We start from the raw sequence: 56,492 nt of genomic DNA, 5'->3' as shown, positions 1-56,492 counted from the left end.
CTACGAGCCGGACCTCTTTGTCGCGGATATCTCCGACACGCATCTGGCTTTGCTCAACAAGTTCAATGTCATCGACAATCATCTGCTGATTGTTACCCGTGACTTCGAATCGCAGAACGCACTCCTCAACCTGGCCGACTTCGAGTCGCTGATTGCCTGCATGGCCGAGTTCGACGGCCTCGGTTTTTACAATGCAGGCGCTGCTGCGGGGGCGAGCCAGGCGCATAAGCATCTGCAAATGGTGCCGTTGCCGCTCGGCGATTCTGAACCGCCGGTCCCCATCGAGTCCGTTCTGGCAACCGCGCTCCTTGATGATCTGGCGCGAACCGTACCGCGCCTGCCATTCCGGCACGCTTTCGCGAGCCTCGAACCCGGTGCCGCGATTTCCGTGGATGCGGCGCCGTCGCTCCTGTCCCGCTACCGCGCGCTGCTCGAAGCCGCAGGCATCGCGCCAGTCGAAGTCGGCGGTGAACTTCATCAATCCGCGCCCTACAACCTGCTCGTTACACGCCGTTGGATGTTGCTAGTACCGAGATCGGAAGAGCGTGTCGAGGGCGTATCGATCAACGCACTCGGGTTCGCCGGATCGCTCTTCGTGCGCGACGCGGCGCAGATGAGAGCGATCGAGCGGCTCGGGCCGATGGCCGCGCTTGCGCGAGTCGCGCTGCCTGTTGGTCCAATGCGTTAGCGCGTTTTCAGGCTTGAGGCACAAAAAATAGCCCCAGGCTGTCGCGGACACCGACTCAACCGCAATACGCCGATCGTCCTTAGTCCGCGTCAACGACGCTACATGCTTGTCAACGCTTTTGAATCACTCAAGCTTTTTTGGCTTCGTAGCTCTTGACGCTAGCGGCGACGATCTTTACTGGCCACCGTTCTGTTTCGAACGGCTAAGCCCGCTATTGACGTCGCTGTTCGCACCGCTTTTTGTACCCATATTTAACCCGTTGGTCTTCCCGCTATTGGAACGGGTGGTCGCAGAACCAGTCGAGCCGGAACCCGCACTGGTCCGCGCCCCCGCGTCGGTGCGCGCGTCCCCGGGCGAACCATAGTCCTGCTGATCCAAGGCTTGCGCGGAACCAGCGCCCGCGCCGGATGTTGAGCTCCGCGCAGCGCCATCGCCAGCTCGCGCGCTTGCCGCAGACGACAACGCGATAACAAGAGCCACAGCAACGAACGACCTGTTTCCATGTTTCATGACGTACCTCCAAGACGGTATTTCAGGCAGGCGGGCTGCCTTCCTATGCGTGAGGCGGCGCAAGCGGCGTGCCGCCTGCCGGCGATTCCTCACCAGCGCAGCGGAAATGACGGACACAGAGCCACGGCGTTGCTTCGCCCTGATCAGCGCACTCCGTAAGCACTTCAAAGTGCGTTGTGCGGAAGACTCTTATGAATCGCCGTCGCGGCAATGGCCGCTTCGCCTGAGGCGACGCTGATCTGATTGAGGGTATTGACGATGTCGCCGGCCGCATAGAGCCGTTCAATGCTAGTACGCTGATGTTTGTCGGTTCTCACCATTCCGTCCTCATCGCGCGCTACGTCGAGCCCCAATACGTCAGTCCGTGGATCGCAACCCATGACGGGATATACCGAGTCGAAACGGTGAACAGCCCCGCTCTGGCCGATGATCTGCACCGCCTGGCCAGCGCCCCGAATTGCGTCGAGTCTCGATAGCGCGATCAAACTGACGCCGCAAGCGGCAGCCGAAGCGACTTCCGCATCCGATAGCGCGTCGAGGTCGGACGCGACCACGGACACGTCGCGTGAAAATGTCCGCATAAAGATGGCATGTGACAGCGCACACTTCGCAGGCCCTAACATCGCTATAACCTTGCCTTCAGTCTCGTAACCGTCGCATATCGGACAGAGACGAAACAGGCCGGAGCGTGTCAGTTCATCGACGTTCGGCACCGACGGCAGTCCGTCACGTATGCCTGCGGCGAGCAACACACGTCTGGCGTGCACCGAGCGCGCGGTTTGTGCGTCGCCGCCTCCGATTGGACGATAGTCGATCCGGAAACCATCGCTGAGAGCTTCGATGGCCTCCACGCGGGCAGGTTCGGGCGTCACGTCGTACGGCGCGAGTTGCTCGCGCAGGTTGGCCAGCCAGGCCTCACCGTTGATGCCCGATGGAAAGCCCGGCACGTTGCGCGCAACAGGGATAAGCCGCGCGCGACTTTCGCCGGCGTCAAAGACTCTCGTCGTCCGGCGATAGCGCGCAAGATAGAGTGCCGCAGTCAAGCCGGCCGGCCCTCCGCCTACGATCACACAGTCGACCGAACCGTCCATGGGAAAGCTTCCATTTCGAGCACAAGGAAAGGCCGCTCGGTGCGCAATCTGTGCGGGCGAGCAAAAAGCTCGCGGCACGGCCTGCCTCCCTATCAGCCGGCTTCGCCCACCTCTTTCGGGTCGGGCAGTTTTTCGCCGCTATTCGGCTTCGGCGGCTCCGGTTCATTCTTCAGCGACTCTTTCTGCTGCTCGCTCAACCGGCGGTCCGCGGCGGTCGGATCGGACTCGGTTTGACGAGGTGGCGTTGGGCGTGCGGATTCGGTAGTCATATAAACTCCATTTCGATAGGTAGACTGATGCCAACAGACGCGTGGTGCTGCGTACACAAGCATGCGGCGTGCCGCGGCCGCTTTGAAGGGCTCGAGTGCGGACGCTTCCTCGGTCAGCTTCTTCAGCCGGTTCGCGGGTTGACGCTCAACAGAATGCTTTCGATAAAAGCTCTATAACTTCAAAAGGAGACAAGCATGACCATCCTCTCTTCAGACGAACTGGACGAGTACGCGGCAACGTTCGAGCGCGATGGCATGGTTGTGTTGAAACGCCATTTTCCTCAGGCGACGCTAAGAGCCTGGCGCGAGGCATTCGAGCCGCTGCTACGCGAGCGCGTCGCCTCGGGGACAACTGCTGTGCGCGGCGACAATCGGCACTACATCACCCTGCCGTTCGCGGGTGTGTTCGCCGACGAAAGTATTTTTTGCGACCCGGCCATTCTCGGTATCGTCGAGCGGGTCGCCGGCGACGACCCGGTGATGTGCCAGCTTGCCACCGACACGCCGCTGAATGGCTCGACGTATCAGGACATCCACCGCGACACGCCGCCGTTGTTCGATGACCAGCCGGAAATGCCCTCTTTTCAGTTGGCGGTCAATTTTCCGCTGTGCGACGTCTCCCTCGAGAACGGTCCCTTTGAAACCACGCTAGGCACTCATCGCATGCGTCCAGACGAAGCCATGAAGGCGTGGCGCGAGAACCGGGTCGGTCTGCAGGCCGTCCAGATGGAACTCGGCGATGTCATGGTGCGGGACGTTCGCGCACTGCATCGAGGTACGCCGAATAGAACGGATCAGCCGCGCCCAATGGTGGTGATCGGCTACAGCAGGAGATGGTATTTTCGACCGGAGGTTCATATCGACGTGCCGGCCGACGTGGACGAACGCCTGAGCCTGCGGGCGAAGCGGTTATTACGCTATATGCCGCGCGTGGATCGACTGGACATTGCCCGCGCGCCGGAGGCGTATCAGAAGTTCGCGTATTGAGGCAGTCCACTGCAGCGGTCAAATTGCCGCGACAAGTGCAGACCTGTTTGTGCGTCCACACCTATTATGGACAGGCAAAAAGTGCGCACTTAACGTTCCCCTGAGGCTGCGGCTGTCCGCGTTTCAAGATTGGCGCCACGCGGGGGATTGCCAACCTTGAATGCAATGTTATAACATTGCTACCGCTGCGTAACGTCGCCCTGTCGTCGATGGCGCATCGTGGCCTGACATCAGGCACGTCCACCCCTGAACCACAACAAGACAATGAACCGATCGCCGCTATCGCAGGCCGGTATGCTGCTGCTCGCCTGTACACTTTGCTCCCGCGCAGTCGCTGCCGGTAGCGACGCCGCACTTGCCGGCACGGTGGCCGACGCCCAGGGCCACACGCCCGACCATGCCCAGATATCGCTTCAGGACGCCAGCGGCAAAAGCGTCGCACGGACGACGGCTGACGCCAGCGGGCACTTCCAGCTCGACCACATCGCGCCCGGAACCTACGCCGTCAAGGGGGAGGCCCCAGGCTACGGCACCGTCACCCGCGTCGCGACGGTGACGCCGGGACAGGTGCCCGAGCCGCTCGCCGTCGTGCTCCAGAAAGACACCACGCTCGACGTCACCGTCAATGTGCAGCGCCTTGACCGCGCCCGCAACGGTCTGCTGCCCGAGGTCGGTGCAAGCGTCTACCGCATCACGCAGGCCGACATCGACTCGTCGCCACAAGGCGCGAACACGCCGCTCAATCAGATTCTGCTGCAGGCGCCCGGCGTCGCCAACGATTCATACGGTCAGCTTCACGTGCGCGGCGACCACGCGAACCTGCAGTACCGACTCAACGGCATCATCATTCCCGAACCGATCAGCGGTTTCGGGCAGTCGCTCGACACGCGGATCATCGATCAGGTGAATCTCGTGACGGGCGCGCTGCCGGCCCAGTACGGCTATCGCACGGCGGGCATCGTCGACATCCGCACCAAGTCCGGCGACGCCGGCAACGGCGGCACGATCGACGTATACGGCGGCAGTCACCAGACGATCCAGACGAGCGCCGACGTGTTCGGCTCGAGCGGCCCGTTCAGCTATTACTTCGCCGGTTCGCTCGGCCAGAACAATCTCGGCATCGAGGCGCCCACTTCGGACGGCAGCCCCCTGCACGATCACACGCGCCAAGGCAACGGTTTCGGTTACATGTCGTACCTGCTCAACCCGCTCACGCGCGTGACCGTGATGTTCGGCACTGCAAGCAACCAGTTCCAGATTCCGAATACGCCGGGGCTCGCCCCCGTCTACACGCTGAACAGCCAGTCCACGTTCGACTCGGCGAACCTCAACGAGACCCAGTCGGAGCTGAACAATTTCGCGGTAGTCGCGCTGCAGGGCACCAACGGTGGCGCGCTCGACTATCAGGTGGCGCTCTTCACGCGCTACACACGCACCAAGTTCAATCCGGACCCGGTGGGCGACCTCATTTTCAACGGCGTCGCTTCCGAGGACTTCCACAGCAACCAGGCGAATGGCGTCCAGACCGATTTCACCTGGCGGCTCAATGATCACCACACGCTGCGTGCCGGTCTCCTGTTCCAGCAGGAACATGCCGTGTTCGACAACACCGTGGCCGTGTTTCCCGTCGACGCGAACGGAAATCAGACCTCCGACCAGCCGCTCACGATTCAGGATGCGAACAGCAAGTCAGGCTACCTGTACAGCCTCTATGCGCAGGACGAGTGGAAAATCACGCCGAAGCTGACACTCAACTATGGTCTGCGTTACGACCGCATGGACGAGTATGTGCAGGCCGGACAGCTAAGCCCGCGCGTCGGACTCGTGTACCAGCCGACCAACGCGACGACGCTGCACGCCGGATACGCGCGCTACTTCACGCCGCCCGCGTTCGAACTCGTGTCCGATTCGACGATCAGCAAGTTCAACGGTACGACCAATCAGAGCCCGACCTCGCAGAACGACCCGGTGAAGCCCGAACGCGCCGATTACTTTGACATCGGCGTCACCCAGCGCCTCACGTCTGCACTGACCGTAGGACTCGACGCGTATTACAAGCGCGCCAGCGATCTGCTCGACGAGGGGCAATTCGGCACCGCGCTCATCTTCACGCCGTTCAACTACCAGCACGGGCGCGTCTACGGCGTGGAGTTCACGTCGAGCTACCACCAGGACAATGTGACTGCGTATCTGAATGTCGCGTACAGCCGGGCACAGGGAAAGAACATCGAATCGGCGCAATTCAACTTCGGCGCCGACGAACTGGCCTACATCGCAAACCACCTGGTCTACCTCGATCACGATCAGCGCATTACCGCGTCGTTCGGTGGCAGCTACGCCCTGGGCCAGACGACTTTCACGACAAATGCGATCGTCGGTAGCGGCCTTCGCAGCGGCTTTGCGAACACCGGGCGTCTGCCATGGTATGCGCAGGTCAACCTCGGCGTGATCCAGCATTTCAGCGAGCCGCTGATCGGCAGGTTCGATGCGCGGCTCGTGCTGGTCAATGCCTTCGGCCGTGTCTACGAACTGCGTGACGGATCCGGCATCGGCGTAGGCGCGCCACAGTATGGCCCGCAGCGAGCGATCTACGCCGGCCTTACCAAGCACTTCTGATTATTCCGGCACGAAGGAGCCAGTCATGAACGAATGGAAAGGTGTCGCCGAGGCGTTGAGGCTCGGCGGCTGGGTCGTCTACCCGCTCAGCCTGCTGGCGATCGTCGCGCTCGCGATCGCGTTCGACCGGGCTTACGTCTGCTGGCGCTACGCGCGTATGCCGCGCAATGGCGCCGCGCACTCACTGCCGGGCGAGCATGTCTTACGGCGTGTGGACGTCCTGTTCGACGACGACAGCACGCCTGTCTGGCGTATCGAAGGGCAGATCGAAAAAGCCGCTTCGCAGATCGAGCGCGACATGAGCCGCGGTCTGTGGCTGCTCGAAACGATCGTCACCGCCGCGCCGCTGCTCGGATTGCTCGGCACGATCGTCGGCATGATGCATTCGTTCCGGCTGATCGGCGGGGATGGCGTCGTCAGTCCCTCGGGCGTGTCGGGTGGCGTCGCGCAGGCATTGGTCGCTACTGCCATCGGTCTCGTGATCGCACTGGTTGCGCTTTTTGCGTTCAACTATTTTTCGCGACGCGTGGACCGGCTCATGGAGGAGATCGAGACGTTCGCGAACGAGCGCCTTGGCGACCTGCGCCTCGCGCGCGAACGTGCGGGAGCGGTCTCATGAAGCTGCGGCGCGCACGCATATCGCGACGTGGCCGCATCGAAATCATCCCGATGATCGACGTGATGTTCTTTCTGCTGGCTACGTTCATGCTCACGACACTGGCTATGCAGCGGCTCGATGCGGTCCATGTCGACCTGCCGCGGGGACAGGCGCAGCCGGTGCAGGTTGAGCAGTCCCTCACCCTCTCTGTGAATCGCGCCAACCAGATATTTGTGAACCAGCGGCCCGTTCGGCTCGATGAAGTTCGCGCGGCGGTCACGAACCTGCTCCGAAAGGACGGCAATCTTGTCGTGGCGGCCGACGACGGCGCTTCGCATGGCGTGGTTGTGCAAGCCATACTCGAAGCGCGCAAGGCCGGCGCCGAACACTTTCTCGTTGCCGTGTATCGTGAGTAGAGAATCGCTGCTGTACGGCAACCGCAATGGGCGTCGCGTGATCGTTGCCGCAACGCTGGCAGCGATGGTCTGGTGGTTCTTCCTTTCCCACGTGCGCTGGCTCATTGGCTCCGGGCAACCCGCAGCGCCCCCGCAGGCGATCGAACTGCAGGTCGTGGAGCTGCCGTCCGCGCCACGCACAAGCGAAACGCCCCAGGGCAACGTCCGGCGTGATGCCGTCACCGCGTCCCATGCCGCGCCCCTTGCGCAACGACGGCTGCAGTTGGCGCGTAGCAGCGCCGTGCACCAGGCCCCTCGCGTGCTGCCGCTGCCACATCCCGCCCCCGACGCGCAGCAAGGCGCCACGGCCGCTCGGCAAGATGCGCCCATCACGCCAGGGTCGAAAGCGGCGCCAGCCCCAAGCGACGACATCGCGCAGCACGGCGCGCCATCTTCAGCCGCAGGCTCACCCGCGACCGTCAGCCAGCAGGCCCGGCTGCTCTCGCAACCGCTTCCGGAAGTCCCCGACGATCTTCGGGATCAGGCCTTTCAAGCGGTTGCCGTTGCACGCTTCGCTGTCCATGCAGACGGTACGTTCGATGTCGAACTGGTCAAGCCCACGCAGAACCCGCGGCTGAATCAGATCCTGCTTGCCACGCTTGGGCAGTGGCGTTTCTTCCCGGCAATCGAGAATGGACGGCCCGTCGAAAGTCATCAGGACGTTCGCGTGCACTTTAACGTGAATTGATACGCGAAACGCCGAGCCCGCGGAAGCGGTCAACTCAGCTCCGCTAGTACTACGTCCGTGATCTCGGTGTTTATGAGAATCCGGATGAGCGAATGGCCGACTATGGCAACAGATTTTTCTCCGAAATGCGCATCTACAAAGTCACGCCAATGTTCGATCGCTGTCTGCGAATGGCGCGCTGGACGCGGCATACGGAAGAATGTTCAAGAGCCTGGCACGCGCCTAACAACCGCCCCGTCGAGTTGGCGTTCTCGTAGCCGGTGCCGCCGGATCGTGCGTCGAGAATTCCTCCAGCATCCAGTCGCGCAGCTTGCGCAGCGCCGCGCTTTTGTCGAGGCGCTCCGGCGTGTAGCAGAGGAAGTGGCCCTGGTTGTCGACATCAACTGGTGCATTGACGGGCTGCACGAGCGTACCCGCATCGAGTGCTGCGCCAATCAGGAACGCTGGTACGAGCGCAAGGCCGAGTCCAGATTGCGCAGCCTGGATCAGCACTGCGTACTGCTCGAAGCGCGGTCCAGAGAACGCGTTCATGTGCGTGATCTCATGTCTTTCAGACCATACAAGCCAGACGCTTTCTGCCTGCTCGTGCACAAGCCTTGGCGCGGCCGCGAGGTCAGGCGGTGTGCGCAACGTATGCTTCGCTGCGAATTCGGGCGAACAGACAGGCACAAAAGTGCGCCCCGCCAGATAATCGCAGTTCACCCCATCCCAGCGGCCGTCGCCATAACGGATCGCTGCATCGAGTCCGAGTGGGAACGGATCGCCGTGCGCGAGATGGCGCCGGAAGCTCAGTGTGATGTTAGGCGCTGCCGTGAGGAACGACGTTAACCTCGGCACTAGCCACTTGGTAGTGAAGGTCGGCACGCTGGCGATGGTCAGCAGGTCGCTGTCCTCGCGCACACTCAGCAATTCAAGCGAGGCGTTGCCGATCTCGCGCAGCGGGCCTGTGACGCGCGCGTGATAGACCTGTCCGGCACGCGTCAGGGACAGGTTGCGCCCCTCTCTCACGAACAGCTTCATTCCGAACAGCACCTCCAGATTCGCGATCTGCCGGCTCACCGCGCTCGGCGTCAGGCACAGCTCGCGCGCCGCATACGAAAAATTCAGATGCTTGGCCGAGCTGGTGAACGCATGCAGTTCAGCGATGTTCGGATACAGATGTTTCATGGCGTGATGTTCCAGATTCGCAAAGCACGATGCGGACTTTGTACTTTTTTTTCATGACGATGCCATGTCGGCAACGCACAATGACACCCGTTATCGCAATTCCAAGTCATTGATTAGACGGGGTTTTGCGCTGTCTCCTCTGCTCACCACCGGATTCGCTGATGTCATCCTATGCTGCCGCGGCCAGCGCCGCTGGCGTTCCTGTTCGTCGTGGCGACCGTTCGCCATCGCCGGGCCGCATGCTTGTACGTGCCGTGGTGGTGCTGTTCGCGCTCTACCTGCTGCTTCCGATCGCGCTGCTGGTGATCGGCTCGATGGGTCAAAGCTGGACCAACACGCTGCTGCCAACCGGCCTGACCGGTCATTGGTACGCCGAACTGGCGGCCGACCGTAGCTTTCGCCGCGCGTTCGCGACAAGTCTCACGGTGGCACTCGCATGCTGCGCGCTGAATGCAGTGCTTGGTGTGCCGCTCGCCTATGCGCTGAACCACCGGGCAAGAGCCGGGCGCGGGCTCGTCGCCCGGCTCGTAATGCTGATGCCGATCGCCGTGCCGGCGCTCACACTCGGATTCGGCTATATCGCCGTATTCGGCGGCGACACGCTGCCTTGGCTCGGCACGCTGTGGCTGATGATCGCCGCGCATGCGGTGCTGACGCTGCCCTACCTGCTGCAGACGCTACTCGCCGACTTGCGCCATCTCGATCTAGCCACGCTCGAGGCCTGCGCGGCCACGCTCGGCGCCGCGCCCTCGCGCCAGTTCCTGACCGTGGTACTGCCGAACCTACGTCACAGCCTGTTCGCCGGCCTGGTGATGGTGGCGGCACTGTCTATCGGCGAATTCCAGATTTCGAATCTGATCGCGGGCTTTCGCTATCGCAACTATCCGGTGCTGCTGCTACAGGCGTTCTATGGCGCATCGGGCTTTGCATGCGCGGCAACCGTCGTGCTGCTCGTGCTCGCCGTGGCGGCCACACTCGCCTCAATCACCACCGTGCAACGACTGAAGTAATGCCATGAGCCTCGAATTCGATACCGTCAGCTACACCTACCCGGGCGCTTCGCACGGCATCTCCGACATCTCGCTGAAGGCTGCGCCGGGCGAGCTGCTCGCCGTAATCGGCCAGAGCGGTTCGGGCAAGTCGACGCTGTTGCGGCTAACGGCGGGCCTGCTGACGGGCTATGCCGGTCGTATCGTGATTGGCGAACAGGACGTGGCTGAGCAGCCGGTCTGGAAGCGCGGCGTCGGCATGGTGTTCCAGCAATACGCGCTATTTCCGCACCTAAGCGTGACCGACAACGTCGCCTACGGTCTGAGGATGCGTGGCATCGGCTTGGCCGAGAGGCGCCGCCAGGCGTTGGCAATGCTCGAGCGCGTCGGCCTGACGAGTCACGCCGGGCGACTTCCGACGCAACTGTCGGGTGGCCAGCAGCAGCGTGTCGCGCTGGCGCGGGCGCTCGTGATCGAGCCGCGCGTGCTGCTGCTCGACGAGCCGCTGGCGGCGCTCGACGCTGGTATTCGTCATCAACTGCGCGACGAGATCCGCACATTGCAACGCGCCTGTGGCGCGACCACTCTGCTTGTCACACACGATCAGGACGAAGCGCTCAGCATGGCCGATCGCGTCGCGATCGTTGACGGCGGCCGCCTGCTGCAGGTCGGTACGCCGCGCGAACTCTACGAACAGCCGGTCTCGGCACGTGTCGCGCGCTTCATCGGCCATTCGACGATCCTGCCCGGGCGCGTGGTCGCGACTGATCGCATCGATGTCGGCTTCACGACGCTGTGCGCCCCGTCCGGCTCGCTGCGCGAGGGCGACGCCGTCGAGCTGTTGCTGCGCCCCGAACACGTGCAAGCTGATCCCGAGCAGGGGTGTGCAAACCGCATCCACGGTGCGTGTGGCGAGGTCCGTTATTTCGGCTCGACACATCGCTACGACTTCATCCCGCACGGCGCCACCACGCCCCTTCTTGGTGAGGGGCGCGAGGTGGCCGTGCACAGCATCGCGATTGATCCGTGCCATCTGCGCGTTTTGCCGGCCACGGTGCGCGAATGAACGCTCATCGACACCGCACCATCGGCTGGATCGTAGCTGGACCTGTTCGCATGACTGATCAACACACACTCGCCCGCCTCGGCGGACACCCACACGCATTACGGAGAACTACGATGTTTGCAGGTCCCACCCTGATTCAACGCATACGCGCGACTGCGCTCGCGTTCGGCACGCTCGTCGCCTGCGCGGCCCATGCCGCGCTACCGGCGCCGCTTTATCCCGGCGAGGACGCGCTCTATGAGAAGGCTGCCGACGAAGGTATGCTGGCCTCGTTTGACACGGGTCCCGAGTGGGCCAACTGGAAAGCTCTGTTCGCCGAATTCCGCAAGCGCTATCCGAAGGTCGAGATCACCTACAACGACATCGGTTCGGCCGCCACCGTGGTCACGCTCGACAAGTCGCGCCGCCGCCCGCAGGCCGACACGGCCTATTACTTCGCCGCCTCGGCTCTCGACGCGACGGCCAGGGACGTGGTCGCGCCGTTCAAGCCGCTCAACTTCGACAAACTGCCGCCGGTGTTCCGCGATCCCGGCGCCCGCTGGTTCACGGTGCATTCGCTGAACGTTGCCTTCCTCGTCAACCGTAAGCTGGTGAAGGACGTGCCGAAGCGCTGGTCCGATCTGCTGAAGCCCGAATACAAGAACGCAGTAGTCTATCTTGACCCGCGCTCAACCGGCCAGGGGCAGGTGGACGTGTTCGCCGCCGCCTACGCGATGGGCGGCAGCGTCGACGATCCGAAGCCGGGCGCGGATTTCTTCGGCAAGCTGAAGACGGCCGGCAATGTCCTGCGCGTGGAGGGCACCACGCCCTATGCGAAGTTCGTGAAGGGGGAGATCCCGGTCCTGATCGGCTATGAGAACGACGGCCTGAAGGCCAAGTACACGGACGGTATGGGCGACGCGGCCGAGGTGGTGATTCCGCAAGATGGCAGCGCGTCGGCGCCGTATGCGATGAGCCTGGTCAAGAATGCGCCCAATCCGTCGGCAGCCCAACTCTGGCTCAACTTTGTGATGAGCGATGCAGGGCAAGCGCTGTTCGCGCAGGGTTATGTGCGGCCTGCCGTGCCCGGCTTGACGCTGGCGCCGGAGATCGCAGCCAAGATGCCGAACGCGCCGCAGGTGCACCCGCTCGACGTGGCCAAGGCCGCCGCGAAGAAGGCGCAGGTCGACCAGCTGTGGTCGCAGGCTACGCTCGGGCAGTGAATCCAGTGATCACCGGTAACGATCAGGGACGCCCGCGATGACACGGAGCTCGACTCTCGCCACCCGCGACGCGGGGCTGCTGCGCCGCTTTGGCGCGTTGCCGGCCGGCTTGCTGTTCGCAATCGCATTCGCGCTGCCGCTCGCGGCTCTGGTCGGCGCCGCTTTCGACGGCGGCGGCCGCGCGTTTGCCTCCGTGTTCGGTGATCCGCTGGTGGCCGATGCGATCGGCCGCTCGCTGGGCCTGGCGGCCGCCACCGGCACGCTGTCGACGGCGATCGGCATGGTTCTGGCAATCGCGCTGGCCGGGCAGTCGCCGGCGAGGCGGCGACTCTCGCTCGCCGCGCTTGGCGTGCCGCTCGCCTTCTCGGGCCTGGTGATCGCCTACGGCTTCATCCTGAGCTTCGGCCGCGCCGGCTTCGTGACGATGCTGCTCGCCAAGCTCGGCGCGAATCCGGCGCAGATAGGAGGCCTGATCTATACCAGCGCGGGCCTGGCGATCGCCTACGCGTACTACCTGATCCCGCGCGTCGCGCTGATGCTCTATCCGGCCTTCGCCAACTTCGACCGGCGGCCGCTCGATGCGGCGCTCACGCTCGGTGCGCGGCCGTGGCGCGCCTGGCTCGACGTGGCCTGGCGCGAGCTGTGGCCGTCGGTGGCTGCGGCCTGGTGCCTCGTCGCAGCGATCGCGCTCGGCACCTACGGTACCGCCGTCGCTCTGGCCGGCACGCAGATCAACATTCTGCCGCTTTTGCTGTATCTGAAGCTGTCCGATGGGCAAACCGATTTCTCGCAGGCAGCCGTACTGTCGATCGTACTGACAGCGCTTTGCACCTGCGTTCTTGCAATGGGGGAATGGATTGTCAGACCAAGGCAACACTGAACATGAGCGGCTCGTCGCGGTTGCCCTCGCCGATCTCGCGGAACGTCAGCGCTGCGCGAATCGGCACCTGATGCCGGTTGGCGTGATCGGCCCAAGAGCGGCCACTGAGGAACAACTGCGGATAGCTGAATCGATCGCGCACGCGCTCGCAAAAGCGCGCATCGCGATCGTCGGCGGCGGTAAGGGTGGCGTAATGGAAGCGGCCGCTCGCGGAGCTTTCCGCGCTGACGGCATAGCGATTGGCCTACTGCCCGAGGACGACGCTGAAGGCGCAAACCCGTACCTGAGCGTCGCACTGCCGACCGGGCTCGGCATAACACGCAATGCGTTGATCGCGCGTTCATCGCTGTGCCTCGTTGCGGTGGGCGGCGGGCTAGGCACACTGTCCGAGATCGCGCTCGGGTTGCAATGGGGCAAGCCGGTATTCGCGGTGTGCGACGCGCCGCAGGTGGCGGGCGTCGAGACGTTCGATTCGGCAGACGACCTGCTCCTCCGCGCGGCGCGCTGGCTGACCACGCTCGCCTGAACGGGGAAGGCGAAGCCGCGACATTTTTCGTTTTCTCAACACAAAATAGGATTACTAATGATAAAAAAGACCATCGTCGCCTCGTGCATGCTGGGCGGTGTCTGCGTGGGCGCCCATGCACAAAGCAGCGTGACGCTGTACGGTGTTGCCGACAACGGCCTCGCATGGCAGAACAGCGCGACTTCGTTGGGCTCAACTTCGGGCGGCCATTCTCTCGTCAAGATGACTGCGGGCGTGTGGGCTGGCAGCCGGTTCGGTCTTAAAGGCAGCGAGGATCTCGGGAGCGGTACCAAGGCTATCTTTACGCTGGAAGCGGGGTTCAACAGCACGAATGGCACTTCGCAGTTCACGGGGGGGATGTTCACTCGGCAATCGTGGGTTGGCGTGACCAACGACCGTTACGGCACACTGACTGCTGGACGCCAGTACACGGCCTACTACAACATGCTGGCGCCTTGGAGCCCGACCACCTGGCTGACCGGGTATTTCGGTGCGCACCCGGGCGATATCGATTCGCTTGACAACATATACCGCGCCAATAACTCGCTCGTCTACCAGTCGCCGACACTGGGCGGCTTCACGTTCAGCGCGTCATACGCGTTCGGCGGCGTGCCGGGCAGCGTTGACGCGGGCTCGACCTGGAGCGCAGGATTGCGATACCAAAACGGCCCATTCGGGATCGGTGCCGCGGCTCAGCGGGTGAACAACTCGACGCCGGGCGGTGGCGCTTGGGGCGCGTCGTCGACCACCTCAAACGGTGGCGCGCAAACGGCCGTCTCGGCGATCAACTACGGCTACCAGACCGCGCAGGCGCAGCAGCGCGTCGCGGTGACGGGTGGCTATCGCTTCTCGGCCGCCTGGGACGTGTCGGCGTCGTACTCGAACGTCCAGTACATCCCCGGCATCGGTTCGACGTTTCGCGATACTGCGATTTTCAACACGGCGGGCGCGGTACTGCATTTCAAGCCCGCCAGCGCGTGGGATTTCGCTGCCGGCTACAGCTACACGCGCGCTACCAAAGCGAACGGGATCACGAGCGCCGCGCAGTATCAACAGTTCACGTTGTCGCAGTACTACGCTCTGTCGAAGCGTACCGGCGTATATGCGGTCCAGTCCTATCAGCGCGCGAATGGTGACACCTTGTGGAGTAACGGCAAGGTGATAGTCGCGAAACCATCGCTGGGCGATGGATTCAGTAGCACTCCGGCGTCGTCGCGCAGCCAGATTGCGGTCGGTGCGGGTCTTGTGCACCGCTTCTGATGCTGTGTGTTGTGTGTATCGTCAGATGCACGTGACGTAGCGGTTTCATGTTTTGTGGACGCAAACCCGGACGCGCAGTTGAGCGTCTGGGTCTGAAGACGCGACAGAATTCGCGGTCACGTGTCGGGTAGCGGCAAGAGACCTCGTTCCTTAACAAAGCAGCCAAAGGCAGATGAGCTGCCGCTGAGTTAAAGTCCGTGAACGAGTTTTCCATCGATCAACGCCACGGGCAGTTTGTGCTTCGGCATCTTTGCCAGGTTGCCGATGCACGTCTCGTACGGCAGGTCCGACATGCGCAACCACGTTTCGAGCTTGACGACGAACGGACTGATATCGGGCGAGTCTGCGCTGCCTCCATAGCCGAATTTGTATACGATCATCTGTGGCTCCTCTCTACTTCGAACTACGCTAGACGGCCCCAGCCCGATTTTCAAGTCGCAATAGCCGTATCGAACTAAAGCTAAGTCCCCGAGGAGAACCTGAATGGCGGCTTCATGCCCTGAGTTAGTCCGTCAAGTGGTGTTGGCCGCAAAGAGCCAGTCTTGCATGGTCGGAGGCGCGGGAAAGCCGCGCTTCCGACCATGACGTAGCGCGGCAAGCCGAGTTTGCGTCAAGGGGTTTCTTCGGCCATCCATGTCGTCACGGCGAACGTCAAGTAATCGGCGACGCCATCGGCAAACCCTGTTTACGGTTTCCTCCCCACTGACGATTTCTGCGGTACGGGCGACGCGACAATTCCATCGTCACCCACGCAATAGATGACAGGAGAGGTCGAAGAAGTGCTGTTCCTTTAGTCCGATCAATCGCGCTACTCGACAGCCAGCCCTAGTGGCACTAAGCGTGGGCAGGGCACGCCCCTTTGGATGTTTTTAGGGTTCGCCACGCGCGCAGCGCGATGGTCTGGTTGTGATTAACGCTTGGCGTCACGCGAAGTACCGAACATCTCATTCCGGTTGGTTTAGTCTCACCAACTTCACGCCTCATGGAGGCAGCACCATGGACATCTCACAGGCTTTTTCCGCGTTGAACGGTAGGTTCGTCGATACAGTCAATTCTCACGATACGATCGGTTGGGTGGCTCTGTTTGCCGAAGACGCCATTCTCGTCCCGGCGGGCCAGGAAGCCGTGACCGGCCGAAAGGGGATCGAAGAATGGGCCGAAGTGGCAACGACCGTCTGGAACCATTTGGAAATCCAGCAAGGGCTTTGCAGATCTGATGGAAATGTGGCTTGGGAATCCGGAACCTGGACTGGGAATATCAATGTGCCGGATGAGCGGACCATGGACATCGGCGGAAACTTCCTACTCATTGCCCAGCAGGAAGGCTCCACGCTGCGCATCAAAGCGCACTCGTGGAGCGTGAGTCCCACGACGCCTCGGCCAACTGCAGCTTGAGCGGCGAGGCCTCGCTCGGCGAGTGCGCTACTGCTTCCTTGGCTCCCCGGCCCGGTGCGGAAGCTGGGCTTGGGCGCCGGCCGACACGCAACATCGAAAACATACCAATGAAGTTTTCCATAATCGTGACTCGCAGGGTCCGCACGACGTTCACCGGAGAAGCCTCCCCGTTGTGGCAAGAGCTTCGAGCTTGCGTTTGAGTTCATCGTTCCCCGAGCGCAAGGCGGCGTTGTGGCGTTGTGCAAACCTATCCAGAAGGCCGACGATCCGACCGACATGATCGGCGTAAGAAGGTCCGTTGTCCAGGGCAGAGCCGACATTCGAGCGTCCGCGCAAAAGCTTGGGCCAACGGCCGCTCCCGGCCGAGGTTGTGTAAAAACTCAGATGATCATCTAGACTGAATCAACCTGCTGGATCGAGAGGCGCAGATGGGGCGATTTGTCGAAGGTGCGGAACGCAATCAGACGACACTCCTGCCGGAATGTCTCGATGACTTTATCGCTGAAGATAATCCTGTGCGGATTGTCGACGCATTCGTCGAAGAACTCGAACTGGCATCCCTCGGATTCGAAGGCACTACGCCGGCAAGCACCGGGCGACCTTCTTACCACCCAGCCGTACTGCTCAAGATCTATATCTACGGCTATCTCAATCGCGTGCAGTCTAGCCGACGCCTGGAGCGGGAGTGCCAGCGCAATGTCGAATTGATGTGGCTGACCGGCCGGCTTGCGCCGGACTTCAAGACGATTGCCGAGTTCAGGCGGAGCAATGGCGAAGGCATTCGCAACGTGTGCCGTCGCTTCGTGATGATATGCCGTGACCTGAAGCTGTTCACACAAGCGGTCGTAGCCATCGACGGTAGCAAGTTCAAGGCGGTCAACAGCCGCGACAACAACTTCACGCCCAACAAGATTGCACGGCGTCAGGAGCAGATCGAGCAAAGCATCCAGCGTTATCTGGACGCGCTGGAGACCGCCGATCGCACTCAGCCGGCCGAGGTAGAAGCGAAGACTGAACGCCTACGGGAGAAGATCGAGACGCTGCGTGAACAGATGCGCGATCTGAAACGCGCAGCGGAACTCCTGAACGATCTGCCGGAAAAGCAGATCTCACTGACCGACCCGGACTCACGCTCGATGATCTCCCAAGCCAAGGGTACGGGCGTGGTTGGCTATAACGTTCAGGTCGCCGTCGACGCCCGGCACCACCTCATCGTTACCCACGAAGTTACGAACGTCGGCAACGACCGGACGCAGTTGAGTCCGATGGCCAAAGCGGCGCGCGACGCGATGGGGAAGAAGAAAATCAAGGCGCTGGCAGACCGTGGATATTTCAGCGCACCAGAGATCAAGGCGTGCGACGACGCGGGTATCGCGGCACTGGTACCTAAGACGCAAACATCTGGTGCAAAGGCCGACGGCCGCTTCGATCGGGCTGACTTCATTTATATCGCCAAAGACGACCAGTATCTATGTCCGGCGGGCCAGCGTGCGATTTACCGGTACACCTCGTTTGAAAGGGCGAATCTGCTGAAATTGCGGACCTACTGGAGCAGTGCCTGCCCACACTGTCCACTCAGAAAGCAGTGCACGCCGGCGCCGTATCGGCGCATTCGCCGATGGGAACACGAAGCGGTACTCGACAGAATGCAACGCAGACTGGATCGTCAGCTTGATGCGATGACAATACGGCGACGGACGGTCGAGCACGTGTTTGGCACGCTGAAGCACTGGATGGGCTCAACCCACTTCCAGATGCGCAGGCTTGGGAACGTCTCGACCGAAATGAGCTTGCATGTGCTGGCGTACAACCTCAAACGCGTGATGAAGATCCTCGGATTTGCGAAGACACTGCGAGCGATGAAGCTGGCAGGCGCGTAATCTCACGCCTGCCCATGCTCGCCGGCGCATCTCAATCTGGTCAGCCTTCAGAAATCGTCGACTGCGAAGACGCGGCGGCCTCACAGTTGTCCTACCCGCCTGTCGGCCCATACGTTTTTACACAACCTCGGCCGCACTGAGCCGGACGGCGGACATCGCAGGGACACCCCATCTCGATCTTTCGGTCGGCGCTGCGATCATTGTCGAAACGAGTTGGCTCGATGGCTCGATGGCTCGATGCAAAGAATCGCACTTGGACGTTTGATCGGACGGCTATTTGGCCGACGCATGCATGGATGCATGCGCGGAATGTCGCTGCCTCGGGGACGGCGAGCGAGGGACCGAATCTTGCTCGCGATGTCCCTGTCCTGCTGATGGAAGGGAGCGCGTCATGATCAAGCTACTTGGCATCCTGGCTTTAGCGTTCGGTATTGCGGGTTGCGTCGCCGCCCAGCCGCCCTACTACGGCTACGGCGACCCGCCCGGCTATTATGCGCCGCGCCCCAGTTTCGGCATCGGGATCGGGGCGGGCAGTTTCGGTGGGAGTGGTTTCGGAAGCGTCGGCGTCGGGCTCGGGTTTTAGATGGAGCGCTACTGCCGTCAATCATGCGTCGTCTCTGGCCAGCAGTCCGACATGAAGCACGCCACTGTCCCGGGGAGAGCCTCATGCGCGACGTAGCGGGAGCGTCAGTTCGTTGCGCCCATAGATATCGGCCATGAAACCGATTCTCTCGCCGGCATCACTTCGCATTCGTCCCGTTTTTGCGCCGCGTTGGTCCCACACGGCCCCACAAGAGCCGTTCAGAGCAGTGAAAGATCAACGACTCAAATGCGTCGTGAGACGCCATGACCTCGACATGAGCGCCGAAATGGACAAGCGCGACTTCCGGCTCCCCGCGATCGGCAATCTCAGCGGACGAGTGAAGCGCAATGGCGTCCCGGACGACGTCGATTTTTTCGTCTCAGGATAGTCGTGGGCATGCAGAAACCTGCTCGCAGCGCCGGCGCCATCGACTTCGAAGCGCTTATCCGCAGCATGATTCTCCGACAGACCCAGGTCGTCACCCGTTTCTCGATGATCTGACGGTTGACGCGGAGCTGGTCAGTTCAGTGTTGCGCAGTCCCGTAATCAGGCGCGACGACATCCGCCTCGCCGTCGATACCTTCTATGTTTCATAGACGCCCACGTATCTTCATACCGTCGGCTCGCAGCTTTTGCTGTCGGTCGCAAGATTGGACAGCGCCAAATCACGAACAGCGTGACTATTCTGGAGGTGAATTCGGATCGCCCAGACATCTTTCGGCTTCAGCGGCGGCTTCTGACCGACCAACATATCCTTGCTCCAAGGCTCACGGCTTTGAATGCTTCCCATGACCGACTCCCGTTGAGTTGATGGGAGTTTGATTGTCGTCCGGCGTCTTGATCGCCGCTTCGCACCGTCAGGGTCCTTGCTATTCGGTCAGTGCCAACGTTCGTTGATCGCTGGCGGGACGACTGTTCAACTTTCGACACCCGCCGTTAATACCATAGTCATCTCGATCGGCGGTTCATGCTGATCGTGATGAATCCACGTCCGCTCATGGTCTGGCTCCGGCCTGGCTGTGATGCCGCAACATGCGCCACAACGGTCAGCACGGAGCAGGAAACCCGACATTTCTAATGAGCCAGAACCGGACATTTCTAAAAAGCTACTACAACCACTGCGAACGACAACTAAAGCTTATGTCACATAGATAGGAATGCTGTGCATCGATCTCTACCCATGACGAACTCCGATGATTTGAAACCATTTGTTGGTGGCAGTCCGCAAGTTGACGCATTGCCTTGATCGTCCTAACCGGAATCGCACTTTGCTCAAGGTCGCACCTATTTACGGAGTCAAAGCGTATGGACGGACGCTCGACCGCTCTGTCAGCGATGGCCTTCCTCTCACCGAGCCAAAAATTCACGCGGCGGTGATAGCGACCACTCAGGACGCCGGCTCTGAACTTGCACTTCGAGCCTCGGCACCCAGCCACTTTCTGAGCAAGGGTTCAACCCACGTCAGCGCCAGAAGAAAGCAGATTGCGACGGTAAAATTGAATATCAGATGCGCCCATGCCACCGCCATCCCCGGGTTGGTTGTTAAATCCACCATCGCTCTTGAAAAGGATCTCAGGAATGGAAAGTAGCACAGCACCCCGGTCGCATTGAACAGAAAGTTCGTAATCGCCGTAGCTCTTGCGATGGAACTCATCCCGAGACCTGCAACCAACGCAGTTGAGGTCGAGCCGACGTTCGAGCCAATGACAATCGGTATCGCGGCCTGCGGCGGTAGCACCCCCTGCTGGACGAGGAGAATCGCCAGACCCGTGGTGACGCTGCTTGACTGGACCAACGCAGTGAATAGCAAGCCGGCAAGCACGCCTGCCCAAGGAGCCTCTGCTAGTGCCAGCCATTCCTTGAACTGCGGGCGATTTTGCAGAGGCCTCAGTTCCGCGGATATCAGATCCAACGCGAAGAAGATCAATCCAAAATAGAAAACAGCTTTTCCGATGTACCTGGCGCGGATCGGCAACATCGAAATCAAGGCGCCAAGTACGATGAATATCGGTCCGATACCCGTGAGTTTGAAGGAGACCAACCAGGCAGTTGCAGTGGTCCCGACATTGCTGCCGAGCAGGATCCCAAGACTGGCGCGGAAGGAAATGACGGACGCGTCCACAAGAGTGACCGCAAGCGCTGTGATTGCGCTGCTTGACTGCACAATCGCTGTGGCGAATGCACCAACCAGAAACCCGAGCCAGCGGCTTGCTGTCACACGTTCGAGCCATGACTGCAGCGCCGTGCCCCCGACTTCCTGCAGTTCGCGGCTAAAGCCCTGAAGGCCGTAAAGGAAAAGAAGAACCGCGGAGGCCGCGGCGAACAGTCCCTGGATTGGTGTCATGGCGACCTCCTTGTCCGTTCTCCTCTGTGCGGGAAGCCGTTCGAGTGTTGAGATCACGTCGACGGAAGACAATGCTGCGCCGCATGCCAAGTATGTACCCGCTTCGGGGTTCTGACCACCATCTCTCCCCCGCCGCTGCCGAAAGGCAGAACACCCCGCGAGTTGCGCCGGCCTGTCGCCTCGGCGTGGTTCACAGCTACTGGACGCGTTTCATCGAACGCCGCGTTTGCGACAGGGTCGGTAGCGGAAAGTTACCTGCGAACCTCCGCGATAAACCTGAATGGATAGTCAGGCTCTTTGTAATCTCCGGGCTTCTGTCGTTTGGGCAACGTGACCTTGTCGCGGGCCACCTCCTTATAGGGAATCTTGCTTAGTAAGTGGCTAATGAGATCGAGGCGTGCGCGCTTCTTGTCATCCGACTTCACGACGTACCAGGGCGCAAACTCCGTGTCGGTCGCCATGAACATTTCGTCGCGTGCGCGGGAGTAATCGTACCACCGCTGGTATGACTCGAGATCCATCGGTGACAGCTTCCAGATTTTCCGTTGATCATGAATACGCGCTTCCAATCGACGCGTCTGCTCTGCCATTCCAACTTCAAGCCAATACTTGAGCAAAATGACGCCGGAATCAGTCACCGCCCGCTCGACCAATGGCGCGTCTTTCAGAAAAATCCTCGCCTGTTCTTCGGTGCAGAACCCCATGACCCGTTCCACCCCGGCTCGGTTGTACCAGCTGCGATCGAACAGGACGATCTCGCCGCTCGCGGGAAGATGCGGCAGATAACGTTGCATATACATCTGCGATCTTTCGCGGTCGGATGGCGCTGGCAATGCGACGACGTGAAATATGCGCGGACTCACGCGCTCGGTAATCGCCTTGATCGTACCGCCCTTTCCCGCACCGTCGCGCCCTTCGAATATCACACATATCTTGGCGCCTGTCGCAACGACCCATTGCTGGAGCTTGACCAGTTCGACGTGAAGGCGAGCGAGCTCTTTCTCGTACTCCCTGTTTCCCAAATGATGTCGCCTGTTTGCCTCTGTCGGACTTGCACCTACCTTTGCATCCTTCATCGCCTTTCTCCCTCGGCATGTCGGGTTTGCTGCCTTGCCGCACTTAGGGCTACACTGAACAAGCCGCGAAATTGGCGACGCGTTAGCAATTTGAACGTCGTCAAGTCATGAGGCCGAGCTTGCGCCGTTGCTTTGCGGCCCTCGCGGGCCTTGTGGGCGGGCACTTTGCCCGCCTTTGGCCCACTATGGGCGTACCGATGCCGTCAGTTGCCTGCGCGACAGGTAGACGTTGGCCAGCGCGAGCGCGACGAACGCCCGGTTGGCGTTCTTTGCCAACCCGCGATAGCGCACCTTCGTAAATCCCCATAGTCGCTTCACGACCGCAAAGACATGCTCGACCCGGGCCCGGATCTTCGACTTGTTGCGATTCCTGCCGCGCTGCACCTCGTCGACTTCTCCGCCCGCACGACGCGTCCGCTGATTGGTGAAGTCGCGTGCCTTCGGCGCCTTGCCGTGAATCAGGTCTTTCTGGCTCGCATAGGCGCTGTCGCCGTAGACGCGCTGCTCCTGGCCGTGCAGCAATTGCGGCAGCGGGTGCTTGTCATGCACGTTGGCCGGAGTGAGCACTGCGCTGTGCGCCAGCCCGCTTTGGCTATCGACACCAATGTGCAGCTTCATGCCGAAGTACCACTGCTTACCCTTGCGGGTCTGATGCATCTCGGGGTCGCGCGCCTTCTGTTCATTCTTTGTCGAGCTCGGCGCACCGATGATCGTGGCGTCCACGATGGTGCCGCTCCTGAGCTTCATGCCGCTGGCCTGAAGTACCCGGCCCACTTCGGCGAAGAGCTGCTCACCCAGTTGGTGGGTCTCCAGCAGGCGCCGGAATTTGAGCAGCGTCGTCGCGTCCGGCACGGCTTCGCAGCCCAGATCAATACCCACAAAGCGACGCAGGCTAGCACTGTCGTACAGTGCCTCTTCGCAGGCGAAGTCGGCCAGATTGAACCAGTGCTGGATGAAGTGAATCCGCAACATGCGCTCCAGACCAATTGGCGGGCGGCCATTGCCGCGTTTCGGATAGTGCGGCTCGATCACCGCGCACAACTGCGCCCATGGCACGATCGCATTCATCGTGTCGAGAAACTCGTCGCGCCGCGTGCGTTTGCGGTGCGTCTCAAAACCCGCACCTTGATCGGCTGCCATCGCCAGCGTCTGCTGCTTCATCCTGGTTCGCCTTCCTCATTCAATCCGATCTCTATAACGCTTGACGTACCGGATCGGCGGACTTAATCAGCGTTGCCTTAGTTTGTCACGGTCCCTTTGAATTGCTATAAACACCTGTTGGCGTACCGAATGACACCAGCATACGCGGGCAGAAGCGTTTCGAAATCAACTGAGCGAAGACCTCGAACTCAAGGGACCATTGAGCGCGTTTTCCGCTGGGTTTAGTGGCGCCATAAAGAAGGACGGACAGTGAAGCTTCCTCGCCGAAGATGGTTCGCCCGGCCCCCCGTACGTTCGGGATAGAAATAAGGTAAGGGTTGCGGCCCCTGAAGACGTTTGCGTCGAGCAGTAGCCTCGCAGTACGCGAACTATCGATTCAAGCCCACCTTCCGGTTTTCCTCTACGACACAGCGGCCGTTACCGATCAAATCCGCGCCGGCGACGGTCAAGGTGTCGCTGCAGACAGATCCTCCTCGGTCACCGCATCGTCGCTCAGCCCGTCCATTGGAATGCCCGGCGAATCTGCAGAAGTCGTCGCAGCCGAAGTTGACGTCGAACGATCGAACGACTGACGTGACGTGCCCGATCGCCGCACGGGCTCGCCGATGGTCGCGTCGAGTCGCGTCAAAACGTACGGAAAGAACGGATTAGATGCGATCCGAAAGAGCGTATCCAGACTGACAATCAGCCCTCCGCGCTCCCCGCGTGGAACGAGAGTGCCGAGTGCTGCGCCATACTTCGTGCCTGATTCCTCGTCCTGGCGGGTTCCATACAATGGATCATCGGGTGGAAAAGGAATGGCGACATGTGACAGTGAGAACACCTGCGGCGGGTAGACGAGGTCAAGCTCGCGTGTTTGCCATTGAGTGCTTCCCGGCTCGACCACGCGTTCCTTCATGTTCTCGGAGCCCGACGGAGCATTGGCGATGACCGTGAGCCGGTATGCCACAGGAAAACGCGGTACCAAGCGTGATAGCGCCAGTGGTGATGCCGGATTAAGTATCTGGCCCATCTTTGCCCGCCTGTTCACGTCGAACAGTACCAGTTCGCTTCCGTTTGATGGGAAATTCGCGTACATCGCGGTCAGGATCGCGCGTGTGCTTACCGTGGAATCGATAACGGATTGAAAGGTTAATACCGGCGGAAGTTTCTCGAGTTGTCCTATTCTCGCAAGACGAGCCAATTCCTCCTGCAATGCCACTGTCAGCCGGTGCGATTGCCTTGCACCATTAACCGGAAACGAGTTGTATTTGAATGGATTGAATTCAGGCACGATCCCGAGCCACGCAGCCTTTGCAAATGGTGGCAATAGCGCCGGAAGTGACGCGAGACCGGCAAAACGCGCATAGCGTGTAATGCCAATCATCGGTGAGAACAGCACGATCCGTTCTGGCCGGTCCAGCCGACTATCTTCGAGGCTGTCCAGTGCATACTTCATCGCGAGCGCACCACCATTCGAGAATCCGACCATCTCTAATGGGCAATTCGGCCCGACTCGACGTCTGGCTTCACGCATCGCAAGCCGCGTTGCCGCCATCCATGTCTCCCAGTCGACATCGGTCAGCCCGGCGGGCACCGTGCCGTGACCAGGCAGGCGAATTCCGATTGCAACAAACCCATGGGCGACGTAGATGCGTGCAATATGCCGAAGACTATACGGAGAGTCGGTCAAACCGTGCAGCAGCACGACAGCGCCCAGGGGCTTTCCAGACGGGAGCATCTCATATGACCTGTTCCAGTCGTGGTCGAAACCTGGCGGATAGATGGGACTGTTTTTAAAGTACCGATTCGACATTACCTGCGCCGATGCTGGCAAACGGTCCGTGACCTCCCGGCGCACCTGCTCGAAAAGACTGTCTTCGTGCCTGAGATACGCGTTCCAGTCCGATCCATCGGTTTGCCCAGCGCTCAATTCTTCGGGTACATAGGTGTGCCAGAGTTCGAGCGGAGGCCCCGTGCGCGAATCGTACGCACGGACGGCAAGCAGGAGTGAAGACAATGCGGCGATTAATAGCAACGCTCGCACCAATATCCTGACAAAGCGAGTGCCTGTTTCCATTTTTAACTACCCCGTCCCAATGAACCCGATCTGGACGATAAGGCGCATGAGGGTGTTTGCAGTCCAACTGACGCAATCACTTTCTTGTAGCGACTACGCCGGGCCTATCGCCGTAAGCTTGAACGACACAAGCGTGGCGGTGGCCGTTGTCGCCACAGGGCGACGCCGACATCGTCGCGCCCAAAACCATTGGCGCCCAGCAAGACTTTTCCAGACTGACGCGAGGTACAGCCGCATCCCGTGTCGCGAGTTCGGCATGACGTGTTGGAGCGTCACAGAAGCCATCGGTTTGCATCGTCCGACATGCGTGGGACCGCATGCAGATCGCTTCGCGCGAAACGCACCAGACAGAAGGCACGCGATTCCTGCAATGCACCCGGCACCCGCGCCAGATGAACCTGGATCTCGGTACTTTCACGCTGATGGTCGTCGTCCACGATCACGTTCGTCCGGTCAAGACGCAGCGTCCTCTTTTCCACCTGAATGTAAGGACCGGGCGACGTCAGCATCTCGCATACCATGCTGATCTCCCGCTCCAGTGCGTCGGTCTTTAGCCCAAGGCCAGCCAGTTTGCGGTTGTTCTCCTCGAGCTGCGCCTGCAAGGCAGCCATCTCTCCGACACCCGACAACCGGTTACCGTCCAGAAGTGAATTCATTCCCTTGCCCTGCCGCCCTAGAAGCATGAGTCGCGTATTCAGCAGCGCACGTTCCTGTTCCAGCAGGCCACGGCGCGATACATCGGCGGCGATCCGGTCGAGCGCTTCAAGCGCGAGTTGCTCCACGACCCGCAACACAATTTCGTCACGCAACTCCGATTCATTGCGTTCGCACACGCGCACCTGATGATCGCCAAAACTGACCGTCGTTCGCTCAACGTCGGTACGTACAGCATCGCCGTGCTGCGCGACGCCCAGGGTGCGGCGCTCGGTCATTGCCATACCAAGCAAAACAAACGCCTCGCGATCCAGTGCATTTCGGTCAAAGTACGCACGCAGTTCGGCCGAGCGACTCAGCGCGCGGGTGACATCCTCCGACACCGCAAAGAACGCGTGAATGTGTGGGTCCGATGACCACGCCGCGGCGCTCGCCTCGCGCGCGATTGGGACATCTTCGGTCAGATCGCGCACATATTCCAACGCACATCTGATGGCCGGTGCCAGTCTCGCCGCATGGTTCGTCACCAGCCGCAGTTGCGGAGCCAGGTTGAGGATTCGATCAAGCGCTTCACGCGTCTCTCGCGCGGTAGCTTCACCGGGCGGTGGTTCGCGTCTAAACAACCAGTTGAACACGCTCATGCTGGCCCTACCTTGTCCGAGACCGCTAAAACATCACGCGGAGACTTACGCTGACCGTCTCACGCAGCGGGAGTCCACACTTCGGCGTGAACCGGCGCTGATGACTTGTATTGAATGAGAATCGAACGTACCCGAGCCAGAGCGAACGCCTGTCTTCTACTAACCCTATGGGAGCCATGTCCCTGTTCAGTTTTCGCCCGGATGTCCGGATACCCGCTCTTTTCCCGAGCCGTTCAACCATGATGCCACGGCCCTTTCCTGCTAACGAACTTTCTTTCGCGATACTGGGTTACCCGCAAACGCAAACTGCCCCCGTCGCATTCGTCTCAGCAGGGCGTTGGCGAATGGCGGCAATCCGCGTCGACATGACCGCGCGCCGACTGATCAAACTGCGACTCCTGGCGGCTGAATGCCGACTCCTTCGGCGACAAAAAATGGGTATCAATGGGTACACGCGCCGCCTATTATCATTTTGTAGAAGGTCAATTCCTCCCCACCAGTGTGCTTGCGTCGCTGCACTGCGACGAGTCGCTTTTATCAAAAGGCAAGTTATCGGCGCTCTCACTTTCGAAGACGCGAACATGTCACACCGCTCCGTCTCGGCGTGATCGTTGGCACGGCACTATTGGGTATTACCGGTTGCCTGACGGGCTTTGCGTGAAATCGTTCACTCGCCGACACACCGTATGGGTTCGTGTGAGCATCCTCCCGACTGGGGGTGGGTCATGTTCAGGCTCGACACGCAGGAAACGCTGATGGCTGCCGCCCTGGTGCTTCTGCTCGGTCGCCAGATTCTTGCCCGGATCCGTGTGCTTCGAACTTATACGATCCCCGAACCGGTGGTTGGCGGCCTGCTGGTCGCGTTACTCGTGTTTGCGTTACGCAGCAGCTTGCGAATTGAAGTGCGGTTCGACACGACGCTTCAGGCGCCTCTCATGCTCACCTTCTTTGCCACCATCGGCCTTAATGCCGATCTGGCCGGACTGAAGGCCGGCGGCCGTGCGTTGATCGTCTTTCTCGGTGTCGTGGTCGGACTGCTCGTGATGCAGGATGCGCTTGGCATCGGATTGGCCTGGGCGTTGGGGCAAGACCGCCTTCTCGGTCTGCTCGGCGCATCGGTGACCCTATCCGGCGGACACGGAACCGGAGCGGCGTGGGCGAAGGTTTTTGCGGAGCGTCACGGGCTTGCCTCGGCAACGGAGATTGCGATTGCCTGCGCAACGTTCGGCCTGATCCTCGGCGGATTGATCGGTGGACCGGTCGCGCGTTTTCTCATCAGCCGGTACAGTCTTTCCCTCAGCCCGGAACCTGATGTCGCTGGCACAGCAGGCTTCGAACAGCCAAAGGCAGTACGGCCGATCACGGCAGAGGCCGTAATCGAAACAGTTGCGCTCATAGCCGTTTGCCTTGCCGTTGGTTCGGCACTCGCATCGTGGATTGCTGGCACAGCGTTCGAGCTGCCGACGTTCGTGTGCGTCCTGTTTATCGGCGTCATCCTGCGCAACGCGCTTGCCGTGCGCGGTCTATATCAGCCATTCGAGCTCGCGGTGTCGCTGCTTGGCAATGTTAGCCTCGGGCTTTTTCTCGCCATTGCGCTGATGAGCCTACGCCTATGGGATCTCGCCTCGCTTGCACTACCACTCCTCGCGATTCTGGTCATGCAGGCCATCGCAATGGCGATGTACGCGATTTTCATCACCTTTCGCGTGATGGGCCGCAACTATGACGCGGCCGTGCTGGCCGCCGGACACTGTGGTTTCGGCCTCGGCGCCACGCCGACTGCCATCGCCAACATGCAGGCTATTACAGAACGGTTCGGCCCATCGCATCTCGCCTTTCTGGTTGTACCGATGGTGGGCGCATTTTTTATCGATATCGCCAACGCGATCGTCATCAAGTTGTTTCTGCTGCTCCCTATTTATGGCTAAAGTCCGTCTCTCGGCCGCTCATCCGGACGCGATGCGAGACCGGAGCGTTCGTTGAAAAGGTCCGCTTGCCAACCGGGCGTGATAGCCGGATTCGTCTGTTCCGCGGGGGCGCGTCCTGCCGCCGCACCTCTCTTTCGTGAGACGCTCTGCCCGCTCGCGTTTCGTGCTGTACTTCGTCCAGGAGGGCGTCAGAGCAAGCAGCGATGTTTTTGCACTCATCGGGGATGCGCTACCTGTGCAACACTCCCGGGCATCTGCCAACCACCTCCCATCGCGCGAAACATCGCAATCTGGGCCTGAATCACCGCGACCTGTTCCTTCACGTGCGATCTGCACGACACGCCCCGTCACGTCGAATGCGAGCGGCGAGCAGGGTCGAGCGCTGGCGAAAAATCACGATCATCCCTGAGACCACAACCTTGCGTCGCGAAAAGGATTAGCCAGAAACCTTCCCTCGAACGCGTGTATACACCTAGGACCAAAGTCCACTTTCTCGGCATCCGGACCGTATGACATGATGCCATCAGGCGGAAGCTCGCAGCCGGCCTGTCATGGCCGCCGACAAACGGGAGGCGACGCCTTGGCCGGTATTCGTAGCTGCCGAAATAGCAGCGCTCAAATTGCTTCAATGTTGTCCGACCAATGAACGCCGAGATCGAGACGTTATACTGCGCAGCCTGTTCATGTGGCGCTGTTCAACAGCCGCCCGTAGTGCACTGTTTCACGCCGTGCATACGAAGACCGGGAATGCACGTAATGAACGTACGAAGTGCTCCGAGATGAGGCAAGGTCATTCGTCTTTTTAGCGGGTGCGCACTCGCCAGACGCTGACATCTAGACCGGGGCTTAACGCTATTCACATGCGTGCTGTTCGTAGGCCATAGCGCCTGCGGGCAGATTGCGCGGCAGAGACGACCTGCATCCGCAGCACCGACCGATCGGTAGCGCGCTGCAATACGCCTCTGCCCGGGAGGCGCGGCGACTCAACCAGCGCCATCAAACCGATCAATAGGAAACGACGGCGGGAATTGCAATGGAGGATGACATGCAACGACGTAATTTTCTGCTGCACACCGCGACCGGCATCACCGGTCTACTCCTGGCGGGATGCACCACGACTCCGAGTGGGACCAGGAGTGAGGCGACTGACGCTTCAAAGCGTCAGTCGATTGACGCAAGCGTTGATGGAACGATATCGCGACTCTACGCGTCGGTGCCGGGCGCGCGCGAGCTCGTGTCCAAAGCGCAAGGCGTGCTGGTGTTTCCCTCAGTTCTCCAGGTCGGGTTCGTTGTAGGTGGACAGTATGGCGAAGGTGCGCTGCGGGTAGCCGAGCGCACGGTCGGCTACTACAGTACGGTATCAGGTTCGTTCGGTCTTACAGCCGGCGCACAATCCAAGGCGATCATCTTCCTTTTCATGACGGAAGATGCACTCCAGAAATTCCGCGGCGCCAAGGGATGGTCGGTTGGCACTGACGCGTCAGTTGCACTTGTGAAAATAGGCGCAAACGGCACAATCGATACGTCGACGGCAACCGCCGCTGTTGACGCAATTGTGCTGACCAACTCGGGGCTGATGGCCGACGTTTCCCTTTCAGGAACCAAGGTGAGCCCACTCAGTATCTGAATGCAATCTCAGCGATCCGGGGCATGCATGCGCGACCCCGCTTCTATCCCAGGCTTCACCCTCACGAGAAACTGCCGATGCGCGAGCCGACACGATGAATCACAATGCGTCTCGCAAGCTTTCCGATGGCCTTTCCGACTTCCTGAAAATGGAATCGGCCGGCGGCCTGTTGCTCGCGGCCGCCGCGCTTCTCGCCTTGATCTTCAGCAACTCTCCGCTTCGGCAGGTCTATGACCATTTGCTCAACATTCCGGTCGAGATCCGGTTCGGGTCGTTCCACATCGGAAAGCCACTACTGCTCTGGATTAACGACGGATTGATGGCCATCTTCTTTCTTCTGGTCGGCCTCGAAGTGAAACGTGAGGTGATCGAGGGTGAACTGTCAACGCCCGCGCAAGTAGTGCTGCCGGTCGTCGCCGGCGCTGGCGGCATGGTGGTGCCGGCATTCATTTTCTTCTTTATTTGCCGCGGTGATGCGGCAAACCTCCGCGGCTGGGCCATTCCGACGGCAACTGACATCGCGTTTGCGCTCGGCATCCTTTCCCTCCTCGGCCGCCGGGTGCCGATGTCGCTGAAAGTATTTCTGACCGCAGTTGCGATAGCCGACGACCTCGGGGCCATCGTTATCATTGCGCTCTTCTATACCGCTGATCTTTCGCTTGCAATGCTCTTTCTGGCGGCCTGCGCCATCGCGGTCCTGATTGCGCTGAACCGGCAAAGGGTTACGCGCCTTGCGCCCTATATTCTCACCGGAATCGTCCTGTGGGTATTCGTTCTGAAGTCCGGTGTTCACGCAACGCTTGCGGGCGTCGCACTCGCGTTCGCCATACCCTTGAAGACGAAGGACGCCAAGGGACAAGCTCCCCTGCATCAGCTTGAACACGGCCTGCACCCGTGGGTCGCCTTCGCGGTACTGCCTGTCTTTGCGTTTGCAAACGCCGGCGTATCGTTTGCCGGCGTTACCCTTGCTGCGCTGTCGGCGCCGCTGCCACTCGGCATTGCGGCGGGTCTTTTTGTCGGCAAGCTCGTCGGTGTATATGGTGCAGGTGCAGCACTCATCGCTGTCGGGCTGGGAAAACTTCCCGAAGGGGCAAGCTGGCGACAATTCGCTGGCGTCGCCTCATTATGCGGCGTCGGCTTCACGATGAGTCTGTTCATCGGTTCCCTCGCCTTCGAAGGAGCCGAATTCTTCACTCCTGTCCGGCTGGGCGTCATCGTCGGCTCATTACTTTCCGGGATTGCCGGGTGCCTCCTTCTGAGCTTCGGATCGAAGCCTTCCCTGGCGGAATCGCCGCAAAGTGCGGTATGAGCGTTCTGCACTTTGACGGTTACGTGTCAGCCGCGAGAGGGCGCGCGGCGCCAGTTCCGCACATCTGCGACCTTCAGTCATGCGACGCGGGGCAAGACCGTCTGCAAGTAGCGCGCTAATTTCTTTAACGTACACACGATACGTAGTTTGGTTGCGGATCGTGCCGGATGCTCACCCGACCGTCGGCCAGATTCACTACCTTGTGCATGCGGTTCCCTGCAAGCGTATGCGACCAATACGGGCTGGAACCGCCCCAAGCATAGATACCACCCTCATAACGCGAGTCGTCTTTTGACGCGACGATTGCATTATGGCTTCCTCCACCCGGACTGCCATGCGCGTTCGTATAGGCAAAGAGTGCCTTCAGTTCATCAAGCGTAGGCAGCCGCATACGCCGCTTGGCACAGTGGTAAAGCGCGTCGTGGTAATCGTACATCACGATTCGTAATCCGCTGAAGGCGTCGGGCGCGCCTTTTTTTATCCGCGCGCTCTTCTTCTCCCAAGCGTAGGTGTCAATCGCGGGACGGCTAAAGCAGGTCTTTTCGTGCGAGAAAACCGTCGTGCCACCACCCGCCGTCGGATATGTTCCTTTAGGTATGCAGATTTCACGGGTAGTCACGTTGGTGCCCACCGGCTCCGCACCGAACGAAAAACTCGAACCGGGTAGTGCCGCCGCTGTCGACAACGCCAGAAGCAATACAGCGCGTCCATGCAGCTTTCCGATGGTTAGTGTCATGGCAATCCAGTCACCGGTAGCCAATCGGGCTGCAACTGCCCCGCTCTTCAAGACATCGAGCATAAGCATTCTCCCTGATACAACCATGGATACAGCAAGGGCCCATGTATCGGGCACACTCAGGTTGTAGCCGCGAAGGCCCGTCTGCACAAGGACTGGCGATCAGAAATTCTGCCATTCTCAGGCCTTGTCACGGCGTCCGGCCCAATCTATCTACCGGGGTCGCGACTCTCCGTTGGCGCTGCCTCTCATATTTTTTGTAAGCCGGCAGCCACCGTATGGAATCGCTTAATGCACTTGCTGCACAAGCCCGTCACATCTGGACAGGGAGCGGCAGAGTTTTCCACGCGCCATCGGCCTGTCGATTTCAAATGCGAGAGTCTTGCAAAAAAAGATGTTCGCGACACTACAGCGGAAAGCTGTACGCGAAATGGCGTTAAGACAAATTGGTTCTCACGTCAGCAAGAAGGGGCAGTTGTTCCGAGTTGTACTGCCGATCCGCCCCGCGGAGCATGGCAAGCATTGTCAAACAGGCCTATAACGTAAAAGTGGGCCTCAAGACCGCGTGAAAGAAAGCCTCAAGAAAGGAAATGACGACTTGCAAGCTGCCCCGTGACAAAAACAAGGCCCTGTCTGACACGGCATTTCCCTGTACGGACCTGAAGTGAAAGGGAGTTTTCCGTGAAAAAGATGAATGAGCGAACACTTTCCCCGGCGTTCCAATCGCTCAGATTCCTCTTGCGGCTCAGGAAAAGATGAAGTCCCATTTGTTTGTCCGCAGAGCCCGGTTAAGCCATGCCATTGCCGAGACACTTTGCACCCGGCTTCTTCCAAAGGTCGCTTATTGTCGTTTCATTGAATGTCGTTTGCGCGGCCGCGCTATGCGGTTGCGCGTTGCCACCGCTTGAAAGCCGCACGCCATCGACGGCAATAAGCAACGCAGAGGCGCAGGCCACAACGCTTGGGCGTTCTACCGCTCATGAGCTTGCTGCTCACCATGATCTGGCCGGCATTCATCCGCTGGCGGACCCGCGTGCAGCCTTCGCTGCGCGCATGGAGCTAATTCGCACGGCTGAGCGTACGTTGGACGTCCAATATTACATCTGGCGAAGTGATCTCACGGGCACGCTCCTGCTCGATGCATTGCGTGCTGCCGCCGATCGCGGCGTACGCGTACGCCTGCTGCTGGACGACTACGGTATATCGTCTTCACTCGATGGCACGCTGGCCGCGCTTCAGACGCATCCAAACATCGAGGTCCGGTTGTTCAATCCGTTCGTCATCCGCAAGCCGAAGTTCATCGGCTTCCTGACGGATTTTTCGCGTGTCAACCGTCGCATGCACAACAAGTCATTCACCGCCGACGGCGCCGTAACGATCGTCGGCGGACGCAATATCGGCGACGAATACTTCGGCGCCACCGATGGCATCGTTTTCGCCGACCTCGATGTACTGGCAGTAGGCCCGATTTCAGCCGATGTCGCAAATGAGTTCGACCGGTACTGGGCGAGCGGATCGTCATATCCGGTCGACCTTATCGTACATCGTGCCGCCAGCGACAAGCCCGATGAACTGGACCGGAAAGTTCGAGCAGTCGAAAGTGACTCGACGGCCGCCGCCTACCTGGACGCCCTGCGTGATGCACCGATCGTGCAGCAACTGCTTGATGGCACGCTACCACTGGAATGGGCGAGAACACAGATGGTCAGCGACGACCCGGCAAAAGCTCTAAGCCAGGCGCCGTCTGAGACGAGCGTCGTGCATCAGTTTCGGGAAATTCTCGGCGACCCGATGCATGAACTGGATCTGGTGTCTCCGTATTTCGTTCCGGGCGTGGCCGGAACGGCATATTTCACCGGGCTCGCTCGTCGCGGCGTCGCCGTGCGCGTGCTAACCAATTCACTTGAAGCCACCGACGTGACAGCGGTTCATTCCGGTTATATGACCCGTCGTGTCGAACTGATCGAGTCGGGGGTGGAGCTGTACGAATTGCGACGATTGCCTGGCGTCGAACACAAAAGTGAGGAGCATGCCGGCATATTCGGCAGCTCGGGGTCGAGCCTGCACGCAAAGACCTTCGTAGTGGACAGCAGCCGCGTCTTTGTTGGATCATTCAATTTTGATCAGCGGTCGGCCCATCTGAATACCGAGTTGGGCTTCGTTATAGACAGCGCACCGCTTGCGAGCCGGATCGCATCCATCTTCGTGTCACTCGTACCACAAGTCGCCTATTTGACGCGCCTCGATGCCGACGGGAGACTCTACTGGCTGAAGCGGGAGAATGGGATGGAAGTGCGCTATGACACGGAGCCCAACACGACCTGGCTGCGCCGTCTGGGGGTCTGGTTTCTTTCAATCCTGCCAATCGAATCTCTCTTGTAGACGGAACGGCATCTATGCCCGGGCCCTGTTGCCGGAGTCGCAACTCGTGCGACCTCTCCGCAGCCTCGCAATTTCAATGGCACTATTGCACCGCGTCGTGCGGAATCAATGAAGATCAACTGAGAAACTCCACAGCGCCGGTTTTCAGGTTATACATCGCGCCAGCGATCTTGATCGTGCCTTTGGCTTCAAGCTCCGCAAGCACCGGGCTATCCTTACGAATGTTCGCCAATGTCAATTCGACGTTCTTGCGCGCCACCGCGTCCACGAAATCATAGTTCGTCGCGGAACGATCACCGTTGTAGGTCGTCGCCTGCACCGCGGGCTTGATCTTGTCCAGCAATCCGGTCAGATTGCCGAGCTCGGCATTGGCAATGGCTCCCTTGATCGCGCCACACGCTGTGTGACCCATCACGAGCACTACCTTTGCGCCAGCAAGCTTGCACGCGAACTCCATGCTACCCAGGATGTCGTTGTTTTCAACATTGCCGGCAACACGGCAGTTGAAGATATCACCGATGCCGAGATCCATGATCACTTCAGCCGGCGCGCGCGAATCGATACAACTGAGGAGCACGGCTGCCGGATACTGTCCGCTGGCACTCGCCCTCTGTTCATTCAGGTAATTGCGTGCTTTCCTCTCGCCCCGCCGGAAGCGCGCGTTACCTCGCTTCATTGCCTCGATGATCTGCTCTGGCGTCATGCTGTCGCGCTGCTCCCTGGTCAAAGCGTCGGCGTGCGCGGGACTCGCAACGAGGGCGCCGCCAGCAAGCCCGAGCGCGACTGCCGTGCCGGTGAACTTAAGCAAATTCCGACGGCCGGAACCGTTGCCGGGCAGAAGAGGCTCACATGTGTCACACATGATTCATGCTCCATTCTGGCAAACTAACGCGCTGTATAAGCCAGCGTCAGCATTGGGCTTCGAATGCGCCCATGCCTTCGGCTCGCTCATATGGCCAGGCCGCTCGCGCTGGTAGGCGATAAACATCTTTTCGTTTGGTGTTTTTCCCTGGGCGGCACAATGTCCTTTGTACAGGGTATTCGCCGTGAGGCTCGAGCGCTATTGGACTTTGGTCCGATAGCGGAGGATTCACCGCCAATATGCGATATCTGGAACTACGCCAGGCGTCGGACGACCTGTGCGTTACGTGATCGGCTGACAGTCTCGGTGCCGATTGCAGCCGGCTGGTCGGCGAAACTGACATTGCCGAAAGGACTGGTGACGAGCGTGGGCGGCGACTACAAAGCTGCATCGCTTGCGCTGCAGCATCGATGGTTCGATCGCTGAACCAACGCCTCTGCCGATCAATTGTCGCGGCCCAGCTATTCCTTCACCTTCTCACCAACCTGGGAAATCCGGTTCCGCACGACGCCGATCGCCTGTTTGAGGGCATAAACGTCCTGAAAATAACGATACGGAATACGTATCTGGCTGGCATGCGCATCAATGTTCTCGATTTCATCGCGCCATCTCGCAATATGGTCTGGGGTGGGTTGTCTGTTTCTCCATATTTCGTCTTCCAGCGATTTTATTTCGCGATACCAGACCACAAGCCGTCTTCTTATCCGCGCCTCCAGCATACGCGGCAATGCCTGCAGCAGGCCTAGCACAAGGGCCATGAAGGGGAGCAGGATCAGCAGCCGCCTTTCGATGAGACTGGCGAGCCAGAATGGAAGGTAGCGCTGCAGGAAGGGGCGACCCGATCTGAAATAGCGCACGCTTTCGTCGGAAATGGGAAATTCCTCAGTGGTCAGATTGGGGAACGCGCCCAGCGGCGTGAAGTAGTCTTCACCGCCGTGGACGGTTCTCGCTGCATCCAGCAGCAGGTAGACCAGGGCCGGGTGCAGGGTATCTTTGGACACGAGCAGAGCCGTGGCGGCCAGCAGGGTGACATCAGACCGAGGCAGATCGTCGACGATGCTGGTTGAGGCGCGGGGGAAAATAACTTTCGACAGGGACGGGAATTTCTGCACCAGCGCATCGGCCTGGGCAAAACTCATCAGCTTCAGATCGCTGTTCAGCAGCCTTTTCTGCATCGCAGCGTCGGGCCTGCCAATAAAGAAAGCAGCATCCAGTTGGCCAGTTTCGAGGCCTTCATATGCCTTGGTGGCGTCCATTTCCAGCAGCGTGGTGTTGTCGCCAGTGACGCCGCTATAGCCGAGCAATGCCCGGGAGACGTGAAGCAGGCCGCTGCCGGGAACGCCTATGGCGATCCTCTTGCCGCGCAGTTGTGACAGCCTGTTGACGGTAATGTCGCCACGAAAGAACACCCAGATCGGTTCGTATGAGACGGCGGCGATGGTCTGCAGGTGGTCTGTTGCTTTCGGACTGGTGGTGCCCGATTGGATAAAACCCACTTCGTATTCGCTGTCCGGATTCGTCAGCCGCTGATAGTTTTCGACCGAACCGGAAGAACTGCGGATATCGAGCGTGATGCCTTCGCGCTTCAGGATGGGGGCATAGCGATCGGCAAAGCTACGGTAGATACCTTGGTCCGCTCCGGTGGTAATGACTATCGTGCGCTGGATGGCAGGTTTGAGCATTGTCACCAGCGCCCAGCCTAGCGCGGCCAGCAGCACTGTTACGCAAATGACGAGAAGCCGCCGGCGCCCCGGTGTCATGGGGGACTTCTGGGTGCGTTGAAGCGCTGGGTTCTGCTTGGGCATCGTTGCCCCTCTCTCGTCAGGCCTCTCTTGCCGGGGTGGACTCGGGGCAAGCGTTTAAGTGACTGCGTTGCCGACAGTCGCCCGTAACGCTGCGGAGAGATTGTTGAAATCTTTTGCAACAGCGGGACTGCGTGGTCTCGAATGCCTCCACTTGACGTTGTCAGGAGCGGCCGGTTGACGCCGACCGCCCGCAACAGCAAGATGAACCAGCCCGCCGCCGACGTCAGAGCGGCAGCGTATGCGTGATTGCCTGCAGGCAGACCGTCATCAGCGGACCCGGCACAATACCCAGCACCAGCACGGCCACACCGTTCAGCGCGAGCAGCGTGCGGTTACCGGCGCCGGCCGAGATCGGCGATGTGTCTTGCGGGTCGTCGAAATACATCAACTTCACGATACGCAGGTAGTAGAACGCGCCGAACAGCGACGTCACCACGGCCAGCACCGCGAGCCACGTGAGGCCCGCGTTCATCGTCGCTTCGAGCACGGCGAGCTTCGCGTAGAAGCCGACTGTCGGTGGTATGCCGGCGAGCGAGAACATCATCACCATCATCACGAATGCAGACACCGGGCTGCGCTGGTTGAGACCCTTGAAGTCGTCGAGCGTGTCAGCTTCGAAATTGCGGCGCGCAAGCAGCATCAACACGCCGAACGAGCCGAGTGTCGTCACCAGATAGATGATGCTGTAGAACATCGCCGAACCGTAGGCGCTTGCCGCCGAACCCGCGTTGCCGTCCACCACGCCGGACAGCAGGCCAAGTAGCACGAAGCCCATGTTCGAGATCGTCGAGTAGGCGAGCATTCGCTTCACGTTGCGTTGAACGATACCCGTGATGTTGCCGACGATCATCGACAACGCCGCGAGAATCACCAGCATTTCCTGCCAGCCGACGGCGAGCGGCAGCAGCCCCATCACCAGGAAGTGCAGACCCCACGCGAACGCCGCGACCTTCGGACCGCCGCCGACGAACAGCGTCATCGCGGTCGGCGCGCCCTGATAGACGTCCGGCACCCACATGTGGAACGGCACCACGCCCATCTTGAATGCAACGCCCGCGACGATGAAGACCACACCGAACAGCAGCACGACGTCGTCGATGTGGCCCGAGGCAACCGCCTTCAGCACCTGGTTCAGTTCGAGCGAGCCGGTCGCACCATAGAGCATCGAGATGCCGTAAAGCAGGAAACCCGTGGCCAGTGCACCAAGCACGTAGTACTTCATCGCCGCTTCGCTCGATTGCGCGACGTCGCGGCGTAGTGCAACCATTGCGTACAACGACAGCGACATCAGTTCAAGACCGAGGTACAACATCAGGAAGTGGTTGCCCGAGATCATGACCAACTGGCCGAGCAGCGAGAACATGCCGAGCAGGAACACGTGGTCGCGAAACAGGCCGCGATCTTCAAGATATCTGCGCGAATAGACGAGCGAGACCGCGAAGCCAAGCGAAACGGTTGCCTTCATCACGCTGGCGAATGGATCAATCACGATCATCCGTGAGAAAAAATAGTAGTGGTGCGGATCGGACGATTGGATTGCGAACCAAACGCCTGCCGCCGTCGACGACACGAGCGCGATGAGGTAAGTAAGACGCCGGTTCGTTGCTTCGGAGCAGAAATCTCCTACCCGCGAGGCGATCACGAAGCCGAGCACTACGAGTGCGTCAGGCAGCAGCATATGTGCGTTTTGCATGATCTATATGGCTCTTAGCAAGTTGGAGTCGATTCAGCCGCATGCGAATTGCTTAACGAGGAGTTGGGGCCTGTTCGCCCGGACACTCTCGCCATGCACTCGGCTTTGGCCTGAAGGCTTTTCAATCCGTCCAATGCCGTGGGCGCCCCCGCGCATTGGTGCCGCAATTAGCGAAAGTTATTCGCGGGGTATGTGCGAGCATCTTCCATGACACGCCACGTTAGTCCGAAGTTAACTTGCCCTGTCAATTCAAGTTAGCGGGGGTATCGAATCTGCCGATCACTCTTCTGCACATGTCGCGCACGCGCAGATCCACGCCGTCGGCCGAATGGTCTGCAGACTGATAGGCCATCACTTGCCGATCTCTGATCGACACCCCAGTAACTGGCTTTCTGTAGACCTGCCAGGACTGTCTTTGGCGTTTATGGCCAAGCACACGACATAACCGAAGTACAGATGGAAACTGAACCCGCCCCACGACTTTTGCGCACGCTGAGGTACTGAACCAGTGCGTTAGTTGTGTCCTCAAACCGTGCTTGGCGATACCTCTCAATGATCGTTTTGTAGTCGGCTGGGTAGTGACCGTACTGCGCGCGCAGGCTACTAATCTCAACCGGTGCAGCCCGGTAGGCGCAAAGTAGGTAAGGCGTTAAGTAAAACACGCAGACGGACGAAAACAAAACGCTCGAGGGGTTTGAATCCTCCCGGGTCAAAGTAAGCCGCGAGAAGGAGGATGTAAACGTTTTTCTGACCTCCGCCTCCCCCGCCCGGATATTCCTCGCAACGACGTGGCGGGAAGCCAGCGGGCGCGCGTCGAGTCGCCGCTGCCGCATTCTGATCCGACGGCCGCTCGCTATCGTCGAGCGCCTCTTGATGGCCGAGAGCACCAACTCAATGAGGGTGCTGTAGGGCTGCCGTTGAAATCTTCAGCGGCGGCTTTCGGGCGACTTTCGTGAATGCGTACAGTGGGCCGATGCAGCCACCCAGACAAGCGTCTTGGCCGTCCGGATTCGGGCTGATATGAGACGGCCGCCGTAACGTTTCGCGTTCAACTCATCGTGCGGCCGTATACGCGAAGGTGTGCGAGGTTACCGTCAGTTGATTTGGGTAGCGTGTTGCTCGGCCAGAGCGAAAATCTTCATGCCGCCGAGCATGGCGATGACGAACAGCATCGCTTTAAACTCGCCGCTGCCCGCGCTCACGAGGGCCGGTCCCGGGCAGAATCCTGCCAGGCCCCAGCCGGCACCGAACATGGCGCTGCCAGCAAGCAGGCGGCGGTCAATGCGCGTCGCGGTAGGAAGCGACATGGGCGCGTTGAACAGGCTCCGCTTGAGCCTGCGTGCAATCGCGAAGCCGACACTGCCAACTGCGATCGCGCCGGCCATGACGAACGCCAGTGACGGGTCCCAGTTGCCCGCGATATCGAGAAAGCCCAGCACTTTCGCAGGGTTGGCCATGCCGGAAACGATCAGTCCCGTGGCGAATATCAGACCGGCCAGCAGCGCGTTGAGAATCAGCATGTCAAAGCCCCAGCAGATGACGGATAACGAAAACGGTCAAAAAGCCCATTGACATGAACGTCGCGGTGGCCGCAAGCGAGCGGACGGAACCGCGGGAAAGGCCGCTTACGCCGTGACCACTGGTGCAACCGGACGCATAGCGGGTGCCTATGCCAACGAGCAGACCGGCCACAACGAGCACAGGTGGCGATGACGCAATCGCGACGACCGGTAGCGCCGTGAAAAGCTTGAATATCCAGGGCGCGGCGAAGAGCCCAAGCACGAATGCAGCGCGCCAGCCACGATCACAGGATGTCTTGTCGAGCAGACCGCCAACAATCCCGCTGATCCCGGCGATACGGCCGTTTCCGAGCACGAGCAGCGTTACCGCGAGACCGATCAGCAAGCCGCCGGCGAGCGCGGGAAGCGGCGTGAAGTGGGCAAGGTCGATACTCATTTCAGGCGTCCTTTGACTTTGCCGCAATAGAGGTTCGACAACGTCTCCATGATGCTTAAGACTTCGACGCTCGCGAGACTGTAGTACATGTACTTTCCCTCGCGCCGCGTACTGACAAGACCTTCGTCGCGCAGCACGCCGAGATGCTGCGAAAGGCTCGGTTGATGAAGACCGACAGCCGCTTCCAGTTCTCCAACGTTATGTTCGCCTTCGATCAGCTGGCACAACAGCAGCAGACGATCCTCCTGCGCCATGGCTTTGAGAAGGGCGCAGCATTTCGTCGCGGATTGGCGCAGCGCGTCGAGCGCGGCAGGAGATAACGGTGTGCTCATCGATCGGCGTCCTTTCACCTGACAATCGGGTTGACCTTCAGTATATAAAAATATATATTGTTTTTCAATGTATTGACTGGAGCATCCGATGAAGCCACTGGTAGAAGCGTTCTTTGATCGGACTACCTGTACCGTTACCTATGTCGTTCACGCTGGCAACGGCTCTGCGTGTGCCGTGATCGATCCGGTGCTCGACTACGACCCGAAGGCCGGTCGTACCTCGACTCAATCGGCCGACAAAATCGTGAAATTTGTGCAGGTACGCGGGCTACGTGTTGAATGGCTGCTGGAAACGCATGCCCACGCGGATCATCTTTCGGCTGCGCAATACTTGAAGGCCCGGCTGGGAGGAAGGGTTGCCATCGGCGAGCGCATTCGCGTAGTGCAGGGCGTATTCAAGCGCGTCTTTAACCTGGGGCCGCACGTGCTGGACGACGGCCAGCAGTTCGATCATCTGTTCACTGCCGGCGAGACGTTCCGGATCGGCGAACTGAGTGCGCACGCCATACACGTGCCCGGACATACGCCGGCTGATGTGGCGTACCAGATCGGAGATGCGGTTTTTGTCGGCGACACGATGTTCATGCCGGACGTAGGTAGCGCACGGTGCGATTTTCCGGGCGGCGATGCGCATGCGCTTTATCGCTCAGCACGCACACTGCTGTCGCTACCTGACGAAACCCGGCTCTATATGTGTCACGACTACCCGCCGCAGTCGCGTCAACCACAATGGCAAACCACTGTGGCGGAACAGCGCAAGTGCAATATTCATCTGCATGACGGCAACTCGGAAGATGCGTTCGTTGCGATGCGCACCGAACGTGACCGGACGCTTGATATGCCCACGCTCATTCTTCCCGCTGTCCAGGTCAACATTCGTGCAGGCTTATTACCTGAGCCTGAAGACAACGGCACTCGTTATCTGAAAATCCCGCTGGGCGCGTTGTAGAGCGTGCATTTACGCAGAACAGCGCGAATTTTCTGACCGTTCAGGAGAACATGGCCGTGTGGTTTGGCCCCGACGTCGCAATTCCTCGCCACAAACACTTATTCGGCGGATGAGGAATCGTTATCGATGCGCTCGCCGAACACGCCCTCGATTCCGACTCTTCGATATCAAGAGTTTCCCGTTCGGTAAATGTCCGGCGCAACACCCATGCCGTAGAGCTACTGTCAGTAACCGACTAGTGAACGGGAAAACCGATAGGCCCCGCGCGCTTTCGAACCCTGCTGGACCGCGCACGTCAACAACCGGCACATATGCCAAGCCTGACTCAAACGCCAACCTTTTCTATGATCGCCCGAATCGGCAACCATTATCGTGCGGGCCGACACGCTTATAACGCCGCTCGCCGACGACGGGTTTTCTGCCGACAAAAATGGCGCACCAAGCAATTCAGAGCCACTTCTTCGGTCCAATCGACGACAGCAAAAATCGAAGGGGAATTGAAATATTCCGCCAAAGCCATGTCTGCTATACCGAGTGCGCACTTTTAACCTGGCATCCGAAACCTATCACCCCCATTGTCAGTAGTGACTTCCACCATATCGTTAAATTACGATATATGATTCGCGTTGTAGCGATGCAGCTGCAACGGCGCTAACCGGCGCCCTCGCCTGCCTGTTGTTGTTGACCACCCCGAAACTTACCCATGACGCTCGACATCGACGCGATTCACAAAGCGCTTGCCAACCCGGTCCGCCGGGAGATTCTCAGCAGGCTGCGCGAGCCGTACGCGCATTTCGGCGACCAGGAACTGCCGCTCGATTACGGCGTGTGCGCCGGCAAGATCGAGGGACAGTGCGGCTTGTCGCAGTCCACCGTGTCGGCCCACCTGGCGGCTTTGCAGCGCGCGGGGCTGGTCACGTCGAAGCGGGTGGGTCAATGGGTGTTCTTCAAACGTAACGAAGCCGCCATCCAGGCGTTCCTCGAGCACATCAACACCAAGCTGTAGGCGCCGCGATTTGCATTGCCGCGCTTCTTTCATCAAGCAGCTTTTTCCGGCTCGGGCCGCGCGCCCTCGGCCAAAGGTGAACTCATATGCCGACTCTTTTCGATCCGCTGCAAATTGGCGACATCACGCTGTCGAACCGCATCATCATGGCGCCGCTCACGCGCCAGCGCGCGGAAGAAATCCGCGTGCCGAACGCGCTGATGGCGAAGTACTACGCTGAACGCGCGAGCGCCGGCCTGATCATCAGCGAAGCCACCTCGGTCACGCCGCAAGGCGTCGGTTATGCCGAGACGCCGGGCATCTGGTCGCAGGAGCAGGTCGAAGGCTGGAAACTCGTCACGAGCGCCGTGCACGCCGCGGGCGGCAAGATGTTTCTGCAGTTGTGGCACGTGGGTCGTATTTCGGACCCGCTGTTCCTGAACGGCGAATTGCCGGTCGCGCCGAGCGCGATCGCCGCACGCGGCAACGTGAGCCTGGTGCGCCCGGAGCGTCCCTATGTGACGCCGCGCGCGCTCGAACTCGATGAAATCGCCGGCGTGGTCGAAGCCTTCCGCAAAGGCGCGGAAAACGCCAAGGCAGCCGGTTTCGACGGCGTCGAAGTACACGGCGCCAACGGCTATCTGCTCGACCAGTTCCTGCAGGACAGCACCAACCAGCGTACCGACGCATACGGCGGCCCGATCGAAAATCGCGCGCGTCTGCTGCTCGAAATCACCGACGCATGTATCGACGTGTGGGGCGAGAACCGCGTCGGCGTGCACCTCGCACCGCGCCGCGATGCGCACGCGATGGGCGATTCCGACCCGGCCGGCACGTTCGGCTACGTGGCTCGCGAACTCGGCAAGCGCAAGATCGCGTTCATCGCCGCACGTGAAGCCCTAGGCGACGACCGTCTCGGCCCGCAACTGAAGAAAGCCTTCGGCGGCCCGTACATCGCGAACGAAAAGTTCACCAAGGAAACCGCGCAGCAAGTGCTCGACGCGGGCGAAGCGGACGCCGTGGCGTGGGGTCAACTGTTCATCGCGAATCCGGATCTGGTGCGTCGCTTTGCGACGAATGCGCCGTTGAACAAGCCGAACCCGGCTACGTATTACGCACGCGGTGAAACCGGCTACGTCGACTATCCCACGCTGGAAACCGTGGAATAAGGCTTGCCACAGGCTGAAAAAAGCCGAAGCCAGGCGGAGCGTTGGCGAAGGTAAGCTGCTGAATCGAAAAGCAGCCAATGCGTGACATGTGTGTCGAAAAACGCGCGGCGGGTGAGACTCGAACGATATGTTCCGGTCATACCCGCCGCGTTTTTTTATGGCTCGACACCCGGGCCCACGCGTCCCACGTCACGCAATATCACGCCGCATGAACACCCGTTTCGATTCGTCCAGTCCTCGCGCGATATGCGCATTGCGCCGCGCGATCAACGCCGCGTCGAGGTCGGCCTCGTCGATATCGCGAAACCCGAGCCGGCGATAATACGGCGCGTTCCACGGCACCTCGCGAAACGTCGACAGAATCAGTTGCGTGAGCCGTCGCGTGCGCGCAATGTGCGCGACCTGCTCGATCAGTGCGGCACCGATACGTTGCCCCGCGTGCGAGGTGAGCACATCGAGTTCCTGCACGTAGATGCGCGTGGGTTGCGGCTCGAACATCACGAAACCGGCGCACGTTTCATCGGCAGCAACGGCAACGATGATTTCCCGCGCCGCGATCTTGCGCTCGACGATTTCCAGATCCATCGGCGGCGCATCGGCGATACCCGCCATATCGACGCTGAGAAAGCGCTGTCCCGCCTCGAATTCGATCGCGCGGATCGCATCGGCATCGCGCAGTTCGGCAAGCCGGAAGGTGATTCGGGCAGCGTGTTGCATGGGCGCTTTGGGAGTTTCGTGCTGAGGGTTATGAGCGTTATTCTCGACCACACCCCCCGATATTGACATCACCTCCGAGAAATAGACAAGTCAGCGCGCCGCCGCGGGACTAAACTCCTGAAGATCCAAATTCCCCTCCGACCCAAAATGGATCTGATGCATGTGCTGCAGGTCGCCCTGCACTTCGACCAACACCTGAGCGGCCTGATCGTGCAATACGGCACCGCCGTCTACGCAATGCTGTTTCTCGTCGTATTCGTCGAGATCGGTTTCTTGCCGCTGTTCTTCCTGCCCGGAGATCCGCTGATTTTCATATGCGGCGGACTCGCGGCCACCGGCGCGCTGAATGTCTGGCTCGTGATTCCCGTGCTGTTCGCCGCAACGGTGGCCGGCAGCATCGTCGACTACGCGATCGGGCGGGCGATCGGCGAAAAAGTCTATACCGCCGACTATCGCTGGCTCGACAAGAACGCGCTGCGCAAGGCGCACGCGTTTTACGAAGCGCGCGGCGGACTGACCTTCCTGCTGTCGCCGTTCATCGCCGTGGTGCGCACCTTCGCACCGTTCGTCGCAGGCGTTTCGCGCATGACGTTCGCGCGTTTCGTGTCGTTCGTCACCGCGGGCGCGGCGTTGTGGATCGTGTCGCTGGTGGCGGCCGGCTATCTGTTCGGCAACGTGCCGCTGGTGCGCGATCACATGAGTTCGATCGTACTGTTGGGCGTCGCGCTCGGTGTCGGCTCACTGCTCATGAGCGCCGTGTGGCGTTTCGTCAACCGGCGCCTGCGCGCGCACTGAAGGTCGTGGAGATCGTCATGACGCTCTCTGCGTTGCTCGTTTTCGCGCTCGCGCTGATCGTCGCGGCCGGCACGCCGGGACCGAGTGTCGCCGCGCTGGTCGCACGCGTGCTGACTAACGGCTTTCGCGACGTGTTGCCCTTTCTCGCCGCCATGTGGATCGGCGAGGCGCTTTGGCTCACCTGCGCGGTCGCGGGCCTGGCAGTGATCGCGCGCAGTTTCGGCATGGTGTTCGTGGTGCTCAAATTCATCGGCGTGGCGTATCTGCTGTTTCTCGCCTGGAAAATGTGGCGCGCGCCGGCCGACGTGCAAGGCAGCGACTTGCCGAGCGGCCAGTCGCCGTGGCGTATGTTCATGGCGGGCCTGTTCGTCACGCTCGGCAATCCGAAGATCATGATGTTTTACCTCGCGCTGTTGCCGACCATGGTCGACGTGTCGCGCATCGGCACCGTCGCGTGGTTCGAACTCACGCTCACCATGCTGATCGTGCTGATGACTGTCGACTTCGGCTGGGCGCTGCTTGCCTCGCGTGCGCGCAAGCTGCTCACCACCCGGCGCGCCGTGAAGATCGCCAACCGCGCGAGCGCAACGATGATGGCGGGCGTCGCGGCGGCAATCGCCACGCGCTGAAACTTTCCTCGCCGGGACGTCTTCGCGCTCCTCACCCCGTCGATCCGGACGCCTGCACCGCGCTTCGCAACGATGCCAGCAACACCTGCCACCATTCGCCGTGCCGCAGCAGAAACACGCGATCGGGGAAATGGTGACGCGCCACATGGTCCTGAGGCACGCTATCCCAGCCACGATGTTCGACGGTCACCCGCGTCTCGTCGCCCACCGATTCGAAACGCACCTCGACATGCGTGTGCTGCGCGTCGCTGAAGCTGGCCTGACGCCAGCCGAAGGCGAGACGCTCGCCCGGCTCCCAAACCGTGACGCGACCGATCTCGAAGACGCTGCCGTCCGCCTGCGTCTCAACCAGGCGGCGTTGCTCGCCCGCTGGCTCAGCCGCTTCGAACGACAACACGCCGGCGCTTTGCGGCGTGAACTGAAACAGCTGATTGGGCCGCCACCATGCGCCAATCTCGCGCGTAAAAACATCGAACGCACGTTGCGGCGAGGCAGCCACGCGCAACGACACCTGCACGCGCGAACTCATCTCTCGGCCTCCAGATGCGCCTTGAACGACAGCAACTGTCCAGTCCACATGGCCTCGGTCTGTTCGAGCCACGCCTTCAGTTCGCTCATCGGCGTCGAACGCAACACGTAAAGCCGCACACGCGCGTCGACACCGTCATGCGATTCCTCGATCAGTTGGCTCGAGCGCAGCACGCGCAAGTGCCGGCTCATGGCTTGAGGCGACAGGCCGGTGGCTTGCGCGAGTTCGCCGGCGCGCATCGGCTGCCGGCTGAGCAGATCGACCACCTGACGCCGGTTCGGATCGGCTAGCGCGGCCAATGTGCGGTCGAGCGAGGCGGCGGCAGGCAGGGCCATGTGTGTTACACCCATCCTTCGATCTTCAGGCCGCTGACGCGCTCGGCTTCCTCACGCGACACGGTGCGAACCGTCTGGCCGAAGCTCCACACGTGCCCCTCCGGATCGCGGACCGCGTAGACGCGGTCGCCGTAAAACTGATCTTCCGGCTCGCGCGTGACTACCGCGCCCGCGGCGCGCGCGCGGGCGCAATGTTCGTCGATGCCGTCACGCAATTGCACGTGCACCGACTGCGTGTTCTTGCCGCCAATCGATGCCGGACTGGCCGCGTTTTCCGACCATTCACGGCAGATCATCACGTAGCTGTCGCCGAAACGCATTTCCGAATGGCCCAACTGGCCGTCGTTGTCCATGACGACCAACTGGCGCTCGAAGCCGAACGCCCGCTCGAGCCAGTCGAGCGCGGCAAAGGGGTCCTTGTAGTACACCGCGGATCCCAACGAAGGACGATGAAGCGGCTCGCTCATGATGCCTCCTTTTATAAACGTCATGGTTGATATTTAACACTATAGTTAAACAAACGGGCAAAGCAAGGACGACTTGAATACCTCCCTCGCCTTGACCTCAACCATATACGAAGGTAACCTTAGCAGGTAACCTTCACATTCGTCATGGCATAAGCATGAGCAAGAGCGACCTACCGCCCGACACCGACGCCCTGCACGCCATGGCGGAAGACCTACGCGTGCTGGTCGGCAAATTGCGCCGCCGTTTGCGTGAGGAATCGCATCTGGGCGATTTCACCCCTTCACAGGTGCAGGTCCTCGGTTTGCTGGAGCGCGAAGGTCCGGCAACGGTCACCGCGCTCGCGCGTGCTCACGGCATGCGTCCGCAGTCCATGGGCGAGACGCTTTCGGTTCTGAAGGCTGCCGGACTGGTCAGCGGCGCGCCCGATCCCAATGACGGACGGCAGACGGTCCTCTCCCTCACACCCGCCTTTCGCAAGAAAATCAAGGCAAGCCGCGCGGCGCGCGAAGACTGGTTGTTCCGCACCATCCAGACGCGCTTCTCGGCGGCCGAGCAACGACAACTCGCAACCGGCGTGGACTTACTCAAACGCCTCATCGACTCGTAACTTTCAGGAGCCCCTCATGGCATTCACCACGCTCGACGCAAAAACCGCACTGATCGTCATCGATTTGCAGCAGGGCATTGTTGCGCTGCCCACCGCGCATCCCACCGGCGAAGTCGTCAAGCGCTCGGCTGCCGTCGCCGACGCGTTTCGCCGCCACGGCCTGCCCGTGGTGCTCGTCAACGTGACCGGCGGTGCGCCGGGCCGCGCGGAACAGGCGCGCCCATCCGGCGACTTCCCCGCCGGCTTCGCGGACCTCGTGCCCGAGATCAACGCGCAGCCGTCGGATCATCGGGTCACCAAGCGCACCTGGGGCGCATTCACGAACACCGATCTCGAAGCCTATCTGCGCGAGCAAGGCGTCACGCAAGTGGTGCTGGTGGGCGTGGCAACCAGCATCGGGGTCGAATCCACCGCGCGCTACGCCAACGAACTCGGCTTCAACGTCACGCTGGTCGTCGACGCCATGACCGATCTCCATGCGGACGCTCACACCAACAGCATCACGCGCATCTTCCCGCGTATCGGCGAGACCGGCACGACACAGGAACTGCTCGCGTTGCTCGAGCGCTCGCGCGCATGATGTCAGGTTCGACCATCTATCGAAGCCCGCGCGCCGGGCTAACCTCGCACGGGGAAACAGTCCGGTGACAGGCACTTTCCGTTCGCTGCGCAATTTCAATTACCGGGTCTGGGCGAGCGGCGCGATCGTCTCCAACATCGGCACGTGGATGCAGCGCACGGCGCAGGACTGGCTGGTCCTCACGGAACTCACCCAGCACAATGCGACCTCGGTGGGGATCGTCATGTCGCTGCAGTTCGGGCCGCAATTGCTGCTGTTGCCGCTCACCGGTTATGCAGCCGATCACTTCGACCGCCGCAAGCTGCTGTTCGCCACCCAGGCGGCCATGGGTGCTTGCGCACTGGGCCTCGGCATTCTCACCGTCACCGGGCTCGTGCAGTTGTGGCACGTCTATGTGTTCGCGGGGCTGCTCGGCTGCGTCACCGCGTTCGACTCGCCGGTGCGGCAGACCTTCGTGTCCGATCTGGTCGGCGAAAAGGATCTGTCGAACGCTGTCGGACTGAACTCCACTTCGTTCAACATGGCGCGCATGGTCGGGCCCGCGGTTGCCGGATTGCTGATCGCATCGGTCGGCACCGGCTGGGTGTTTCTCATCAACGCGCTGTCTTTCGTCGCCGTGCTCGGGTCGCTGCGCATGCTGCGGCTGAACGAACTGCATCTGAGACCGCACGCGGCGCGCTCGCGCGGCAGTTTCGTGGAAGGCTTCAAGTATGTCTGGAAGCGTCCCGATCTGGTGACCGCGCTGTTGATGCTGTTCCTGATCGGCACGTTCGGCCTGAACTTCCCGATCTTCATTTCGACGATGTCGGTCACGGCGTTTCATGCGGGCGCCAGCGAATACGGCGTGTTGAGTTCGACCATGGCGATCGGCTCCGTGACCGGCGCGCTGCTCGCCGCACGCCGCGCGAAACCGCGCATGGTGCTGCTGCTCAGCGCGGCGGCCATGTTCGGGGTGGGCTGTACGCTAGCTTCGCTGATGCCGAGCACCCTGTCATTCGGCCTGATGCTCATCGCGATCGGTGTTTCGACGCAGACCTTCTCGACGTCCACCAACAGTCTCGTACAGGTCACCACCGAGCCTGCCATGCGCGGCCGCGTGATCGCGATTCTGCTGGCTATTTTAATGGGCGGTACGCCGCTCGGCGCGCCGGTCGTCGGCTGGGTCGCGGACCGTTTCGGCCCGCGCTGGGCGCTCGGTGTAGGCGCGGCTGCGGGATTCGCGGCGGCGCTCGTCGGCTTGCTTTATTTCGTGAAGTACCGCCAGTTGCGCGTGTATATCGAAGCGGGACGTCTGCGCTACAGCGTCGACGATCCGCGGCAGGCGCCCGCCTATGTCAGCCCGGCTGCCGCAGTGCAAAACGCTGTGTTGAGCGAAGCGGAAGAAGATTCGTCTGCGGGCGTTTAAGAGGCCGCTGCCGCGCGCAGATGCGAAAAAGCCGCGCCTGACTTTTGTCAGGCGCGGCTTTTTATCATTGCTACGATCCTGTCGAACGATTTACTTCGCCACCGGCATCGTAAATTCAGCACCCTTGGCGATGCTATCCGGCCAGCGCTGCATGATGCTCTTGTAGCGCGTATAGAAGCGCACACCCTCTTCGCCGTAAGCGTGATGGTCGCCGAACAGCGAACGCTTCCAGCCGCCGAACGAATGCCATGCCATCGGCACCGGAATCGGCACATTGATGCCGACCATGCCCACCTGAATCTGCCGGCCAAACGCACGCGCCACGCCGCCGTCCGAGGTGAACAGCGACACGCCGTTGCCAAATTCGTGCGCGTTGATCAGATCCACGGCGCTCGCGAAATCGGGCACCCGCACCACTGCCAGCACCGGGCCGAAAATCTCTTCCTTGTAGATCTTCATGTCCGTGCCGACATGGTCGAACAGCGTGCCGCCGACAAAGAAGCCTTCTTCGCTCGCCACCGGATGCGCGCGGCCGTCGACGATCAGCTTCGCGCCTTCCGCCTCGCCCGACGCGATATAACCGGTCACCTTGGCCTTATGTTCAGCGGTAACCAACGGGCCCATTTCAGCGTCGAGATGTTCGCCGTTCTTGATCACCAGCGACTTGACGCGCGGCACCAGCTTTTCGATCAGCTTGTCGGCCACGTTGCCGACCGCCACCGCAACCGAAATCGCCATGCAACGCTCGCCGGCCGAACCATAGGCCGCGCCGATCAATGCATCGACAGCCTGATCCAGATCGGCGTCGGGCATCACCACCAGATGATTCTTCGCGCCGCCGAGCGCCTGCACGCGCTTGCCGCGCTTCGACGCTTCCGTGTGAATGTATTCGGCGATCGGCGTCGAGCCTACGAACGAGAGCGCCGCGACGTCCGGGTGATCGATCAGCGCATCCACGGCCACCTTGTCGCCGTTGACCACGTTGAACACGCCGTCCGGGAGACCGGCTTCCTTCAGCAATTCGGCGAGACGCAGCGCCGCCGACGGGTCACGTTCCGACGGCTTCAGCACGAACGTATTGCCGCAGGCGAGCGCAACCGGGAACATCCACATCGGCACCATCACCGGGAAGTTGAACGGCGTGATACCCGCGACGACGCCCAGCGCCTGCCGCAGATTCCAGTTGTCGATGCCGCCGCCGATCTGGTCGGTGAAATCCGTCTTCAGGAGGTTCGGAATGCCACAGGCGAACTCGACCACTTCGATGCCGCGCACTACTTCGCCTTGCGCGTCCGTGAACACCTTGCCGTGTTCGCGCGTAATCAGCATCGCCAGTTCGTCGTGATGCTGGTTCAGCAACTCCTTGAACTTGAACAGAATGCGGGCGCGCTTGATCGGTGCCGTTTCGCTCCAGGCGGGAAAGGCGGCCTTGGCGGCCTGCACCGCCGCATCGACTTCCTCGACCGACGCCAGCGCGACCGAGGCGCTCACCTTGCCGGTGGCGGGATTGAACACGTCCTTGAAGCGGCCGCTGGTCGGCGCCGCCGGCGCGCCGCCAATGTAGTGGCCCAGCTGCTGCACCGACAGCTTCGCTTGTTCGTTCACTGCATTCATGTCCTTACCTCGTGTTCGGGATAAACCGCGGCGCGTCGGCACCGGGCCATAGGCAAAAAATCAGGCTACGTCGCCTCGCTCCAGAGCGGTAATCCGCTCGTCGGCAGGCTCCATGAGACCCGCCAACTGTATCGACGGCGCCGGTCATACTCCCGATACAGCCAATTAAAACCGCGCCTCACTGTATTGTTTTTTGTGTGGCAACTGTATTGGGACGCGAACCCCGTTCAGGCGTCAGCGCACGTCGCTGCGTGGCTCGGTCAAAACCCGCCCACGCCGCGCGTCACCAGCGCATACGGGCCGCTCGTCAACTGTTCCCGGAGAAATTCGATGCACACCTGGATCTTCGCCGACGACGACAGCCGCTCCGCCGTCACCGCCCACACATCCGCGGACTGCATGTAATCAGGCAGCACGCGCACGAGTTCGCCGGCGCGCAGGCTTTCGGCCACGTCCCAGATCGACACCATCACCACGCCGTAGCCGTCTCTCGCCCACTGCACGACGATATCGCTGAGATTGGACGCGACGGTGCCCGTCACCTTCACGCTCTTTTCGCCGTCGGGGCCGCTCAGACGCCAGACGCCGAAGCGGTCGTCGCGTCCGCGAAACAGCAGGCAGTCGTGCTGGGCCAGTTCGGCCAGTTCGAGGGGCACGCCGCGCCGTTCCAGATACTCCGGCGACGCGCAGAGTATCCGCGCGCTCTCCACCATCTTGTGCGCGATCAGGTGCGGTTCATGCACTTCGCCCACGCGAACGTCGATATCGAAGTTCTCGCCGACCAGATCGGCGCGCCGGTCCAGCAATTCCAGCCAGATCTCTAGATTCGGATGACGCTGACGCAGCAAGGCCAGAATCGGCGACACGTGTTTGCGGCCGAGCCGCAGGCTGGTGCTGATGCGCAGCAAGCCGCGCAGTTCGGTGCGGCGGTCGGCGAACGCATCGGCCATGCCTTGCACGTCGTCGAGTATTTTTTGCGCCCACTGCAAAGCGGCCTCACCGTCGCTCGTCACGCTGACCCGGCGCGTGGTGCGCTGAAAGAGCTTCACGCCAAGACTCGCCTCCAGCATGGCGATACGCTTGCTGACATGTGAAGGCGACAAACCCATTTCCGTCGATGCCGCCACGAAGCTGCCCCGGCGCGCGATGTTGCAGAACAACTGCAGATCGCGCAGGAAAGACTCATTGCTGGCTGTGAGCGCATTCTGATTTTCCATCTGGCCGCATTGTGTCCGTGCAGAAGCACATTACCCTAGCCTTAACGAGCCCACCGGGCAAGCGACGCTGGCGGGATGAATTGCTCGGTACAACCAGGTACTCGTTAACCCTGTATTCGAAAGACCGCTTCGCTGCACAGCAACATTCCAGGTGCCCGGAAAGCAGATCGCGCGGTCGGGTCCAGGTAAATCCTGGCTTGCATAGTTTTGCTTTCAGTACGCCAATGAATCAGCCGTAGAAGCTGATCAAAAAACATTTCTGTTATGGAGACGACATGGAAACGACTACCTCGGCGGGCGGCCACGAGCGCCGCTCGCAGGCTCGCAAAGCAACCGCCAGCGGCTGGATCGGCTCGGCACTCGAGTACTACGACTTCTTTATCTACGCCCAGGCGGCGGCCCTGATCTTTCCGCAATTGTTCTTTCCCTCGGGCAATCCGAAGATCGCCATCGTGGCTTCGCTCGCCACTTACGGCGTCGGTTACGTCGCGCGGCCGATCGGCGCGGTGGTGCTCGGCCACTGGGGGGACACTCACGGCCGCAAGAACGTATTGCTCGTCTGCATGTTCCTGATGGGCTTCTCGACGATGGCAGTCGCCTTTCTGCCTACCTATCACAGCGTCGGACTGCTTGCGCCCACCCTGCTGGTGGTGCTGCGCCTGATTCAGGGTTTCGCCGTGGCCGGTGAAATCTCGGGCGCGAGTTCGATGATTCTCGAACACGCACCATTCGGGCGGCGCGGTTACTACGCCAGTTTTACGCTGCAAGGCGTGCAGGCGGGCCAGATTCTCGCCGCCGCGGTGTTCCTGCCGCTCGCCTACTTCATGGACGAGAGCTCGTTCAATTCGTGGGGCTGGCGCATCCCGTTTCTGCTGAGTGCGGTGGTGCTGATTGCCGGCTACATCATTCGCCGCGAAGTCCATGAAACGCCCGCCTTCACCAAGGAAGACGCGAGCGGCAACGTACCCAGGTCGCCGATTGTCGACGCCTTCCGCTACAACTGGCCCGACATGGTGCGTGTGATTCTCTGCTCGCTGATGAACGTGATTCCGGTCGTCGCCACCATCTTCGGCGCGGCCTATGCGGTGCAGGCGTCGTACGGCATCGGCTTTTCCAAGAGCGTCTACTTGTGGATTCCGGTGATCGGCAACATCGTCGCCGTGCTGGTCATTCCCTATGTGGGCAATCTGTCCGACCGGATCGGCCGGCGCCTGCCCATCGTCGTCGGCGCGCTCGGCGCGGGTCTGCTGTCGTTCGGTTACCTGTACGCGATCAGCATCCGCAACGTGCCGCTCGCCATCGTGATGTCGATCCTCATGTGGGGCATCATCTATCAAGGCTATAACGCGATCTTCCCGAGCTTCTATCCGGAACTGTTCCCGACCCGCTCACGCGTTTCCGCCATGGCCATCGGCCAGAACATCGGCACGACGATCACCGCCCTGCTGCCCGCGCTGTTCGCCTATGTCGCGCCGCCCGGATCGACCAATGTGCCGCTCATCATCGGCACGATCACGTTCGCCATCACCATCGTTGCCGCGGTGACCGCATGGACCGCACGCGAGAACTACCGCGTCAAGTTGAGCGATCTGGGCGAACCCAATGCGGTGCCGATCGATAAGGCCAGCTACGACCGGATGCGGGCCGAGAGCATGGCAGAAACCAAAAAAGCCCTCGCGTAAGCCATTTCGATCGAACTTCAAAGGAATCGATCCATGACCACCATCCGGATCGCCGTGGCCGGCGCGGGCTATATCGGCCGCGCTCACATGGCTGTCGCGCAGCAGAGCGGCACGTGCACGCTGTCGGCGATCGTCGACCCGTCGCCGACGGCACAGGCGCTCGCCGTCCAGGCCGGCGTGCCGCTTTACCGGACGCTCGAAGAACTGCTCGAACGCGATCGCCCGGACGGCGTGATCCTGGCCACGCCGAACCAGTTGCATGTGGAGCACGCGCTGACCTGTCTCGCGGCCGGCGTGCCCACGCTGCTCGAGAAACCGATTGCGCCCACGGTCGATGAGGCCGAAACGCTGGTCGGCGAAGTCGGACGCCGCGGCGTGCCGTTGCTGATCGGGCATCATCGCGCGCACAGTCCGATCATGGCCCGTGCGAAGCAACTGATCGACGAAGGCCGGCTCGGCAAACTGGTCGCGGTGATGGGCAGCGCGGTATTCTTCAAACCGGATGAGTACTACGCCGACGCCCCCTGGCGGCGCGAGCCGGGCGGCGGTCCGATCCTGCTGAATATGATTCACGAGGTGCACAACCTGCGCATGCTGTGCGGTGATATCGTGGCCGTGCAGGCGTTTTCGTCGCATGCCACGCGCGGTTTTCCGGTCGAAGACACCGTGGCGATCAACCTGCGCTTCGCGAGCGGCGCGCTCGGCAGCTTCATGCTGTCGGACACGGCCGCAAGCGCGCGTAGCTGGGAACAGACGTCGCAGGAAAACAAGGCATATCCGACGTATCCGGATGAAGACTGTTACGTCATTGCGGGCACCTTCGGCTCGCTCGCCGTGCCCACCATGCGCCTGAAAACCTATGGAAAAGCCGAGGATCGTTCGTGGTGGAAGCCATTTCAGGTCGGCGTCGCCGAGATGACTCGCGACGATCCGCTCAAGCTTCAGCTCGAACATTTCGTGCGCGTGATCCGCAAGGAAGTCAAACCGCTCGTGAGCGCCCGCGACGGCCTGCAAAATCTGCGCATTACCGAGGCGATCGTCGAAGCGGCCAATACCGGTTGCGCGGTCGACACGAGGTCCGCGCTCGCGGCGGCGCACTGATGTCGCCCGGCCTTTACTGAATCCATTGCTCCAGGGACATCCCATGAAAACCTTCGTGATGCTTCACGGCATCAACCACAATATGTTCGGCAAGCGCGATCCCGCGCAATACGGCACCGTGACGCTGGCCGAAATCGACAGCAGTCTGCAGGCATTGGGCAAGGAACTAGGCGTTCAGGTCGAGAGCTTTCAGACCAACAGCGAAGCCGCCATGTGCGAACGCATCCACCAGGCTTTCACGGACAATGCGCACGGCGTCATGATCAACGCCGGCGCGTGGACGCATTACAGCTAC

54 protein-coding genes (2 of these 54 only partly in view) are annotated in these 56,492 nt (G+C 60.7%); 31 read left to right on the top strand and 23 right to left on the bottom strand.

Features of this window, described 5'->3' with window-relative positions:
* Window positions 1-688: the 3' portion of a phosphorylase gene (locus B0G71_RS36745; protein ID WP_116148140.1), read on the top strand. 236 nt of this gene lie to the left of the window's left edge; only the last 688 of its 924 coding nucleotides appear in the window; its start codon lies off the left edge, out of view; the stop codon is at window positions 686-688.
* A gap of 674 nt (window positions 689-1,362) precedes the next feature.
* On the opposite strand, the gene B0G71_RS36740 is transcribed toward B0G71_RS36745, so the two are convergent.
* Both B0G71_RS36740 and B0G71_RS41610 read right to left on the bottom strand, forming a co-directional pair.
* Window positions 1,363-2,289 carry an NAD(P)/FAD-dependent oxidoreductase gene (locus tag B0G71_RS36740; protein WP_116148138.1) on the bottom strand — a complete coding sequence of 309 codons (927 nt, stop codon included), beginning with the start codon at window positions 2,287-2,289 and terminating at the stop codon, window positions 1,363-1,365.
* Window positions 2,290-2,381: 92 nt separating this feature from the next.
* Window positions 2,382-2,558 carry a hypothetical protein gene (locus B0G71_RS41610; protein ID WP_181916891.1) on the bottom strand — a complete coding sequence of 59 codons (177 nt, stop codon included), beginning with the start codon at window positions 2,556-2,558 and terminating at the stop codon, window positions 2,382-2,384.
* A gap of 195 nt (window positions 2,559-2,753) precedes the next feature.
* On the opposite strand from B0G71_RS41610, the gene B0G71_RS36735 reads away from it, so the two are divergent.
* The 5 genes from B0G71_RS36735 to B0G71_RS36715 all read left to right on the top strand — a co-directional run bounded on the left by B0G71_RS36735 (window position 2,754) and on the right by B0G71_RS36715 (window position 7,902).
* On the top strand, window positions 2,754-3,545 hold the full coding sequence (locus B0G71_RS36735) for a phytanoyl-CoA dioxygenase family protein (RefSeq protein WP_116148136.1): 792 nt from the start codon (window positions 2,754-2,756) through the stop codon (window positions 3,543-3,545).
* A gap of 264 nt (window positions 3,546-3,809) precedes the next feature.
* Window positions 3,810-6,161, top strand: coding sequence for a TonB-dependent receptor (locus B0G71_RS36730; RefSeq protein WP_181916890.1), 2,352 nt, complete (start codon window positions 3,810-3,812; stop codon window positions 6,159-6,161).
* Window positions 6,162-6,186: 25 nt separating this feature from the next.
* Window positions 6,187-6,780: a MotA/TolQ/ExbB proton channel family protein gene (locus B0G71_RS36725; RefSeq protein WP_116148134.1), complete on the top strand. Its 594-nt coding sequence runs from the start codon at window positions 6,187-6,189 to the stop codon at window positions 6,778-6,780.
* A complete protein-coding gene (locus B0G71_RS36720) occupies window positions 6,777-7,175 on the top strand; it encodes a biopolymer transporter ExbD (protein ID WP_116148133.1) in 399 nt (132 codons plus the stop codon). Before B0G71_RS36725 ends, B0G71_RS36720 begins: the two co-directional genes overlap by 4 nt.
* Before the next feature lie 37 nt (window positions 7,176-7,212).
* On the top strand, window positions 7,213-7,902 hold the full coding sequence (locus B0G71_RS36715; RefSeq protein ID WP_258875738.1) for a TonB family protein: 690 nt from the start codon (window positions 7,213-7,215) through the stop codon (window positions 7,900-7,902).
* Between the two features lie 222 nt (window positions 7,903-8,124).
* Here B0G71_RS36715 and B0G71_RS36710 read toward each other — a convergent pair whose 3' ends face one another.
* Window positions 8,125-9,069 (bottom strand): LysR substrate-binding domain-containing protein, encoded by a 945-nt coding sequence (locus B0G71_RS36710; protein WP_116148131.1) that lies wholly within the window; start codon window positions 9,067-9,069, stop codon window positions 8,125-8,127.
* Between the two features lie 161 nt (window positions 9,070-9,230).
* Between B0G71_RS36710 and B0G71_RS36705 the strand changes: the two genes are divergently transcribed.
* The 6 genes from B0G71_RS36705 (at window position 9,231) to B0G71_RS36680 (ending at window position 14,992) form a co-directional block, all read left to right on the top strand.
* Window positions 9,231-10,079, top strand: a complete 849-nt coding sequence (locus B0G71_RS36705; RefSeq protein ID WP_116148129.1) for an ABC transporter permease — start codon at window positions 9,231-9,233, stop codon at window positions 10,077-10,079.
* A gap of 4 nt (window positions 10,080-10,083) precedes the next feature.
* Window positions 10,084-11,124: an ABC transporter ATP-binding protein gene (locus B0G71_RS36700; protein ID WP_116148127.1), complete on the top strand. Its 1,041-nt coding sequence runs from the start codon at window positions 10,084-10,086 to the stop codon at window positions 11,122-11,124.
* Window positions 11,125-11,237: 113 nt separating this feature from the next.
* On the top strand, window positions 11,238-12,326 hold the full coding sequence (locus B0G71_RS36695) for an extracellular solute-binding protein (protein WP_116148125.1): 1,089 nt from the start codon (window positions 11,238-11,240) through the stop codon (window positions 12,324-12,326).
* A 37-nt stretch (window positions 12,327-12,363) separates the two neighbouring features.
* Window positions 12,364-13,206, top strand: a complete 843-nt coding sequence (locus B0G71_RS36690) for an ABC transporter permease (protein ID WP_116148123.1) — start codon at window positions 12,364-12,366, stop codon at window positions 13,204-13,206.
* Window positions 13,207-13,276: 70 nt separating this feature from the next.
* Window positions 13,277-13,732 (top strand): TIGR00725 family protein, encoded by a 456-nt coding sequence (locus B0G71_RS36685; protein ID WP_116149204.1) that lies wholly within the window; start codon window positions 13,277-13,279, stop codon window positions 13,730-13,732.
* A gap of 57 nt (window positions 13,733-13,789) precedes the next feature.
* Window positions 13,790-14,992: a porin gene (locus B0G71_RS36680; RefSeq protein WP_116148121.1), complete on the top strand. Its 1,203-nt coding sequence runs from the start codon at window positions 13,790-13,792 to the stop codon at window positions 14,990-14,992.
* Between the two features lie 188 nt (window positions 14,993-15,180).
* On the opposite strand, the gene B0G71_RS36675 is transcribed toward B0G71_RS36680, so the two are convergent.
* Window positions 15,181-15,372 carry a hypothetical protein gene (locus tag B0G71_RS36675; protein ID WP_116148119.1) on the bottom strand — a complete coding sequence of 64 codons (192 nt, stop codon included), beginning with the start codon at window positions 15,370-15,372 and terminating at the stop codon, window positions 15,181-15,183.
* A gap of 616 nt (window positions 15,373-15,988) precedes the next feature.
* On the opposite strand from B0G71_RS36675, the gene B0G71_RS36670 reads away from it, so the two are divergent.
* From B0G71_RS36670 to B0G71_RS42585, 4 genes are all read left to right on the top strand, one after another.
* Complete coding sequence (locus B0G71_RS36670; protein WP_116148117.1) at window positions 15,989-16,387, top strand: DUF4440 domain-containing protein; 399 nt, start codon at window positions 15,989-15,991, stop codon at window positions 16,385-16,387.
* A 428-nt stretch (window positions 16,388-16,815) separates the two neighbouring features.
* The gene (locus B0G71_RS36665) at window positions 16,816-18,267 is read left to right on the top strand and encodes an IS1182 family transposase (RefSeq protein WP_116148115.1); all 1,452 of its coding nucleotides are present in this window, start codon (window positions 16,816-16,818) and stop codon (window positions 18,265-18,267) included.
* 391 nt (window positions 18,268-18,658) lie between these two features.
* Entirely contained in the window at window positions 18,659-18,850 is a 192-nt protein-coding gene (locus B0G71_RS36660) for a hypothetical protein (RefSeq protein WP_116148114.1), read from the top strand.
* A gap of 133 nt (window positions 18,851-18,983) precedes the next feature.
* Entirely contained in the window at window positions 18,984-19,238 is a 255-nt protein-coding gene (locus tag B0G71_RS42585; protein WP_181916889.1) for a hypothetical protein, read from the top strand.
* A gap of 222 nt (window positions 19,239-19,460) precedes the next feature.
* Here B0G71_RS42585 and B0G71_RS36650 read toward each other — a convergent pair whose 3' ends face one another.
* From B0G71_RS36650 to B0G71_RS36625, 6 genes are all read right to left on the bottom strand, one after another.
* Window positions 19,461-19,640, bottom strand: a complete 180-nt coding sequence (locus B0G71_RS36650; protein WP_258875737.1) for a hypothetical protein — start codon at window positions 19,638-19,640, stop codon at window positions 19,461-19,463.
* 597 nt (window positions 19,641-20,237) lie between these two features.
* Window positions 20,238-21,194 carry a Na/Pi cotransporter family protein gene (locus B0G71_RS36645; protein ID WP_116148112.1) on the bottom strand — a complete coding sequence of 319 codons (957 nt, stop codon included), beginning with the start codon at window positions 21,192-21,194 and terminating at the stop codon, window positions 20,238-20,240.
* A 251-nt stretch (window positions 21,195-21,445) separates the two neighbouring features.
* Window positions 21,446-22,270, bottom strand: a complete 825-nt coding sequence (gene ppk2 / locus B0G71_RS36640) for a polyphosphate kinase 2 (RefSeq protein WP_116148111.1) — start codon at window positions 22,268-22,270, stop codon at window positions 21,446-21,448.
* 183 nt (window positions 22,271-22,453) lie between these two features.
* On the bottom strand, window positions 22,454-23,431 hold the full coding sequence (locus B0G71_RS36635) for an IS5 family transposase (protein ID WP_116140668.1): 978 nt from the start codon (window positions 23,429-23,431) through the stop codon (window positions 22,454-22,456).
* Window positions 23,432-23,876: 445 nt separating this feature from the next.
* Window positions 23,877-25,490: a carboxylesterase gene (locus B0G71_RS36630; RefSeq protein ID WP_116148109.1), complete on the bottom strand. Its 1,614-nt coding sequence runs from the start codon at window positions 25,488-25,490 to the stop codon at window positions 23,877-23,879.
* A 272-nt stretch (window positions 25,491-25,762) separates the two neighbouring features.
* Window positions 25,763-26,785, bottom strand: coding sequence for a hypothetical protein (locus tag B0G71_RS36625; RefSeq protein WP_116148108.1), 1,023 nt, complete (start codon window positions 26,783-26,785; stop codon window positions 25,763-25,765).
* Window positions 26,786-27,510: 725 nt separating this feature from the next.
* Here B0G71_RS36625 and gltS point away from each other — a divergent pair.
* From gltS to nhaA, 3 genes are all read left to right on the top strand, one after another.
* A complete protein-coding gene (gene gltS / locus B0G71_RS36620) occupies window positions 27,511-28,713 on the top strand; it encodes a sodium/glutamate symporter (protein WP_116148106.1) in 1,203 nt (400 codons plus the stop codon).
* A 1,045-nt stretch (window positions 28,714-29,758) separates the two neighbouring features.
* On the top strand, window positions 29,759-30,340 hold the full coding sequence (locus B0G71_RS36615; protein ID WP_106284734.1) for a YSC84-related protein: 582 nt from the start codon (window positions 29,759-29,761) through the stop codon (window positions 30,338-30,340).
* Between the two features lie 94 nt (window positions 30,341-30,434).
* A complete protein-coding gene (nhaA, locus tag B0G71_RS36610; protein ID WP_116148104.1) occupies window positions 30,435-31,649 on the top strand; it encodes a Na+/H+ antiporter NhaA in 1,215 nt (404 codons plus the stop codon).
* A 124-nt stretch (window positions 31,650-31,773) separates the two neighbouring features.
* Here nhaA and B0G71_RS36605 read toward each other — a convergent pair whose 3' ends face one another.
* Window positions 31,774-32,448, bottom strand: a complete 675-nt coding sequence (locus B0G71_RS36605) for a hypothetical protein (RefSeq protein ID WP_116148102.1) — start codon at window positions 32,446-32,448, stop codon at window positions 31,774-31,776.
* A 732-nt stretch (window positions 32,449-33,180) separates the two neighbouring features.
* On the opposite strand from B0G71_RS36605, the gene B0G71_RS36600 reads away from it, so the two are divergent.
* Window positions 33,181-34,767 carry a phospholipase D family protein gene (locus B0G71_RS36600; protein WP_116148100.1) on the top strand — a complete coding sequence of 529 codons (1,587 nt, stop codon included), beginning with the start codon at window positions 33,181-33,183 and terminating at the stop codon, window positions 34,765-34,767.
* A 115-nt stretch (window positions 34,768-34,882) separates the two neighbouring features.
* On the opposite strand, the gene B0G71_RS36595 is transcribed toward B0G71_RS36600, so the two are convergent.
* From B0G71_RS36595 to B0G71_RS36570, 6 genes are all read right to left on the bottom strand, one after another.
* Window positions 34,883-35,629: a carbonic anhydrase family protein gene (locus tag B0G71_RS36595; protein WP_116148098.1), complete on the bottom strand. Its 747-nt coding sequence runs from the start codon at window positions 35,627-35,629 to the stop codon at window positions 34,883-34,885.
* A gap of 461 nt (window positions 35,630-36,090) precedes the next feature.
* Window positions 36,091-37,389, bottom strand: a complete 1,299-nt coding sequence (locus tag B0G71_RS36590) for a TAXI family TRAP transporter solute-binding subunit (protein ID WP_116149202.1) — start codon at window positions 37,387-37,389, stop codon at window positions 36,091-36,093.
* A 268-nt stretch (window positions 37,390-37,657) separates the two neighbouring features.
* Entirely contained in the window at window positions 37,658-39,127 is a 1,470-nt protein-coding gene (gene nuoN / locus B0G71_RS36585) for an NADH-quinone oxidoreductase subunit NuoN (RefSeq protein ID WP_116148096.1), read from the bottom strand.
* A 1,094-nt stretch (window positions 39,128-40,221) separates the two neighbouring features.
* Window positions 40,222-40,647 carry a YeeE/YedE family protein gene (locus B0G71_RS36580; RefSeq protein ID WP_116148094.1) on the bottom strand — a complete coding sequence of 142 codons (426 nt, stop codon included), beginning with the start codon at window positions 40,645-40,647 and terminating at the stop codon, window positions 40,222-40,224.
* Between the two features lies 1 nt (window position 40,648).
* Window positions 40,649-41,083, bottom strand: coding sequence for a YeeE/YedE family protein (locus B0G71_RS36575; protein ID WP_116148092.1), 435 nt, complete (start codon window positions 41,081-41,083; stop codon window positions 40,649-40,651).
* On the bottom strand, window positions 41,080-41,415 hold the full coding sequence (locus tag B0G71_RS36570) for a helix-turn-helix transcriptional regulator (protein ID WP_116148090.1): 336 nt from the start codon (window positions 41,413-41,415) through the stop codon (window positions 41,080-41,082). Before B0G71_RS36570 ends, B0G71_RS36575 begins: the two co-directional genes overlap by 4 nt.
* An 88-nt stretch (window positions 41,416-41,503) precedes the next feature.
* On the opposite strand from B0G71_RS36570, the gene B0G71_RS36565 reads away from it, so the two are divergent.
* From B0G71_RS36565 to B0G71_RS36555, 3 genes are all read left to right on the top strand, one after another.
* On the top strand, window positions 41,504-42,364 hold the full coding sequence (locus B0G71_RS36565; RefSeq protein WP_116148088.1) for an MBL fold metallo-hydrolase: 861 nt from the start codon (window positions 41,504-41,506) through the stop codon (window positions 42,362-42,364).
* A gap of 703 nt (window positions 42,365-43,067) precedes the next feature.
* Window positions 43,068-43,370: a helix-turn-helix transcriptional regulator gene (locus tag B0G71_RS36560; RefSeq protein ID WP_106284670.1), complete on the top strand. Its 303-nt coding sequence runs from the start codon at window positions 43,068-43,070 to the stop codon at window positions 43,368-43,370.
* Window positions 43,371-43,456: 86 nt separating this feature from the next.
* Window positions 43,457-44,518, top strand: a complete 1,062-nt coding sequence (locus B0G71_RS36555; RefSeq protein ID WP_116148086.1) for an alkene reductase — start codon at window positions 43,457-43,459, stop codon at window positions 44,516-44,518.
* 189 nt (window positions 44,519-44,707) lie between these two features.
* Here the strand turns inward: B0G71_RS36555 and B0G71_RS36550 are convergent, their stop codons facing one another.
* The gene (locus B0G71_RS36550; protein ID WP_116148084.1) at window positions 44,708-45,235 is read right to left on the bottom strand and encodes a GNAT family N-acetyltransferase; all 528 of its coding nucleotides are present in this window, start codon (window positions 45,233-45,235) and stop codon (window positions 44,708-44,710) included.
* Between the two features lie 147 nt (window positions 45,236-45,382).
* Between B0G71_RS36550 and B0G71_RS36545 the strand changes: the two genes are divergently transcribed.
* Together B0G71_RS36545 and B0G71_RS36540 are read left to right on the top strand one after the other, a co-directional pair.
* The gene (locus B0G71_RS36545; RefSeq protein ID WP_116121868.1) at window positions 45,383-46,030 is read left to right on the top strand and encodes a VTT domain-containing protein; all 648 of its coding nucleotides are present in this window, start codon (window positions 45,383-45,385) and stop codon (window positions 46,028-46,030) included.
* A gap of 17 nt (window positions 46,031-46,047) precedes the next feature.
* Complete coding sequence (locus B0G71_RS36540) at window positions 46,048-46,659, top strand: LysE family translocator (RefSeq protein WP_116149200.1); 612 nt, start codon at window positions 46,048-46,050, stop codon at window positions 46,657-46,659.
* A gap of 31 nt (window positions 46,660-46,690) precedes the next feature.
* Here B0G71_RS36540 and B0G71_RS36535 read toward each other — a convergent pair whose 3' ends face one another.
* The 3 genes from B0G71_RS36535 to B0G71_RS36525 are packed head-to-tail and all read right to left on the bottom strand — an operon-like array spanning window position 46,691 to window position 47,990.
* Window positions 46,691-47,188, bottom strand: coding sequence for an SRPBCC family protein (locus B0G71_RS36535; RefSeq protein WP_116148083.1), 498 nt, complete (start codon window positions 47,186-47,188; stop codon window positions 46,691-46,693).
* Window positions 47,185-47,523 carry a helix-turn-helix transcriptional regulator gene (locus B0G71_RS36530; RefSeq protein WP_116148081.1) on the bottom strand — a complete coding sequence of 113 codons (339 nt, stop codon included), beginning with the start codon at window positions 47,521-47,523 and terminating at the stop codon, window positions 47,185-47,187. Before B0G71_RS36530 ends, B0G71_RS36535 begins: the two co-directional genes overlap by 4 nt.
* Before the next feature lie 5 nt (window positions 47,524-47,528).
* Window positions 47,529-47,990 carry a VOC family protein gene (locus B0G71_RS36525; protein ID WP_116148080.1) on the bottom strand — a complete coding sequence of 154 codons (462 nt, stop codon included), beginning with the start codon at window positions 47,988-47,990 and terminating at the stop codon, window positions 47,529-47,531.
* 155 nt (window positions 47,991-48,145) lie between these two features.
* Between B0G71_RS36525 and B0G71_RS36520 the strand changes: the two genes are divergently transcribed.
* From B0G71_RS36520 to B0G71_RS36510, 3 genes are all read left to right on the top strand, one after another.
* Window positions 48,146-48,598, top strand: a complete 453-nt coding sequence (locus tag B0G71_RS36520; protein WP_116148078.1) for a MarR family winged helix-turn-helix transcriptional regulator — start codon at window positions 48,146-48,148, stop codon at window positions 48,596-48,598.
* Window positions 48,599-48,614: 16 nt separating this feature from the next.
* Window positions 48,615-49,178 carry an isochorismatase family protein gene (locus tag B0G71_RS36515; RefSeq protein WP_116148077.1) on the top strand — a complete coding sequence of 188 codons (564 nt, stop codon included), beginning with the start codon at window positions 48,615-48,617 and terminating at the stop codon, window positions 49,176-49,178.
* 64 nt (window positions 49,179-49,242) lie between these two features.
* Window positions 49,243-50,583: an MFS transporter gene (locus B0G71_RS36510; protein WP_116148075.1), complete on the top strand. Its 1,341-nt coding sequence runs from the start codon at window positions 49,243-49,245 to the stop codon at window positions 50,581-50,583.
* Window positions 50,584-50,673: 90 nt separating this feature from the next.
* Here B0G71_RS36510 and B0G71_RS36505 read toward each other — a convergent pair whose 3' ends face one another.
* Together B0G71_RS36505 and B0G71_RS36500 are read right to left on the bottom strand one after the other, a co-directional pair.
* Entirely contained in the window at window positions 50,674-52,197 is a 1,524-nt protein-coding gene (locus B0G71_RS36505) for a CoA-acylating methylmalonate-semialdehyde dehydrogenase (RefSeq protein ID WP_116148074.1), read from the bottom strand.
* A gap of 260 nt (window positions 52,198-52,457) precedes the next feature.
* The gene (locus B0G71_RS36500) at window positions 52,458-53,414 is read right to left on the bottom strand and encodes a LysR family transcriptional regulator (RefSeq protein ID WP_116148072.1); all 957 of its coding nucleotides are present in this window, start codon (window positions 53,412-53,414) and stop codon (window positions 52,458-52,460) included.
* A gap of 275 nt (window positions 53,415-53,689) precedes the next feature.
* On the opposite strand from B0G71_RS36500, the gene B0G71_RS36495 reads away from it, so the two are divergent.
* The 3 genes in view from B0G71_RS36495 to aroQ are tightly spaced (at most 43 nt apart) and all read left to right on the top strand, a layout consistent with a single transcriptional unit that may run on beyond the window.
* On the top strand, window positions 53,690-55,096 hold the full coding sequence (locus B0G71_RS36495) for an MFS transporter (RefSeq protein ID WP_116148070.1): 1,407 nt from the start codon (window positions 53,690-53,692) through the stop codon (window positions 55,094-55,096).
* Between the two features lie 33 nt (window positions 55,097-55,129).
* Window positions 55,130-56,197 (top strand): Gfo/Idh/MocA family protein, encoded by a 1,068-nt coding sequence (locus tag B0G71_RS36490; RefSeq protein WP_116148068.1) that lies wholly within the window; start codon window positions 55,130-55,132, stop codon window positions 56,195-56,197.
* Window positions 56,198-56,240: 43 nt separating this feature from the next.
* On the top strand, window positions 56,241-56,492 hold the 5' portion of the coding sequence (gene aroQ / locus B0G71_RS36485) for a type II 3-dehydroquinate dehydratase (protein WP_116148066.1). It continues 189 nt past the right edge of the window; 252 of the gene's 441 nt are visible here — the first part of the coding sequence; the start codon lies at window positions 56,241-56,243; its stop codon lies beyond the right edge, outside the window.

The sequence above is a fragment of the Paraburkholderia sp. BL27I4N3 genome, from assembly GCF_003386115.1.
Taxonomy (GTDB): Bacteria; Pseudomonadota; Gammaproteobacteria; order Burkholderiales; family Burkholderiaceae; genus Paraburkholderia.
The sequence above is the reverse complement of the archived record's forward strand: the minus strand, read 5'-3'. Positions and strand labels throughout refer to the sequence as shown.

Excerpts from the sequence above, each read along its gene's own strand:
- B0G71_RS36740 (WP_116148138.1), bottom strand. The coding sequence starts at position 2,289 with ATGGACGGTTCGGTCGACTGTGTGATCGTAGGCGGAGGGCCGGCCGGC.
- B0G71_RS41610 (WP_181916891.1), bottom strand. The coding sequence starts at position 2,558 with ATGACTACCGAATCCGCACGCCCAACGCCACCTCGTCAAACCGAGTCC.
- B0G71_RS36735 (WP_116148136.1), top strand. The coding sequence starts at position 2,754 with ATGACCATCCTCTCTTCAGACGAACTGGACGAGTACGCGGCAACGTTC.
- B0G71_RS36730 (WP_181916890.1), top strand. The coding sequence starts at position 3,810 with ATGAACCGATCGCCGCTATCGCAGGCCGGTATGCTGCTGCTCGCCTGT.
- B0G71_RS36725 (WP_116148134.1), top strand. The coding sequence starts at position 6,187 with ATGAACGAATGGAAAGGTGTCGCCGAGGCGTTGAGGCTCGGCGGCTGG.
- B0G71_RS36720 (WP_116148133.1), top strand. The coding sequence starts at position 6,777 with ATGAAGCTGCGGCGCGCACGCATATCGCGACGTGGCCGCATCGAAATC.
- B0G71_RS36710 (WP_116148131.1), bottom strand. The coding sequence starts at position 9,069 with ATGAAACATCTGTATCCGAACATCGCTGAACTGCATGCGTTCACCAGC.
- B0G71_RS36705 (WP_116148129.1), top strand. The coding sequence starts at position 9,231 with ATGTCATCCTATGCTGCCGCGGCCAGCGCCGCTGGCGTTCCTGTTCGT.
- B0G71_RS36700 (WP_116148127.1), top strand. The coding sequence starts at position 10,084 with ATGAGCCTCGAATTCGATACCGTCAGCTACACCTACCCGGGCGCTTCG.
- B0G71_RS36695 (WP_116148125.1), top strand. The coding sequence starts at position 11,238 with ATGTTTGCAGGTCCCACCCTGATTCAACGCATACGCGCGACTGCGCTC.
- B0G71_RS36690 (WP_116148123.1), top strand. The coding sequence starts at position 12,364 with ATGACACGGAGCTCGACTCTCGCCACCCGCGACGCGGGGCTGCTGCGC.
- B0G71_RS36685 (WP_116149204.1), top strand. The coding sequence starts at position 13,277 with ATGCCGGTTGGCGTGATCGGCCCAAGAGCGGCCACTGAGGAACAACTG.
- B0G71_RS36680 (WP_116148121.1), top strand. The coding sequence starts at position 13,790 with ATGATAAAAAAGACCATCGTCGCCTCGTGCATGCTGGGCGGTGTCTGC.
- B0G71_RS36675 (WP_116148119.1), bottom strand. The coding sequence starts at position 15,372 with ATGATCGTATACAAATTCGGCTATGGAGGCAGCGCAGACTCGCCCGAT.
- B0G71_RS36670 (WP_116148117.1), top strand. The coding sequence starts at position 15,989 with ATGGACATCTCACAGGCTTTTTCCGCGTTGAACGGTAGGTTCGTCGAT.
- B0G71_RS36665 (WP_116148115.1), top strand. The coding sequence starts at position 16,816 with ATGGGGCGATTTGTCGAAGGTGCGGAACGCAATCAGACGACACTCCTG.
- B0G71_RS36660 (WP_116148114.1), top strand. The coding sequence starts at position 18,659 with ATGATCAAGCTACTTGGCATCCTGGCTTTAGCGTTCGGTATTGCGGGT.
- B0G71_RS42585 (WP_181916889.1), top strand. The coding sequence starts at position 18,984 with ATGAAACCGATTCTCTCGCCGGCATCACTTCGCATTCGTCCCGTTTTT.
- B0G71_RS36650 (WP_258875737.1), bottom strand. The coding sequence starts at position 19,640 with ATGGGAAGCATTCAAAGCCGTGAGCCTTGGAGCAAGGATATGTTGGTC.
- B0G71_RS36645 (WP_116148112.1), bottom strand. The coding sequence starts at position 21,194 with ATGACACCAATCCAGGGACTGTTCGCCGCGGCCTCCGCGGTTCTTCTT.
- ppk2 (WP_116148111.1), bottom strand. The coding sequence starts at position 22,270 with ATGAAGGATGCAAAGGTAGGTGCAAGTCCGACAGAGGCAAACAGGCGA.
- B0G71_RS36635 (WP_116140668.1), bottom strand. The coding sequence starts at position 23,431 with ATGAAGCAGCAGACGCTGGCGATGGCAGCCGATCAAGGTGCGGGTTTT.
- B0G71_RS36630 (WP_116148109.1), bottom strand. The coding sequence starts at position 25,490 with ATGGAAACAGGCACTCGCTTTGTCAGGATATTGGTGCGAGCGTTGCTA.
- B0G71_RS36625 (WP_116148108.1), bottom strand. The coding sequence starts at position 26,785 with ATGAGCGTGTTCAACTGGTTGTTTAGACGCGAACCACCGCCCGGTGAA.
- gltS (WP_116148106.1), top strand. The coding sequence starts at position 27,511 with ATGTTCAGGCTCGACACGCAGGAAACGCTGATGGCTGCCGCCCTGGTG.
- B0G71_RS36615 (WP_106284734.1), top strand. The coding sequence starts at position 29,759 with ATGCAACGACGTAATTTTCTGCTGCACACCGCGACCGGCATCACCGGT.
- nhaA (WP_116148104.1), top strand. The coding sequence starts at position 30,435 with ATGAATCACAATGCGTCTCGCAAGCTTTCCGATGGCCTTTCCGACTTC.
- B0G71_RS36605 (WP_116148102.1), bottom strand. The coding sequence starts at position 32,448 with ATGCTCGATGTCTTGAAGAGCGGGGCAGTTGCAGCCCGATTGGCTACC.
- B0G71_RS36600 (WP_116148100.1), top strand. The coding sequence starts at position 33,181 with ATGCCATTGCCGAGACACTTTGCACCCGGCTTCTTCCAAAGGTCGCTT.
- B0G71_RS36595 (WP_116148098.1), bottom strand. The coding sequence starts at position 35,629 with ATGTGTGACACATGTGAGCCTCTTCTGCCCGGCAACGGTTCCGGCCGT.
- B0G71_RS36590 (WP_116149202.1), bottom strand. The coding sequence starts at position 37,389 with ATGACACCGGGGCGCCGGCGGCTTCTCGTCATTTGCGTAACAGTGCTG.
- nuoN (WP_116148096.1), bottom strand. The coding sequence starts at position 39,127 with ATGCAAAACGCACATATGCTGCTGCCTGACGCACTCGTAGTGCTCGGC.
- B0G71_RS36580 (WP_116148094.1), bottom strand. The coding sequence starts at position 40,647 with ATGCTGATTCTCAACGCGCTGCTGGCCGGTCTGATATTCGCCACGGGA.
- B0G71_RS36575 (WP_116148092.1), bottom strand. The coding sequence starts at position 41,083 with ATGAGTATCGACCTTGCCCACTTCACGCCGCTTCCCGCGCTCGCCGGC.
- B0G71_RS36570 (WP_116148090.1), bottom strand. The coding sequence starts at position 41,415 with ATGAGCACACCGTTATCTCCTGCCGCGCTCGACGCGCTGCGCCAATCC.
- B0G71_RS36565 (WP_116148088.1), top strand. The coding sequence starts at position 41,504 with ATGAAGCCACTGGTAGAAGCGTTCTTTGATCGGACTACCTGTACCGTT.
- B0G71_RS36560 (WP_106284670.1), top strand. The coding sequence starts at position 43,068 with ATGACGCTCGACATCGACGCGATTCACAAAGCGCTTGCCAACCCGGTC.
- B0G71_RS36555 (WP_116148086.1), top strand. The coding sequence starts at position 43,457 with ATGCCGACTCTTTTCGATCCGCTGCAAATTGGCGACATCACGCTGTCG.
- B0G71_RS36550 (WP_116148084.1), bottom strand. The coding sequence starts at position 45,235 with ATGCAACACGCTGCCCGAATCACCTTCCGGCTTGCCGAACTGCGCGAT.
- B0G71_RS36545 (WP_116121868.1), top strand. The coding sequence starts at position 45,383 with ATGGATCTGATGCATGTGCTGCAGGTCGCCCTGCACTTCGACCAACAC.
- B0G71_RS36540 (WP_116149200.1), top strand. The coding sequence starts at position 46,048 with ATGACGCTCTCTGCGTTGCTCGTTTTCGCGCTCGCGCTGATCGTCGCG.
- B0G71_RS36535 (WP_116148083.1), bottom strand. The coding sequence starts at position 47,188 with ATGAGTTCGCGCGTGCAGGTGTCGTTGCGCGTGGCTGCCTCGCCGCAA.
- B0G71_RS36530 (WP_116148081.1), bottom strand. The coding sequence starts at position 47,523 with ATGGCCCTGCCTGCCGCCGCCTCGCTCGACCGCACATTGGCCGCGCTA.
- B0G71_RS36525 (WP_116148080.1), bottom strand. The coding sequence starts at position 47,990 with ATGAGCGAGCCGCTTCATCGTCCTTCGTTGGGATCCGCGGTGTACTAC.
- B0G71_RS36520 (WP_116148078.1), top strand. The coding sequence starts at position 48,146 with ATGAGCAAGAGCGACCTACCGCCCGACACCGACGCCCTGCACGCCATG.
- B0G71_RS36515 (WP_116148077.1), top strand. The coding sequence starts at position 48,615 with ATGGCATTCACCACGCTCGACGCAAAAACCGCACTGATCGTCATCGAT.
- B0G71_RS36505 (WP_116148074.1), bottom strand. The coding sequence starts at position 52,197 with ATGAATGCAGTGAACGAACAAGCGAAGCTGTCGGTGCAGCAGCTGGGC.
- B0G71_RS36500 (WP_116148072.1), bottom strand. The coding sequence starts at position 53,414 with ATGGAAAATCAGAATGCGCTCACAGCCAGCAATGAGTCTTTCCTGCGC.
- B0G71_RS36495 (WP_116148070.1), top strand. The coding sequence starts at position 53,690 with ATGGAAACGACTACCTCGGCGGGCGGCCACGAGCGCCGCTCGCAGGCT.
- B0G71_RS36490 (WP_116148068.1), top strand. The coding sequence starts at position 55,130 with ATGACCACCATCCGGATCGCCGTGGCCGGCGCGGGCTATATCGGCCGC.